Source organism: Martinezella tropici (assembly GCF_003287875.1).
Lineage (GTDB): Bacteria > Pseudomonadota > Alphaproteobacteria > Rhizobiales > Rhizobiaceae > Rhizobium > Rhizobium tropici_C.
On record NZ_QMKK01000056.1, the window covers coordinates 115343 to 173013 of the forward strand.

Annotated in this window: 47 protein-coding genes and 2 pseudogenes (1 of these 49 cut by a window edge); 27 read left to right on the top strand and 22 right to left on the bottom strand. The window is 58.2% G+C overall.

The features are described from left to right. Together DQ393_RS29860 and DQ393_RS29865 are read right to left on the bottom strand one after the other, a co-directional pair. Positions 1–409 carry the beginning of an MFS transporter gene (locus DQ393_RS29860; protein WP_112345323.1) on the bottom strand. It extends 806 nt beyond the left edge of the window, so only the first 409 of its 1215 coding nucleotides appear in the window; the start codon lies at positions 407–409; its stop codon lies beyond the left edge, outside the window. Positions 410–789: 380 nt separating this feature from the next. Beyond that, positions 790–1368 (bottom strand): TetR/AcrR family transcriptional regulator, encoded by a 579-nt coding sequence (locus tag DQ393_RS29865; RefSeq protein WP_112345324.1) that lies wholly within the window; start codon positions 1366–1368, stop codon positions 790–792. A 250-nt stretch (positions 1369–1618) separates the two neighbouring features. Here DQ393_RS29865 and DQ393_RS29870 point away from each other — a divergent pair. From DQ393_RS29870 to DQ393_RS29905, 8 genes and pseudogenes are all read left to right on the top strand, one after another. Further along, positions 1619–2606, top strand: a pseudogene (locus DQ393_RS29870) (IS5 family transposase). Positions 2607–2974: 368 nt separating this feature from the next. Continuing rightward, positions 2975–4012: a substrate-binding domain-containing protein gene (locus DQ393_RS29875; protein WP_112345325.1), complete on the top strand. Its 1038-nt coding sequence runs from the start codon at positions 2975–2977 to the stop codon at positions 4010–4012. Between the two features lie 23 nt (positions 4013–4035). After that, positions 4036–5274 (top strand): sugar ABC transporter permease, encoded by a 1239-nt coding sequence (locus tag DQ393_RS29880; RefSeq protein WP_112345326.1) that lies wholly within the window; start codon positions 4036–4038, stop codon positions 5272–5274. After that, a complete protein-coding gene (locus tag DQ393_RS29885; protein ID WP_112345327.1) occupies positions 5271–6029 on the top strand; it encodes an ATP-binding cassette domain-containing protein in 759 nt (252 codons plus the stop codon). Before DQ393_RS29880 ends, DQ393_RS29885 begins: the two co-directional genes overlap by 4 nt. Positions 6030–6057: 28 nt before the next feature. After that, positions 6058–6828, top strand: a complete 771-nt coding sequence (locus tag DQ393_RS29890; RefSeq protein WP_112345328.1) for an SDR family NAD(P)-dependent oxidoreductase — start codon at positions 6058–6060, stop codon at positions 6826–6828. Positions 6829–6897: 69 nt separating this feature from the next. Continuing rightward, positions 6898–8124, top strand: coding sequence for an ROK family transcriptional regulator (locus DQ393_RS29895; RefSeq protein WP_112345329.1), 1227 nt, complete (start codon positions 6898–6900; stop codon positions 8122–8124). Positions 8125–8209: 85 nt separating this feature from the next. Then, complete coding sequence (locus DQ393_RS29900) at positions 8210–8644, top strand: RbsD/FucU family protein (RefSeq protein ID WP_112345330.1); 435 nt, start codon at positions 8210–8212, stop codon at positions 8642–8644. 31 nt (positions 8645–8675) lie between these two features. Continuing rightward, the gene (locus DQ393_RS29905) at positions 8676–9332 is read left to right on the top strand and encodes an HAD-IA family hydrolase (protein ID WP_281024057.1); all 657 of its coding nucleotides are present in this window, start codon (positions 8676–8678) and stop codon (positions 9330–9332) included. On the opposite strand, the gene DQ393_RS29910 is transcribed toward DQ393_RS29905, so the two are convergent. Genes DQ393_RS29910 through DQ393_RS29920 form a run of 3 tightly spaced genes read right to left on the bottom strand, consistent with a single transcriptional unit; the run spans position 9333 to position 11628 of the window. After that, positions 9333–10541 (bottom strand): ROK family transcriptional regulator, encoded by a 1209-nt coding sequence (locus DQ393_RS29910; RefSeq protein ID WP_112345331.1) that lies wholly within the window; start codon positions 10539–10541, stop codon positions 9333–9335. Positions 10542–10565: 24 nt separating this feature from the next. Further along, positions 10566–11264, bottom strand: a complete 699-nt coding sequence (locus tag DQ393_RS29915; protein ID WP_112345332.1) for an LrgB family protein — start codon at positions 11262–11264, stop codon at positions 10566–10568. Beyond that, positions 11257–11628, bottom strand: a complete 372-nt coding sequence (locus DQ393_RS29920; RefSeq protein WP_112345333.1) for a CidA/LrgA family protein — start codon at positions 11626–11628, stop codon at positions 11257–11259. The genes DQ393_RS29915 and DQ393_RS29920 overlap by 8 nt, the downstream gene beginning before the upstream one ends. Before the next feature lie 125 nt (positions 11629–11753). Here DQ393_RS29920 and DQ393_RS29925 point away from each other — a divergent pair, with 125 nt between their 5' ends. The 10 genes from DQ393_RS29925 (at position 11754) to DQ393_RS29970 (ending at position 20873) form a co-directional block, all read left to right on the top strand. Beyond that, positions 11754–13007 (top strand): ABC transporter substrate-binding protein, encoded by a 1254-nt coding sequence (locus tag DQ393_RS29925; protein ID WP_112345334.1) that lies wholly within the window; start codon positions 11754–11756, stop codon positions 13005–13007. A 106-nt stretch (positions 13008–13113) separates the two neighbouring features. Continuing rightward, positions 13114–13995 (top strand): carbohydrate ABC transporter permease, encoded by an 882-nt coding sequence (locus DQ393_RS29930; RefSeq protein WP_112345335.1) that lies wholly within the window; start codon positions 13114–13116, stop codon positions 13993–13995. Beyond that, on the top strand, positions 13979–14890 hold the full coding sequence (locus DQ393_RS29935) for a carbohydrate ABC transporter permease (RefSeq protein WP_112345336.1): 912 nt from the start codon (positions 13979–13981) through the stop codon (positions 14888–14890). Before DQ393_RS29930 ends, DQ393_RS29935 begins: the two co-directional genes overlap by 17 nt. Positions 14891–14895: 5 nt before the next feature. Next, the gene (locus DQ393_RS29940) at positions 14896–15981 is read left to right on the top strand and encodes an ABC transporter ATP-binding protein (protein ID WP_112345337.1); all 1086 of its coding nucleotides are present in this window, start codon (positions 14896–14898) and stop codon (positions 15979–15981) included. Positions 15982–16006: 25 nt separating this feature from the next. After that, positions 16007–17083, top strand: a complete 1077-nt coding sequence (locus tag DQ393_RS29945) for a Gfo/Idh/MocA family protein (protein WP_112345338.1) — start codon at positions 16007–16009, stop codon at positions 17081–17083. Continuing rightward, positions 17083–17919, top strand: coding sequence for a sugar phosphate isomerase/epimerase family protein (locus tag DQ393_RS29950; RefSeq protein ID WP_112345382.1), 837 nt, complete (start codon positions 17083–17085; stop codon positions 17917–17919). The genes DQ393_RS29945 and DQ393_RS29950 overlap by 1 nt, the downstream gene beginning before the upstream one ends. Then, positions 17916–18743, top strand: a complete 828-nt coding sequence (locus DQ393_RS29955) for an alpha/beta fold hydrolase (RefSeq protein ID WP_112345339.1) — start codon at positions 17916–17918, stop codon at positions 18741–18743. Before DQ393_RS29950 ends, DQ393_RS29955 begins: the two co-directional genes overlap by 4 nt. After that, positions 18730–19431, top strand: a complete 702-nt coding sequence (locus DQ393_RS29960; RefSeq protein ID WP_112345340.1) for a ribulose-phosphate 3-epimerase — start codon at positions 18730–18732, stop codon at positions 19429–19431. Before DQ393_RS29955 ends, DQ393_RS29960 begins: the two co-directional genes overlap by 14 nt. A 14-nt stretch (positions 19432–19445) precedes the next feature. Next, positions 19446–20426, top strand: a complete 981-nt coding sequence (locus DQ393_RS29965; RefSeq protein ID WP_112345383.1) for an ROK family protein — start codon at positions 19446–19448, stop codon at positions 20424–20426. 18 nt (positions 20427–20444) lie between these two features. Continuing rightward, complete coding sequence (locus DQ393_RS29970; protein WP_112345341.1) at positions 20445–20873, top strand: GlcG/HbpS family heme-binding protein; 429 nt, start codon at positions 20445–20447, stop codon at positions 20871–20873. Positions 20874–21257: 384 nt separating this feature from the next. Here the strand turns inward: DQ393_RS29970 and DQ393_RS29980 are convergent, their stop codons facing one another. From DQ393_RS29980 to DQ393_RS30010, 7 genes are all read right to left on the bottom strand, one after another. Beyond that, entirely contained in the window at positions 21258–22631 is a 1374-nt protein-coding gene (locus DQ393_RS29980; protein ID WP_112345343.1) for an ISNCY family transposase, read from the bottom strand. 162 nt (positions 22632–22793) lie between these two features. Next, complete coding sequence (locus DQ393_RS33970) at positions 22794–23108, bottom strand: helix-turn-helix domain-containing protein (protein ID WP_245430501.1); 315 nt, start codon at positions 23106–23108, stop codon at positions 22794–22796. A gap of 39 nt (positions 23109–23147) precedes the next feature. Continuing rightward, positions 23148–23492 carry a hypothetical protein gene (locus DQ393_RS33975; protein ID WP_245430502.1) on the bottom strand — a complete coding sequence of 115 codons (345 nt, stop codon included), beginning with the start codon at positions 23490–23492 and terminating at the stop codon, positions 23148–23150. 82 nt (positions 23493–23574) lie between these two features. Continuing rightward, on the bottom strand, positions 23575–25008 hold the full coding sequence (locus DQ393_RS29995) for an ATP-binding protein (protein ID WP_112345344.1): 1434 nt from the start codon (positions 25006–25008) through the stop codon (positions 23575–23577). 108 nt (positions 25009–25116) lie between these two features. Further along, entirely contained in the window at positions 25117–25974 is an 858-nt protein-coding gene (locus DQ393_RS30000; RefSeq protein ID WP_112345345.1) for an NAD(P)H-binding protein, read from the bottom strand. 143 nt (positions 25975–26117) lie between these two features. Further along, positions 26118–26483 carry a hypothetical protein gene (locus DQ393_RS30005; RefSeq protein ID WP_112345346.1) on the bottom strand — a complete coding sequence of 122 codons (366 nt, stop codon included), beginning with the start codon at positions 26481–26483 and terminating at the stop codon, positions 26118–26120. Between the two features lie 316 nt (positions 26484–26799). Next, positions 26800–29514 (bottom strand): glycosyltransferase family 39 protein, encoded by a 2715-nt coding sequence (locus DQ393_RS30010; RefSeq protein WP_181592443.1) that lies wholly within the window; start codon positions 29512–29514, stop codon positions 26800–26802. A gap of 558 nt (positions 29515–30072) precedes the next feature. Between DQ393_RS30010 and DQ393_RS30015 the strand changes: the two genes are divergently transcribed. The 5 genes and pseudogenes from DQ393_RS30015 to DQ393_RS30035 form a co-directional block, all read left to right on the top strand. Next, entirely contained in the window at positions 30073–30921 is an 849-nt protein-coding gene (locus DQ393_RS30015) for a MipA/OmpV family protein (RefSeq protein WP_245430503.1), read from the top strand. A 284-nt stretch (positions 30922–31205) separates the two neighbouring features. After that, entirely contained in the window at positions 31206–31952 is a 747-nt protein-coding gene (locus tag DQ393_RS30020) for a response regulator (protein ID WP_112345385.1), read from the top strand. A gap of 355 nt (positions 31953–32307) precedes the next feature. Then, positions 32308–33465: a patatin-like phospholipase family protein gene (locus DQ393_RS30025; RefSeq protein ID WP_112345349.1), complete on the top strand. Its 1158-nt coding sequence runs from the start codon at positions 32308–32310 to the stop codon at positions 33463–33465. Between the two features lie 33 nt (positions 33466–33498). Further along, positions 33499–34380, top strand: a complete 882-nt coding sequence (locus DQ393_RS30030; RefSeq protein ID WP_112345350.1) for a DUF3313 domain-containing protein — start codon at positions 33499–33501, stop codon at positions 34378–34380. A 605-nt stretch (positions 34381–34985) separates the two neighbouring features. Continuing rightward, a pseudogene (locus tag DQ393_RS30035) lies at positions 34986–35235 on the top strand (integrase core domain-containing protein); the annotation flags it as partial. Positions 35236–35329: 94 nt separating this feature from the next. Here DQ393_RS30035 and DQ393_RS30040 read toward each other — a convergent pair. The 3 genes from DQ393_RS30040 to DQ393_RS34360 all read right to left on the bottom strand — a co-directional run bounded on the left by DQ393_RS30040 (position 35330) and on the right by DQ393_RS34360 (position 40176). Beyond that, complete coding sequence (locus DQ393_RS30040; protein ID WP_112345351.1) at positions 35330–38467, bottom strand: efflux RND transporter permease subunit; 3138 nt, start codon at positions 38465–38467, stop codon at positions 35330–35332. Then, a complete protein-coding gene (locus DQ393_RS30045) occupies positions 38467–39537 on the bottom strand; it encodes an efflux RND transporter periplasmic adaptor subunit (RefSeq protein ID WP_112345352.1) in 1071 nt (356 codons plus the stop codon). Before DQ393_RS30045 ends, DQ393_RS30040 begins: the two co-directional genes overlap by 1 nt. A gap of 420 nt (positions 39538–39957) precedes the next feature. Continuing rightward, positions 39958–40176: an ArsR/SmtB family transcription factor gene (locus tag DQ393_RS34360; protein ID WP_432422046.1), complete on the bottom strand. Its 219-nt coding sequence runs from the start codon at positions 40174–40176 to the stop codon at positions 39958–39960. A 634-nt stretch (positions 40177–40810) separates the two neighbouring features. On the opposite strand from DQ393_RS34360, the gene DQ393_RS30055 reads away from it, so the two are divergent. Further along, positions 40811–42244 carry a S41 family peptidase gene (locus DQ393_RS30055; RefSeq protein ID WP_112345354.1) on the top strand — a complete coding sequence of 478 codons (1434 nt, stop codon included), beginning with the start codon at positions 40811–40813 and terminating at the stop codon, positions 42242–42244. 354 nt (positions 42245–42598) lie between these two features. Here DQ393_RS30055 and DQ393_RS33610 read toward each other — a convergent pair whose 3' ends face one another. The 6 genes from DQ393_RS33610 to DQ393_RS30095 form a co-directional block, all read right to left on the bottom strand. Further along, the gene (locus tag DQ393_RS33610; RefSeq protein ID WP_181592444.1) at positions 42599–42760 is read right to left on the bottom strand and encodes a hypothetical protein; all 162 of its coding nucleotides are present in this window, start codon (positions 42758–42760) and stop codon (positions 42599–42601) included. A gap of 216 nt (positions 42761–42976) precedes the next feature. Next, entirely contained in the window at positions 42977–43798 is an 822-nt protein-coding gene (locus DQ393_RS30065; RefSeq protein ID WP_112345355.1) for a hypothetical protein, read from the bottom strand. Positions 43799–43957: 159 nt separating this feature from the next. Then, positions 43958–44887: a glucosamine inositolphosphorylceramide transferase family protein gene (locus DQ393_RS30070; RefSeq protein WP_112345356.1), complete on the bottom strand. Its 930-nt coding sequence runs from the start codon at positions 44885–44887 to the stop codon at positions 43958–43960. A gap of 3 nt (positions 44888–44890) precedes the next feature. Then, complete coding sequence (locus DQ393_RS30075; protein ID WP_112345357.1) at positions 44891–46027, bottom strand: glycosyltransferase family 4 protein; 1137 nt, start codon at positions 46025–46027, stop codon at positions 44891–44893. Between the two features lie 1543 nt (positions 46028–47570). After that, positions 47571–48548, bottom strand: coding sequence for a 3'-5' exonuclease (locus DQ393_RS30090; protein WP_112345359.1), 978 nt, complete (start codon positions 48546–48548; stop codon positions 47571–47573). 185 nt (positions 48549–48733) lie between these two features. Further along, a complete protein-coding gene (locus tag DQ393_RS30095) occupies positions 48734–49507 on the bottom strand; it encodes an SOS response-associated peptidase (protein WP_112345386.1) in 774 nt (257 codons plus the stop codon). Positions 49508–49798: 291 nt separating this feature from the next. Between DQ393_RS30095 and DQ393_RS30100 the strand changes: the two genes are divergently transcribed. The 3 genes from DQ393_RS30100 to DQ393_RS30110 are packed head-to-tail and all read left to right on the top strand — an operon-like array spanning position 49799 to position 55243. Then, on the top strand, positions 49799–50557 hold the full coding sequence (locus DQ393_RS30100) for an ImuA family protein (RefSeq protein ID WP_112345387.1): 759 nt from the start codon (positions 49799–49801) through the stop codon (positions 50555–50557). Further along, complete coding sequence (locus tag DQ393_RS30105) at positions 50472–51986, top strand: Y-family DNA polymerase (protein WP_112345360.1); 1515 nt, start codon at positions 50472–50474, stop codon at positions 51984–51986. Before DQ393_RS30100 ends, DQ393_RS30105 begins: the two co-directional genes overlap by 86 nt. Beyond that, a complete protein-coding gene (locus DQ393_RS30110; RefSeq protein WP_112345361.1) occupies positions 51983–55243 on the top strand; it encodes an error-prone DNA polymerase in 3261 nt (1086 codons plus the stop codon). The genes DQ393_RS30105 and DQ393_RS30110 overlap by 4 nt, the downstream gene beginning before the upstream one ends. 96 nt (positions 55244–55339) lie before the next feature. Here the strand turns inward: DQ393_RS30110 and DQ393_RS30115 are convergent, their stop codons facing one another. Beyond that, a complete protein-coding gene (locus DQ393_RS30115) occupies positions 55340–57190 on the bottom strand; it encodes a DUF5050 domain-containing protein (protein WP_112345362.1) in 1851 nt (616 codons plus the stop codon). Positions 57191–57671: the final 481 nt, after the last annotated feature.

Below are 57671 nucleotides of genomic sequence, written 5' to 3' on the forward strand. Positions count from 1 at the left end.
TCGAGCTAGCCCTTGTTACTCCACCGGAGCCCGCGAATTCCTGGAGAACCGCAGTAGAAGGTCCAGCCGAAAGCCCAACGCCGATGCCCATGAAAACGCGGCCGATGAAGAGCGCCGCAACATTCGGTGCGATCACAAAGAGGAACACTCCGATGATGGACGACCCGAGACCGAGCAGCATCGTGGTCCGTCTTCCAATGAAATCGGACAGGTCGCCAAATAGGATCAGCATCGCGACGACCACTATAGGGTAGATTGCGAAGATCGCGGTCGTCACCGTAGGCGTGAGATTCCACTCATGAGCGTACAGTGGATAGACCATGGCAGGGGCCGCGCTCGTCCAAAGGGTGTGCGCGACAATGCCCGCGGAAACCCAAAAGCTCAAAGGTGTTGAAAGACTTCGCGGCATCTCACGCACTCCTGCCTCTTAACAGCTAACAGTTTTGAACCGAACAGTTCAAAACTAAGCTCCGCTACCTGCTCCGTCAAGGGGTTTTGAACCGTTTGGTTCTTTTTCTTCCACGCTGGGGAGGCTTGGGTTCCGTGCGAGGCAATCTGGCAGGCTAAGCCAATTGAAGATTGTACAATGGAACCATGGCCTTCAGCTGCCCGCAACGCGTTAAGGGGGAAGCAGGCCCATAGACGGGCGAGAAGGCGAGACGCACAAAGTCTTTTGAGAAGGCAGGTTGGAAGTGCCGTGGAATGGCGGCACAAGGATCGAGGGCCCGCCAATCAGGCCCGTGCGGGCGCGGTCCGTGGAGCGGCGATTCTCGCAAGAAATCCGCGCTGTCAGGCCGCGGTGCGACTGCTGGAGGCGCTGCTTCGAAGAAGCCGCATAAACGCTTGGACACGATTGCGGTGAGCCTCGACGTCGGCGTTAAGGTTCGCGTCGATGCAGATTCCAGAAAAGAAGGTCCAGATCAGATCGCAGACGTCGTTCACTTGATCTTGGGGAAACTCCGCTTCCACGTTGTTGCGGATAGCAGCCATACGCGTTTCGTTGAAATCTGAAATCAATCGAACCGCAGCATCCGGTAGTAAGGCAATATCGCGTGTTGAATTAACCGAAAGGCATCCGGCGTAGTTCCCAGAGAAGGCCGGCGCCAACGAAAGAAATTGCTCTATGTTGCCCAGTCCAAGTGGCGTCTTCGCAAGGATGCGCAAAGCGGGCCCCGTCTCAAGATATCGCCTTAGGGCTTCAACGAACATGTCGTCCTTATTCTCGAACTCGGAATAGAGGCCGGATTTGTTCACCCCAGTCGCAGCTTCTAGCTGCTGAACATTCGTTCCAGCGAGTCCATAACGCCAGAAAACGGGTATCGCTTTATCGAGAACTGTCTCCCGATTGAATTTTTTAGGTCTAGCCATGCTCGAAATATGGCATTATGAACCGAACAGTTCAATACCCATTTAGACCAACGCGGTTGCTTGGCTCATAAACTTCAGTCGCTCTCGACTGGAACAGCTAGTCCACCGCCATTCTGCACCGCTCTTGATGTTTGGATACCATCTCCGGCGGCCGAGGGTTCAATATGGTTCAAGAGAGCGTTGGTGCACGGATCGTTCAGCGGTCATGGTGTAGCCGAGCGGTGGTTGAACTATCGGGTCTGTCAGCTTTATGCCCTTCAAACACAATGCCGGCCGCCACCATCGCATCGGTAAGATGAAGTTCAAAGTGACCAATTGGTCGGAGTGTGAGGCGGGCCTTCGCCGACGCGGCAGCCTGACGCTGTGGATGATCGCGGAAGCTTTGTCGCAGTGGCAAGCGCCGAAGCGCACGACCCGCGGCGGTCAGCCGCGTTACTCTGATCTAGCGATCGAGACCGCACTGACGCTGGGACTGGTGTTCGGCCTGCGTCTCCGTCAGACAGAGGGATTGCTAATATCGGTGCTGCAACTGATGGGGTTGGCTCTCAGCGTGCCCGATCATACCACGCTCAGCCGGCGCGCAGGCACACGACGATCGCCTGACACACGGCAAGGTCGCGGGATTCCAGGAGAAGGGCCGGTGAACGTTCTCATCGATAGCACTGGGCTCGAAGTCTACGGCGCCGGCCAGTGGCAGGAGGAAAAGCAGGGCGTCAGGTCGCGGCGAAGCTGGCGCAAACTGCATCTGGCACCGGATGCCGACAGCGGCGAGATCATCGCCCACATCATGACTGACCAGGATACGGGCGATGCCTCGCAGGTGGAGCCGCTGCTCGACCAGGTCGACATTTCGATCGGTCAGTTTACCGCTGACGGTGCCTTTGACGGGAAACCGACCTACGATGCCGTCAGCAACCATTCCGCCGGCGCTGCGATCGTCGTTCCGCCGCGCCAACGCGGTGGACGGATCGGACACCAGACCCTCCAGTCAACGAAACCGTCATATCGCGGCGATCGCCACGGACGGCCGGATGCGGTGGCAAGCCGACACCGGCTATGGCAAGCGTTCGCTGATCGAGACCGCGATCGGCAGATACAAGTCGATCATCGGTCACCGCCTGCGGACACGATCCTTCGGGGCGCAAAAGACCGAGGTCGCCATCGGCTGCGCCGCCCTCAATCGAATGTTGGCATGTGCACGCCCGAAATCCGTCCGTCGCATGACAGCCACCGCATAGACGAAAACATCAAAGACTGGCGTCCGAAATATTCCGATCCCTGCACCAACGCCGTTGACAACAGGAAGATAGCGACAGGAGCCGGGATCATATATAATCGATTGTCTATAAATTATTACGTATCGTCCATTCTTACGGACTTGCACTGCAAGAGACGCAGCACTCGCTTCGTCGGACGCCAGTTCGATATACCGAGCCGTATCGGTCTAGGACTCAATCGATCGTTATCGAATTGCGCAGCCTCGAGCAGAGATCCGGATTGACTTCAATATGTATCTGCTTTAAACAAATACAAATGCGCGATGGGAGTTCGCGCTGTGGCCCGCGTCGGGAGATCGCGCGCCCGCTCTATTAACGGGAGGAACGGAATGCTGAAGTTCCCACATATGCTCGCAGGCGTGGCGACCGCTGTCGCCTTGATGACGACTGCCGCTGCCGCTCAAGACACGGTTGGTGTGAGCTGGCGTTACTTTCAGGACGAACGCTGGAAAATCGACGAAGCGGCAATGAAGTCCGTGCTCGAAAAGGCCGGAGTTTCCTATGTTGGCATTGATGCGCAGGGCGACCCGCAGAAACAAGCAGGAGACATCGAGAGTCTGATTGCACGTGGGGTCAAGGTGCTTGTCGTCGTAGCTCAGGATGCCAAGGCCATCATTCCTGTTATCGACGAGGCAAAGCGCAGCAATATCGCCGTCATTGCCTACGATGCTCCGATCGACGCCGGCGACGTCCTCTATACAAGCTTCGACAACCTGGCTGTCGGCCGTGTCATGGGCGAGGCTCTCCTGAAAGCTATGCCAAAGGGCAACTACGTTGCGATGGACGGAGACCCTGCCCAGACGATCCAGCAGGTTTTCAAGAGCGGTCAGATGCAGGCGATCCAGCCCGCAATCGACAGAGGCGATATCAAAATCGTTGCCCAGCAGAACGTTGAGCAGTGGAAGCCGGACGTTGCGCAGTCGCTCATGGAACAGGTCCTGACAGCGACGAACAACAAGGTCGATGCAGTGCTTGCGATGAACGACAGCATCGCGAACGGCGTGGCAGCGGCACTCGCGAGCCAGGATCTCCTGGGCAAAGTTGCAATCTCCGGGCAGGACGGCGACAAGAACGTCCTCAACCGTATCGCCAAGGGCGAGCAGACGATGACCGTCTGGAAGGACGCGAACGCACTTGGAACGGTCGCGGCGAAAGCTGCTGTCGAAATCATCAAGGGCACAAAAATCGATGCGGTGGCGGGCGTAAAGCCTGGCAAGACATCAACCGGCGCCTCGCAGCCCGCAATAATTCTCGATCCCATCGCCATTACGCGTGACAACCTCGACCTCGTGGTCAAAGCCGGCTGGATATCGAAGGACGTGCTTTGCAAAGGCGTGACGAAGAACCCGCCAAAAGCCTGCGAATAAACAGTTCCAGCTGGAGTTCTGTCATGACATCTATTCTTCAACCTGCGTCCAGCTCGACGAAGCTTTTCCCCCGACTGCTACAAGCGGTCGGGGGAGGGGGCCGCGACACTCGCCTGGTGGCGATGGTGTGCGTCCTTGCTGTAATTTGGCTTTGCGCAAACATCCTTACCAACGGCGTATTCCTGTCACCGCGAAACCTGTTCAATCTCTCGCTGCAGGTCTCGGTCGTGGCCATCATGGCGTCGGGCATGATCCTGGTCATCGTGACGCGACACATCGACCTCTCGGTCGGATCTCAGGTCGGTTTTCTCGGGGTCCTCGGTGGTCTCGTGCAAAGCAACTGGCTCCCCGACAGCCCGCACGCCTGGTGGATCTCCTGCCTCGTCATGCTGGCGGGCGGTATGCTTATCGGTTTGATCCAGGGCGCACTTGTCGCCTACGCGCGCATACCCTCATTCGTCGTTACGCTGGGAGGCCTGCTCTTCCTGCGCAATGCTGCTTATGAACTGAACGATGGTACCACGATCGCCCCCCTGAGCGCGACGTTCCAGAATCTCGGCGGGGGACAGAACGGAGTTCTTGGGGCCACGCTGAGCTGGGCTGCGGCCGGCGTGGTCACCGCCTATGTCGTCTTCAACCTTGTTCGCAGGTACCAGCGCAAGAAGTCCCTTGGCATACAGAATGCTTTAACGGCATCCGACATTGTTCCGGCGGCACTCTGGTGCGTTTGTGCATTCGGTCTGGTGGCAGTCATGAACAGCTGCTATCGGCCCGGAACGACAGAGTCGATGGGATTGGCCGTCCCCGTTCTTATCCTGATCGCGGTGACGATGCTTATGACGGTCATCGCCAAGAAGCACAGGTTTGGACGCCACGTGTTCGCCGTCGGCGGCGATCCACTCAGCGCGCGGTTGACGGGTATCAACACCCAACGCGTCGTCCTGAAAGTTTTCGTGCTGATGGGTTTCCTGTCCGGATTGGCCTCGATCGTTCTCACGGCTCGACTGAACGCCGCAGCGAGCGGAGCGGGCACGATGATGGAACTCTATGTGATCGCGGCAGCAGTGATCGGAGGGACGTCGCTTGCCGGAGGAGCCGGCACAATTCTCGGCGGCTGCATTGGCGCCTTGATCATGCAAAGTCTTCAAAGCGCAATGGTCCTAATGGGGATTGCGAGCCCGCTGCAGAGCATGGTGCTTGCGGGCGTTCTCGTACTCGCCGTCTGGATCGATACAATGTGGCGCGAAAGGAGGCCATCATGACGACCCCGTTGCTCGAAGCCCGCAACGTCAACAAGGCATTTGGTGGCGTTCACGCCGTCGAGAATGTCAGCGTATCGCTCATGCCGGGCGAAGTCGTCGCGCTACTCGGCCATAATGGTGCTGGCAAATCCACCTTCATCAAGATGCTGTCGGGGGTCTTTCCCGCAGACAGCGGCGAGATCCTGATCGACGGCAAAACGGTTGATATCCGGTCCCCTCATGATGCACAGGAACTGGGGATCGAGACCATCCATCAGACGCTGGCGCTCGCCGATAATCTTGATGCGGTCTCTAACCTTTTCCTCGGTCGGGAGCAGACCGACCGCTTCGGTTTCCTCGACACCGAGGCGATGGAGCACGGGGCACGAAAGACGATCGAGCGCATGCGGTTGAGAATTCCTTCTCTCAACGCGTCAGTCCGATCTATGTCCGGTGGTCAGCGGCAAGCGGTGGCAATCGCCCGCGCACTTCACTTCAACGCGCGTATTCTCATCATGGATGAACCGACTGCCGCCCTTGGACCCGAGGAGACGAAAAACGTCGGCATCTTGATTGAGGAACTCAAAAAGCAGGGTTTGGGTATTTTCCTTATCAGCCATGACATGCACGATGTCTTCGCACTGTCAGACCGGATCACCGTGATGAAATCCGGACGCGTTGTCGGTTCCTATCCGACGCGGGACCTGACACAGGACGACGCGCTCGAAATGATCATCCTTGGCCGCAAGCCGGCTCGCCTTGTCGCGACGGCATGAGGCATACAACCCGGGAATGGAAAGCAATATGACAGTCAAAGCACCAAACTTCAGTCTCGATGGAAAGGTTGCCCTCGTAACGGGCGCGGCGCGCGGCATAGGTCGCGCGATCGCGCTCGCCTGCGCCGCCGCCGGGGCCGATGTGGTCATCGGTGTGCGAAACGTGGAGGCGGTTGCCGACCTTGTTGCGGAACTGAAGACCACTGGCCGCCGCGCCCTCGCCGTCACGATGGACATCTCAAACAGCGGTCAGATCGCCGAAGCGGTTGCCGAAGCTGTCGCGGCGTTTGGAAAAATCGACGTGCTGGTCAATAACGTCGGCGTTGCGCCCGGAAATCTCGCGGAACTCGTCGAGGAAAAAGCGCTTGACCAGATCCTCGATGTCAACATCAAGGGCACCTTCCTCGTCACGCAAACGGTTGCCCGCCATATGATCGAGCGCAAGAGCGGTCGCATCATCAACATCAGTTCACAGGCCGGGACGGTCACGCTGCGCGGTGAAGCCCTGTATTGCATGAGCAAGGCGGCTATCAATCACTTGAGCAGATGCCTGGCGGCCGAGTGGGCGCAATATGGCATCACGGTCAATACCGTCTCGCCCACCTTCATATGGACGGATTCGACCCGCCCAGTCCTTGCCGATCCGGATTTTTACGCGCGCACCGTGGGCCATATTCCGCTCGGACGGATCGGTGATACGGATGACGTTGTCGGAGCCGTGGTCTACCTCGCATCTCCGGCCGCATCCCTTGTGACTGGCGCCAACCTGTTGGTAGACGGCGGATGGTCGATTGCATGACGATGTCCTTCGCTCAAACCTTTGCCTGCACGCTGGCATCTGGTAGTGCGTGGAAGTGTAATTTAAGCAATGATTCGAGTGCATTGCCGGTACCTGACAACAGCTCCTGATCGACAAATGCTGTCAGTGGGAGGAATCTTGACGACGAACAGTGTCTTGAGACACATGAATGCGGTGCGTTGTCTGCGCGTCCTGCGCCGAGACGTTCCTTTGTCGCGCGCAGATATTGCGCGCGAATTGAACGTTACGCGGGCGACCGTCGGCAATTCGATAAAGCAGCTCCTTGCAGAAAATCTCGTTATCGACCTCAACGAAAGCGCCGAGGCCAACGGAGCCGGGCGTCCTGGGGCTCTCGTATCGCTCAATCCGGCCGGCGCCTACTTTATAGGTCTCGACATCTCCTCGGCCGAGATCAACGCGGTCCTGATCGACTTTTCGATGCGCGTGGTTGCCAAGCGGATCGTATCGATTGCCGACCGCTATCACGACCCGAAGCGCGTGATCGAACTGCTCGCCGCCTTGCCGAAGGAATTGGTTGACGTATCGAAGGTCCGGGCATCGAGGGTGCGTGGAGTCTGTATTTCTGCGCCGGGTATCGTGCGCGACGGGAAAATCATTTCCGCCCCCTGGTTGAGCTGGCGAGACGTTGACGTCGTGTCAGCCATGTCGGAAGCGATGAAGCCCTCGCTGCCGCTTCAAATTTGCAATGACGCCGTGGCTCTTGCAAGCGCGGTAGCCGCGGACTCATCGGAAAGCGATCTGAGCGACGTCCTGCTGTTATTGCTTGCGCAGGGTATTGGCAGTGCCCATTTACGGCAGGGACGAGTCGTTGAGGGTGCACACGGACTTGGAGGGGAAGTCGGGCACATGGTGATGGGTGGGCGGCCCCAAATGGCGGCCACACATACGTTCGAAATCCTCGCTGGCTACCAAAGATTTCTGCCCTTCATCGAGAATGATGTCCCAATCCCGGAAGGTCTTGCCAAACTCGTGACCAGGGAAGGATCTCCAGCTCTCGACCAGGCTCTTCATGAATGGGCGTTGGGACTGGCAACCGGCATCCTTAACCTCATTCATATTCTCGATCCAAAAACGATCGTGCTGGGTGGGCCGCTTGCCGTCCTTTACCCAAAGGTGGCGGAGCGCGTCGAGAGCCTCCTCTCTGAAAACCTCGTCCACGGCTTCAACGTGCCTCCTATCTCCGTTGCCCGGTTCGGTGGGGATGGAGCTGCCATTGGCGCTGCCGCTCTTCTTCGCGAGAGCCTCTTCGACCTTCCCGAACTGCCTGCCGTTTAATTCGACGCGGAACGCCAAACGGGTTTGACTTGATATTTGTATTTGTATAATACAAACGCAAATAGCCAGCCAGTGGAGGAAACAGATGCTGAAGCTAATCGACCCCATTCTCTCTCCGGAACTGCTTTACGCTCTCCGAGCGATGGGGCATCGGCACGATATTGCTATCGTCGATGCAAACTTCCCTTGTGATGCCGGCGATGAGCGCCTTATCCGTCTCGACGGCGTTTCCGGACCACGGGCGCTGGAAGCAATCCTCACGATCTTTCCGCTGGAAGAGCAGGAACCGCATGTGGCATGGCGCATGATTGCTGAAGGCGATGCGGCCAAGATCCTGCCCGTTTTCGAAGATTACAGTGCCGGCCTTAAGAAAACGCAGGGCAGGGCGGTTGAACTCACGGCAGTCGAGCCGGATGACTTCAAGGACCGCGTCCGCGCCGCCCATACGGTCGTGGTCACGGGAGAGCGACGCTTCTATGGCAGTGTCATTCTGCGCAAAGGCGTCATTGCACCCGAATAAAACGGAATCCACGCGGTAATCCAGCGTCATCTTGCCCGATCTTTTCGCCTCTTCTTTCGATGCCTTCCTTTTTGATATGGACGGCACGATACTCAACTCTATTGCCGCTGCTGAACGGGTTTGGGGCGCTTGGGCTTGGAAGTTCGGGCTTGATCCAGAAGTGTTTTTACCCACGATCCATGGGCGCAGGGCCTTCGAAACAATTTCTACCCTCGGCCTACCGGATGTCGATCCGCAGGCCGAGGCTGCCGCCATAACACAGGCGGAAATCGATGAAATCAACGGTATAATTGCAATCGGCGGTGCGCAGCATTTTTTGAGCAGCCTCCCATCTCACCGATGGGCCGTCGTGACCTCTGCGCCATCCGCACTGGCCAAAAGACGGATTGCGGCGGCCGGATTGCCGACACCAGCGGTATTCGTAACAGCCGAGGACGTCGAGCGGGGCAAGCCGGCGCCTGATTGCTTCATTCTGGCCGCCGAGCGCCTCTCGGTCGAACCCGCACGTTGTCTGGTCTTCGAGGATGCCGAAGTGGGGATTGCCGCCGCAACCGCGGCAGGTTGTCAGGTCTGCGTCATTACCGAGACGCATAAGCGGCGGATGAAGGTGAACCACCACCAGTTTGAGAATTACGAACGCATCAAACCGAGGCTCGTTAACGGGGCCTTGGGGCTACTGTCATCCTGATCATTGAGCGCGTCCGGCGTCTATTTTCGGGCGGCCGAAGACAAGGTTTTCGTCTACAGACAACATCTGCTTGTGCAGCATTGATGCGCCCCCGATCGCGGGGCCTTCGAGGCCGAGCGACGAGAGTTTTATTTCCGGGATGGGATGCCCTTCGAGGAGATTGCTCGCTACTTTCTCGAGCGTCTCTTCACGGCAAAGGTCGAAAAGTGCTGCGACCGGTCCGCCGAGCACGATCCGCGTGGGATTGAAAATGCTTGTCAGGGTCGCAATTCCTCTTCCGAGATAAAACGACCAATCCTTGAGTGTCGATAGAGCGCTTTTTTCCTGTCGCCTGGCCGCTTCCATGAAAGCAGGAATGTCATCTGCCGAGCCACCGTGAAAGCGGTAGCGCGCAAGCACAGCTTCGCGCCCGATGAAGCTCTCGAACGATCCCGAAACGGTTGCCAGTTCAACGAAACCCTCGTCCCCCAGTATGATGTGGCCAAGCTCACCGGCATAGCCGTCCTGGCCCCGGAGAAGCTGACCGGAATTTATGATCGCCCCGCCGACGCCGGCGTCCAGATAGATGTAGATCTCCGTCTCGCCGCGCTCATCCTTGGACTGGTAGATCTCGGCAATGGCGAAGGCGTTTGCATCGTTTTCGGCAATCAGCAGAGGAATTTCGGGCAAGCGCCGCTGTAATCGCTCCAGGATCGGTTCTTGCCGCCATCCCAAAATGGGCGCTCGCAAAACAGTGCCATTGCGATCGATGACACCAGGGGCGGTCAGGCATAGGCCGCGGATGCGATAATCATTGCCGAGCCTTTGCCTGATGTTCTCAACGACATCCGCCAATCTCTGCACCACAACGTCGGGGCTTGCCTCCAGGAGGCTGAAGTCCGCCGTCGACTGCGCAATGACCGACGCCTCCATGTCGAGAGCGACGACGTTCATGCGACCGACGCCGATATCTGCGCCTATGAACATCCCATAGTTTGGGTTGATACGAACAAACGTCCCGGGCCTGCCCGTGCCAGCGCTTTTGTCATCCTGTGAGTTGTCTTCCACCAGCAGCCCTTCGTCGGCCAGGCTGGCAACGATGCTGCTCGCCGTCGAGCGAACCATGCCCAGCTCTTTGGCGATATTCGCGCGGCTAATCCGGCCATGGCGAAAAACAACATCCAGCGCCCTGACTTCATTAATGTGCCTTACGGCGCGCGGCATGGACATTGATGTTCTCCAATAAAATCAGACTCACAAAAAGAGATGTACAATCAGGGAAGTGACAAGCGCATTCAAGCCCATGGCCAGTCCTGAGAAAAGACCCGCCACCGGATCGACCGAGTAGGCACGAGCGGTGCCAATTCCGTGCGATGCAAGCCCTACGGCGAACCCTCTCGCACTAAAATCGCATATCTTCATCGCGTTCATCAGCGGCGTCACGACGACGGCGCCAGTAATGCCGGCCATGATGACGACGGCTGCGGTCAAGGCCGGATCGCCGTGCAAACCAGACGAGATAGCCATGGCGACCGCGGCCGTGACGGACTTTGGAGCTAGAGAAGCGATGACGGTCTGATCGAAGCCGAAGAAGCGACCCAGATAAATCGTGGAGGTTACCGCCGTCAGACTTCCGACAAACAGCGCCACGACCATCGGAATAAGATTTGCCCTAACCAGATGGAGCTTCTCATAAAGCGGTATACCGAGCGCCACAGTCGCTGGCCCCAGCAGAAAATGAATGAACTGCGCGCCGGCGAAATAGGTCTGGTATCGGATGTGGAAGACGGAAAGCAGGCATGCGATTGTCGCGACCGACAGCAGCACCGGATTGACAAGAGGATTGGCAGGAAGCGCGCTTGCGATCCTGAGCGAGACTATCCAGACAAAGAGCGTCACGGAAAGCCATGAGAGCGGGGATGCTGCGAGGTAAACCCACAAGCCTTCATCCATGGCTTGCGCCCCCGATGAGCCGCTTGATCGCCAGATAGCACCACACGGTGACGATCAACGTCGCAACTGTCGAGACGGCTATCGTCACGAAAAGCGCCAGGCCTCTTTCAGCAAGGAGGTCCAAATGCTGGATGATCCCAACGCCGGCTGGGACAAACAAGACTCCAAAATTAGCCAGTAGCGTATGGGAGGTGGGCACGGTCGGCTGCATCAGTCTGCCGATTGGAGTTCTTCGAAAAGCAATCAGCGCCCCGAATATCAACGCCATACCTATGACCGGCCCCGGTACGAGGCCGTCAAGGTAGTAGGCGATGATTTCGCCAACGAGCTGAAAAATCAGCAGAAACGTAATTCCAACCAGCATTGTTCGGCTCCACAACAAACTCACTTGACTCATAAACCCTAATATGTTTGTTTTCAATCGAAACAAACGAGAGGAGTGTCGTTTGTCGAAGCCGGCATGGTGCCGGTTGGTTGGAGGAGGACTACATGCGTTTATCGTTGAAAATACTGGCCCTGACGGCTGCATTGAGCGCGTCGGTCAGCGGCCACGCGCTTGCGGCTGAAAGCGTCGAGGTGTTGCACTGGTGGACATCGGGCGGAGAGGCCGCGGCCGTGGGCGTTCTCAAGGACGATCTGCAGAAAAAGGGTGTCAGCTGGCAGGATATGCCCGTCGCGGGTGGCGGCGGTGAAGCTGCAACGACCACTCTCAAGGCCCGGGTCGCCGCAGGCAATCCCCCGACGGCTGCTCAGCTGCTCGGAATGGCCGTCAACGAGTGGTCCGAACAGGGTCTTCTCGGCGACTTGACCTCAGTTGCCCAAAAAGAGGGATGGGACAAGGTCGTCCCCGATCAGATCAAGCAGTTCGCCGTTCATGATGGGAAGTGGCAGGCCGTTCCGGTTAACATACATCGGCCTAATTGGCTCTGGATCAACGCCAAAGTGTTCAAGGACAACGGGCTGGAGCCACCGAAAACCTGGGACGAGTTCAACGCGGTTGCGGAAAAGCTCAAAGCCAAGGGCATTACACCCCTGGCGCATGGCGGACAGCCTTGGCAGGACACGACGATATTTGACGACGTGGTTCTCGGGCTCGGCGGCCCGGACTTCTACAAGAAAGCGATCATCGAGCTGGACGAGACCGCGCTCGGCTCGGACACGATGATCAAGGTCTTCGATCAGATGCGCAAGATCCGCGGTTATGTCGATCCGAACTTTTCCGGCCGCGACTGGAACCTTGCAACGGGAATGGTGCTCAAGGGCGATGCTGCAATGCAGCTTATGGGTGACTGGGCCAAGGGCGAAATCGTCAAGGCCGGCATGAAACCCGGCGTCGACATCCTCTGCGTTACCGCGCCAGGAACCGAGGGCTCGTTCCTTTTCAACACGGACTTTCTCGCGATGTTCCCGGTTGGTGCCGACAAGGTCGATGCACAGACCAAACTTGCATCGAGCGTCATGTCGCCTGAATTTCAGCAAGCCTTCAATCTCGTCAAAGGATCGATCCCAGCGCGTTCCGACGTGCCGGGTGACAAGTTCGATGCCTGCGCTCAGAAATCCATGGCTGACCTGAAGACGGCCGAGAAGGCCGGCACCTTGATGGGGTCGCTTGCTCACGGCCACGCGGAGCCTGCGTCGATCCAGCGCGCGATCTTCGACGTCGTGACCCAGCACTTCAACTCGGACATGTCGTCCAAGGATGCCGTGTCTGCGCTGATCAGCTCCATCCAGGCTGCGAAGTAACCAGCTCCTCCCTGCCCCTGCCGTCGAGAGGCGGTGGGGGTATCCTGCAGCGAGGTTGCGCACCCGTCGGAGACGGGACACCAACCTGTTGATTCCGAGCCAGCAGATGTCCTTTTCAAAACGCCTTGGCAAGGTAATGCCAGCAATCGTCCTGTCGCCATCGTTGGCGGTCATCACGGTCTGCGTCTATGGCTTCATCGCCTACACTGCGCTGTTATCCTTCACCGGATCAAAGATGTTCGCCAACTTCACTTTCGTTGGGTGGCGACAGTATGGAAGACTTTTTGAAAATCCCCGATGGATCACTGCCATTGAAAACATGGCGATCTTTGGTTGTCTCTATATCATTGGAGCGACCTGCCTTGGCCTGTTCATCGCCATCCTGATTGATCAGCGGATCCGCTTCGAAGGTGTGTTTCGGGCGATCTTCCTTTACCCGATGGCGCTCTCATTCGTGGTTACGGGCGTCATCTGGCAGTGGCTGTTGAACCCCGGCCTCGGCTTGGAGCACATGATGCGGGGACTTGGCTGGGAGTCTTTTTCCTTTCAGTGGCTGATCGAGCCCGACCGCGCGATCTATACGATCGTCATTGCCGGCGTCTGGCAGGTAACCGGTTTCGTCATGGCGCTTTTTCTCGCCGGCCTTCGCGGGATAGATACCGAGATCCTTCGGGCCGCCCGCATAGACGGGGCGCCCATACACAAAGTCTACACGCGCATCATCATTCCGGCGCTTCGACCAGCCTTCCTCACGGTTTTCGTGATCGAGGCGCATCTCGCCATCAAGAGCTACGACCTTGTCGTCGCGCTCACGAAGGGTGGTCCTGGCGTGTCCACCGAACTTCCATCGACGTTCATGTATTCGATGACATTCACGCGTAACGAGCTCGCGGTCGGCGCGGCTAGCGCGACCGTCATGCTCGTCACTCTGGCAAGCATCATCATCCCCTATCTCTATTCGGAGCTGCGCAATGAGCCTGCGACTTGATGCGGAAAGCGCCGCAATCCTATCGAAGGGCACCGACATAAAAGTGACCCGTGTTCTCGGCCGGGGCTTTATCTATGGATGCCTGATTATCGCAGCCGCGGTTTTCCTGGCGCCCCTTGTCTCCATGATCTTCACGTCCCTGAAAAGCATGGACGAAATCCGGTCCGGCAATATTCTGTCGTTTCCGAAAGAGATCACCTTCGAAGCATGGAAGCACGTCTGGGATTCAGCATGCATCGGCGTTACCTGCGGGGGGCTGAAGGGCTACTTCGGCAATTCCTTCTTGATTGTCGTACCGGCCACATTGCTGTCGGTGGGCTTCGGAGCATTGAACGGGTACATTTTCGCAAATTGGCGGTTTAGGGGCGACAATATCCTCTTCGGCCTCGTCCTGTTCGGCTGCTTCATCCCACTACAGATCGTACTGATCCCGATGGCCGGCCTCCTCGGCCAATTGAAGCTTGCCGGCACGATACCTGGCCTCGTTCTCGTTCACGTCGTTTACGGAATTTGCTTCACGACGATGTTCTTTAGGAACTATTTCGTGACCGTGCCGGCGGAGATATTCAAGGCGGCACGTATCGACGGGGCCGGGTTCTGGGCCGTCTTCTTCCGGATACTGCTGCCGATCTCCTGGCCAATCGTGATGGTGTCCATCATCTGGCAGTTCACGGGGGTCTGGAATGACTTTTTGTTCGGTGTCTCGTTCGCAGCCGGCTCCAGTCAACCGGTGACGGTCGCTCTGAACAATCTGGTCAATACATCAACAGGCACCAAAGCTTACAACGAAGACATGGCCGCCGCGATGATCGCCGCGCTGCCCACCATAATTATCTACGTGGCGGCAGGGCGGTACTTCCTTCGTGGTCTGATGGCCGGTGCAGTGAAGGGATAACGACGATGGCCAACCTGGCGATCAATCATATCAACAAAAGCTTCGGGAGTCTGACGGTCCTGAAGGACATCAACATCTCCATTGAAGACGGGGAGTTCCTTGTCCTTGTCGGTCCTTCAGGCTGCGGAAAATCGACCCTGCTCTCCATTATCGCAGGACTGGACGAGCATACATCGGGCTCGATTACCATCGATGGTAAATCTGTTCAGGGCCTTGAACCGAAGGAAAGGGACATCGCGATGGTGTTTCAATCCTATGCGCTCTACCCGGCAATGACGGTCGAGCAGAACATCGGCTTTTCGCTCGAGATGAGCAAGATGCCGAAAGCCGAACGGGTCGAGCGTGTCGGCAAGGTTGCAGACCTGCTTCAGATCCGCCACTTGCTCAAGCGGCGCCCAGGCCAGCTCTCGGGCGGGCAGCGTCAGCGTGTTGCCATGGGACGAGCGCTGGTTCGCGAGCCAAAAATCTTTCTCTTCGACGAACCGCTGTCAAACCTCGATGCAAAGCTGCGTGTGGAAATGCGCACCGAGATCAAGAAACTGCACCAGCGGCTCGGAGCAACCATCGTCTACGTCACCCACGACCAGATCGAAGCCATGACGATGGCGACCCGGATCGCCGTGATGAAGGACGGCATTCTGCAGCAGTTCGGTACGCCCGAAGACATCTACGATCGGCCCGCAAACGTGTTCGTCGCAACCTTCATGGGGTCGCCGCCGATGAACCTACTCCCCGCCGTAGTCACTTCCGGCTCCCAGAGCCTCTCCATTAAAGGCGCGGATACGACTTTGCCGGTCCCCATGTCAGTCATCGATATGCCTGCGCCCGGCAGGGAGGTGCTTCTGGGCCTCAGGCCGGAATGGATTTCACTGGTGACGGACGGCAACTCCTCCAATCCAACACTAACGCTGCATGTGGATGTCATCGAGCCCACTGGCCCGGACGTGTTCGTGGCCCTGCGCACAGGTGAGCGCGAAATCATGTCGCGCCTGCCCACAGGCACTCCGGTCCGGATCGGAGAGAAAGCATCCTTCGCACTCGACCTGTCAAAAGCAGTTCTCTTCGACGCCGAGACCGGCGTCGCTCTCTAAACACTAACGACCCAAGGACTTACCAATGCCAGCAAAACAGGAAAGACGCCTTCGCGTCGGCGTGCTCGGAGCCGGTCAGATCGCCCAGGCAGCGCATTTCGAAGCCTGCACGAAGGCCGCAAACGCCGATCTCTATGCAATTTGCGATGTCGCGGACGATTTGCGCGAGCGCATGGTGATCACCCACGGTGCGAAAAAATCGTATAACGACTACGACAAGATGCTGGCTGATCCCGATCTCGACGCCGTCATCATCGCAACGGCCGATGCCTTCCACGTTCCGGCCTCGATTCGAGCACTGGAAGCGGGCAAGCATGTCTTATGCGAAAAGCCGGTCGGCGTCACCGTCGAGGAGTGCGTGGACCTTAAGGCCGCCGTCGAAAAATCCGGCAACACCTTCCAAATCGGCCACATGAAGCGCTTTGACGCAGGCCTGCAGGCTGCCAAGTCGTTCATCCGTGACGAGATGGGCGATCTGATTGCGCTGAAGGCTTGGTATTGCGACAATACTCACCGCTACCCAATGACGGATGCGGTGCAGCCACTGATCGTGACCAGCGCACATGCCAAGCGTCCAACCACGAACCCGAAGGCTGATCTTCGCCGCTACTATATGCTGGCTCATGGCTGCCATCTGATCGATACCGCGCGCTATTTCGCCGGCGATATCGTCTCTGTAAACGCCCGGCTTTCCGAGCGCTCCGGCATCTGGTGCTGGTTCGTCGATGTCGAGTTTGCCTCCGGCACACTCGGTCATCTCGATCTGACGGTTCAGGTCCGCATGGACTGGCACGAAGGTTTCCAGATCTATGGCAAGAACGGCAGCATTCTCGGTAAGACGTATAACCCGTGGTACTATAAGTCGAGCGAGGTCGATATCTTCCGTGAGGCAGATGGTGCCACCCACCGCGTTCTCGGCGCCGACGGCCACTTCTACCGCCGCCAGGTCGAAGGCTTCGCGCGCACTATTCTCGACGGTGCACCGATGGAAGGTGCCGACATCAACGACGGGTTGGCCTCGGTCCAGGCGATGGTTGCGATTGCCCGCTCCGCCGAAAGCGGGAAGTCTGTTGCACTTGCCGACGTCACGGGTGGCCTGTGATGAAGCTCGGGATATTTGCAAAGACCTTTGATGGCAACGATCCCGAAACGGTCCTCAAGGCTGTCGCCGCGGCCGGGTTCGTCTGCGCACAATACAACATGGCCTGTTCCGGCCTGCCGTCCATGCCGGAAGATATTTCGGCGGCGCAGGCCAGAGCGGTAAGTGATGCGTCAGACGCGACCGGCGTGGACGTTGTGGCGGTATCCGGCACCTACAACATGATCCACCCTGACCGGGCCATTCGAGCCATCGGTCACGCTAAGCTTGAGACCATTGCACGCAATTGTGCGGGCATGTCCACCGGGCTCATCACGCTGTGCACCGGTACGCGCGATCCTGTCGATCAGTGGAAGGAGCATCCGGATAACAATACGCCAGAAGCATGGCGCGATCTCTTGAAAGCCATGGAAACCGCGGTCGATATCGCCGACCGCTACGACGTCGATCTCGGCATCGAACCGGAGCTTGCCAATGTTGTGAATTCGGCGACGAAGGCTCGCCGCCTCATTGATGAAATAAAAAGCCCGCGCATCAAGATCGTGCTTGACCCGGCCAACCTCTTCGAGATCGCAACCCTTGAAGAGCAGCGCGCGCTAGTATCGGGCGCCGTTGACCTTCTCGCCGATCGCATCGTCATGGCGCATGCCAAGGATCGTAATCCGGACGGCAGCTTCGCGACAGCCGGCAAGGGCGTCCTCGACTACGGCCATTACCTCGGCCGCCTCAAGAGCATCGGCTTTGAAGGTAGCCTGATCACCCATGGTCTGTCGGCAGGCGAAGCGCCCGGCGTCTCGACTTTCCTGAAAAACCATCTACAGGACGGAGCGGCCTCATGAGCAACGCCATCGGCCCCTTCGAAACCTCCGACGGCACGTTGCTGAATGTCGACGCAGCTGGCGAAGGGCAGACCGTCGTCTTCCAGCACGGCCTATGCGGCGATGCTGGTCAGTCGCGCGAGGCCTTTCCGACCGAGCCGGGCCTGCGCCGGATTACGGTGGAGGCGAGGGGCCATGGCCGCTCACAGCCGGGCGGGCTCGACAAGCTGTCGATCGCGACGTTCGCGGACGATATTGCATTATACATTGAACGCAACCTGCAGGCGCCCGTGGTGATCGGCGGCATTTCCATGGGCGCGGCAATCGCGCTGCGACTCGCGGTCAAGCGACCCGATCTCGTCAACGGGCTCGTGATTGCTCGACCTGCGTGGGTTTTGGAGGCCGGACCGGACAACATGGCGCCGAACGCGGAGGTGGGCAGGCTCTTGAGAACCATGCCGCCTGAAGAGGCAAAGGCCGCCTTTCTCGACGGACCGATCGGCCGCCGCCTCGCAACGGATGCGCCTGACAATCTGACATCGCTTGCCGGTTTCTTTTCACGGGATCCGATCGAGGTGACCGCGGCACTCCTGAGCGCGATTTCCGGCGACGGGCCAGGCGTGACGGAAGCTGAGGTTCGCAACCTTGATGTTCCAACGCTGGTGATCGGTCACGAGAAGGACCTGATTCATCCGCTCACCCATGCGCACAAGCTGGCCCGCATCATACCCTGTGCGCGCCTCGTTCAAATAACGCCCAAAGTGGAGAACCGGGAGAAGTATGTTGCCGACTTCCGGCTTGCGATGGGCAACTTCCTGAAGAGTCTGAGACATGAGCAAGCCTGACAAAAACTGGATCGCCAACCTGCCGAGAGACCGATTGATCGCAGAATTTTCCGTGTGGTCGGCCGATCTCGTTCGGCTTGCCGATGATCTCGCGCGTGTGGATCCATTCGTCGACGTCCTGCATATCGATGTCGCCGATGGTCACTTCGCGCCTGCGATGCTCTTCTTCTCTGATCTGGTCGCGGGCGTGCGCAAGGTTTCCTCTCGTCCGATCCATGTTCATCTAATGGTCGCCGACAACATACTGCTGCCGCAGATCGAACAATTCGTCGATGCCGGCAGTGATCTCATCAGCATTCATGTTGAAAACGAAGCGGTGGCTGATGCAGCGATCGATCTTCTGGACCGGCGCGGCGTTGCATCCGGCATGGTGCTGCGGGTCGAGACCCCCGTGGACCGTATCGCCAAATATGTCCCACGCCTGGATTTCGTGACGCTGCTCGGAACGGCCATCGGCGTAAAAGGGCAGGGGCTCGACGAAAGTGCCGGTCCTCGGCTTGAGGAAGCCGGCCGGATCATTGCGGCCAGCGGCGCGACGCACCGCATCGTCCTTGCCGCCGACGGCGGTATCCGTGAGCATACGGTACCGCTGCTGCGTCGGGCAGGCGCCGAGACAGTCGTTCTCGGCTCTCTGGCTTTCAATGCTCCATCGCTTGAAGAGCGGATGGCGTGGCTACGCGCACTCTAACGCACGGTATGAACATGCATCAGATCGCCATCGGGATAGACTTAGGGGGAACGCAGGTGCGTGCGGCCCTCATCGACAAGCACGGCACGATCGTTGCGCGCATGGAGGAGCCGACCGAGGCTCAGGCGGGTCCTGAGCGAGTTCTTTCGCAAATTCACGGCCTGACCGAAAGACTGCTGGCCGCAACCAAGTCTTCCGTGGTCGTTGGCATCGGCGTCTCGACACCGGGTCCGATCGACACCGTCAGCGGCATCGCCAAGGATATTCCAACCCTCTCGGGCTTTGCGGATTTCCCGTTGAAAGCGGAATTGCAAAAGCGCTTTGCCTTCCCCGTAAGCCTCGAGAACGACGGCATTGCCGCAGCGATCGGAGAATGGCAATTCGGGGCGGGCCAAGGGCTACAAAACCTTGTCTACGTTACGGTGAGCACGGGCATCGGCGGCGGTGTCGTCGCGGACGGCCGCGTGGTGCGCGGCCGCAAGGGTATGGCTGCGCACATTGGGCACATGTCGGTCGAGCCCAACGGGGCCCTATGCCCATGCGGTAATCATGGCTGCTTCGAAGCCTATGGTTCCGGCACCGCATTCACCCTGCGCGCCCGGACGCGTGCCATCGGCTGCGTAGAAACGACGCTGGGAAAGAACGGTAGCGAGATCCACGCGCGCGATGTCTTCGCGGCGGCGCGGAACGGCGACGCCCTTGCCAAGAGACTGATTGACGAGGAGGCGGAGATACTCGGCCGCGGTTTTACCAGCCTGATCCACATCTTCAGCCCGGACATCGTCGTCATGGGTGGCGGGATCTCACACGAGTTCGAACGCCTCCAGCCCGGCATCCAGGCCTACATCGGCCAATGGGCAATGCCGGCCTTCAAGGATGTAAAGGTAGTGCGTGCTGCCCTCGGCCAGAATTCTGGCCTGGTGGGCTCGGCTGCGCTTGCCTTCCTAGCGAAACGCCCCGAGGCGGATACCTTCGCGCTTGCTGCGCACCATTGAAAGTAAGAGGGAGAAGATATGCTGACGATTATCAGATTGAGCCTGGCTGATGCCCGCATTCTGATCGAGGGTGCGCGCAGGCGGGCGGAAGAAATTGGGGTGCCGATGTGCATCGCTGTGACGGATGAATCGGGACAATTGATCGCATTCGAACGCATGGACGGCGGCAAGATAACCAGCACCGTCATCGCACAGGACAAGGCTTACACGGCCGCCGGCGCCAAGCGAACAACAGAGAGCTATGGAGATGCGAGCCTGCCAGGCAAGCCGGCCTACGGCATCAACTCGGCCATCGGCGGCCGGCTGCTGGTCGTGGCGGGCGGCATCCCCGTCATCGTCGATGGTCAAGTCATCGGCGCCGTCGGCGTGAGTTCCGGCACGCCCGCCCAGGACAGCGATTGCGCGCAGGCGGGAATCAACCTTTTCCTCCGCAGCGCTTGCGCCTGATGATCGGCTCGTCGCTCAATGCGGATACGAAAAGCATTCGCACGAAAGCGAATTCATTCGGTAATCACCGACCCATTTTCCTCAACGCAGGTTTGTTCCATAAATCCGACTATGCCGGATCGGATGCCTAAGTCATTGATAATGTGGAATGCGACGCGAAAACAGTGGTTCGATTCCTTTCAAGAGCTTTGAAGGAATCGGTGCCCCATGTGTGGCGGATGAGTTGGAATGTCCTCTGTCTGGCAAAGTAGAAATGTCCGCCTTGGCTACCATACGGCACGGCGACCAGCCCCGATCTGAGCGGCTGATCCGGTTGCAAGATCAGATCGGGGCGGGTGAGGTGCACCTCTTCGGCTTTAGCTTTGAGACTATGTGGTCGATGAGCTACTCGGTAGCCTGCTGCCGCGACAGCGCTTTCTCACGGCGGGCAATCACCACCGGATCGTTCATGAAATCCGTCCGCGGTCCCGGCTTGCGGCCTCGCGGTGTGTAGCCGATCTTTTCGCTGTTGGTCTTCACTTTCGGCGACGGTAATTGCTCCTGGCGCTCCTTGATATAGGCTAGCACATCGCCCAATCGCTTATTCTCCGTGATCGCCGCATGCGTCACCCGCTGGTCCTTGTCGAAGGTCCTGTAGGGTAGGGAATGCCCCTTCCACCGCACATCCAACCGGCCATCCGCATAGGCATAGGTCTCGACATAACGACCCGCCAATCCGCGCGTCACCTCGGTCTCCTCCAGCATGATCCGCTGGCGCTCAAACGAAAACGTCAGTTGCGATCCGACATAGCGCTGCTCGCGCTTGCACAGGATCTCTTGCAATCGATCCGGCGCCAGATTCATCGGCCGGTGCAGGTCTTCCGACCGGGCAGGGACGATTGCGAAGCGTTGGTTATAGTGCTCCATGAAGCCCGGCAAAAACGCATTGCCGGTCTCCATATCGCGGATGCCCGCCAGCCGTAATTCCTTGACCAACCGATCCTGCAGCGTCCGGTTCATCCGCTCGACACGGCCTTTAGCCTGACTCGAATTTGCGCAGAGAATCTCGATGTTTAGCTCGCAAAGCGCACGCCCGAACTGGGTCATGCCCTGACCGCCTTTGGCATCCTTCTTCGCCACCCGGAACACTGAATGCTTGTCGGAATAGAAGGCAACCGGAGCACCATGCGCCTTCAGATAGAGCGCCAGCGCCTCGAAATAGCTGAAGGCGCTTTCCGAACGCACGAAGCGCAATTGCATCAATTTGCCCGTCGCATCGTCGACGAATACCAGCAGCGAGCAAGGCGGCCCGCGATCCTCGAACCAACGGTGCTCGGAACCGTCGATCTGCACCAGCTCGCCATACGCCTCGCGTCGCAGTCGTGGCTGATGAAACGTTCGGCGCTGCTTGCGCGACAGCCACAATCCGGCCTCCACCATCCAGCTGCGCAACGTCTCGCGCGACACACGCAATCCATCTCGCTCGGCAAGCTTCTCGGCGGCCAGCGTCGGCCCGAAGTCTGCATAGCGTTCGCGAACCAGCGTCACCGCGTAATCGCGAACACCATCGCTGATCCGATTGTTCGACGGTCGGCCGATCGCCTTATGCCGGATCGACGCGGCACCGCCAGTGCGCATCCGCTCCAGAAGACGGCGGACCTGGCGCGTACTCAGATCAAGCACATGCGAAGCCGACACTACGGTCATCCGACCGTCGACCACCTTCGACAAAATCTCGATCCGCTGCAAATCGCGCTCGCTCATCGCAATCAATCCCATCCGCAATCTCCCAGGTCATCAAACCCGGGGAGAGTGACATTCCAACTTTGCAGAAACAGGACACTTCAACTTTGCGGCTACACCATGTAAAACGTTATAAATAATTATGAAATCTACGCGACGAGCCTATAGGTTCGCTTGGATGCTTACAGGCTGTGCTGATTACGGCCTTCTGAGAGGAACGACCTTCGACGATGTTTCGGACACGTCGGCAATTGGATGGCCGTCGTCGTCACGAGCGCGCATTTTTCGATCTCCCCGCTCCAAGCCGCCGGAAACCGTCTCGCCGAAGTAGCGGGCAGGTGTCGTTCCCAGTATTCGTCTGAACATCGAAATGAATGCGCTGACACTTCCATAGCCGAGATCGTTTGCGATGTTTGTGACCAACTCGCCGCGCGCGAGACGCTGTAGCGCCAATCCGATATGCAGTTGTTGGCGCCAGCGAATGAACGACATGCCGGTTTCACGCTGGAACATACGACTGAGTGTCCGGTTGCTCGCGCCCACTCGAGCGCCCTACTCGTCGATGGTGAAGCGCATCCCTGGATTTTCGATCTTCGATTCCGCCAGGCGCCGTAACCTTCTGTCGATTGGCATCGGCAAGTGGATCGGTTCGAGGGGCGCTGAGGCCAGTTCGTCGAGCAGGACCGAAACAAGCCGCTTCTCGCGCTCGCGATCTATTTTCGTCGGCGGTGATTCCGTATCAAAGCGCAGAATGAGCTCGCGTAGGAAGGGTTGTACAAACAGGATGCCGCAATCTGGATCAAGCGAAGCGGCCAATACCGGATCGACATAGAGGCTTCCGATCTTGATATGGCCGGCGACCCGCCCGGCGTGAGAAACGCCGCTTGGTATCCACAAGCCGCAATGGGGGGTACTGTCCAGATGAGCCGCGATGTGCAGCGCTAGGCAAAGGCGATTATCGCGGTCCTCGAAGAGCTGATCACGACGTCTTGGTTGGGGCTTCTGCCTGCCTTAGCGTCGTCATTGAATCGGGTGTGGGTAGATTGATCACCGCGATCAAGCCCCGCGGAGTGGCATTTTCGAGCGTCAGGTACCCGAAATGGCTCTCGACAATGTCCTTGACGATTGACAGCCCGAGCCCAAAGCCGCCTCGGTCGTTGCGCGCGGTATCGATTTTGTAAAAGGGCTCGAGAACATCGGTTTGGAATTCGACGGGAATTCCTGGTCCGTCATCGGTCACGCTGATCGAGACAGCACGGCCCGGTCTGACGTGAAGCTCGACTTTCACGTGGCTGGCGAACTTGGTTCCATTATCGATGAGGTTGGCAATGGCTCGTTTGAGTGCGTGAGGGCGACATGGATAGGCAAAACGATCAGGGCCGCTGTAGGTGACAGCATAGCCCATATCAGCGAAATCATTGCAAGCAGTGTTGATCAAGCTTGGAAGGTCTGCCCTCAGTTGGATTTCCTTCGACGTGTCTTTTCTGAGATAGACTAACGTTTCCTCAACCATCAGGGCTAAGGCGTCTATATCGGAAAGCAGCGCCTCGCGGAGGGAAGGCTCTCTGGAACGCTCGGCTCTGAGACGCAATCGCGTCAATGGCGTTCGAAGATCGTGGCTTATGGCGCGCAACATGCGTGTGCGTGCTTCGATCAAGGCACGAACGCGGCTCCGCATGTCGTTCAGCGACTTTGCGAGCGTGCGGATTTCTGGAGGCCCTTTCTCCTCGAAGGGTCGCTCGGGACCTTTGTCTGGATCGAGGTCCCGTGCTGCCTGCGAAAATCGCGAGAGCGGCGAGGCGATCATGCGGCTTCCATAAAGCGACAGCAAAATCACCGGTACGAACATCGCCATCGTGGCGAGAAAATCGCTGATCTCACGATCCGTAATGCGCGAGTCAGGCAATGCAAATGGAAGGGTAAACGAAAGGGCGCGGTCGTGATCCAATCCGACGATCAGTTCCTGCTGCGAGGCGCTATTAGCCGAGGGCGGACGCAGTTTTATATCGGTGGCCGGCGAGAGATTGTTCTCGATCTCCGCGCGAAAGTTGCCAATATCGTCCGTTGGTTCGGAATCGTACAGCCCGCTGGCCGGTATCTCCTCAACCCGAAGCCCAGATCGGGTAACAGCGGCAAGCAGCGTCGCCTTTTGTTCTTCCGTTGGCGCCGAGCGCACCATATCAACCACGAACTCGATGCGCATTGCCAGGGAACGCGCTTGCGAGACGCTTTCCGGCTCCTTGATCGTCAGATGTTCACTCACGATGCCGAGGATCGCAAACAAAGCGACCGGCCCGACAGCGAGAAGGGCGATCTGTCGGTGAATTGACCCCGTAAAAAACCGGCACACCATTCCTGTTCCTCTTGTTGAGGTCGGCACACTGTAAGTTCGCTTTGGCTCATACCCAAGCATATCTGTCGCAAAGGAGTGCAGATGTCAGCTTGGATTATGTTTTTTCTGTTGCTGATCGACTTGCCGTCAACGCCGCCGGCTTCCCGAGAACAGAACGGTAGCTCCGTCTCACGAGGGCTGCAATGCATCGGCAACGGCACTTTCCAGCGTCGTTGTCGGCCGTCCAATCAATTTTGAGAGGGTCGCACTGTCATCTCGAAGAAGACCGGACCGCAAGCCTTTCGCATTGGTTTCAGCCAACATGGACGCAAAACCAGCAGGCATACCAACGCCTTGAAAAAACGCGGCCAGTTCTGATTCGCTCACGTCTCGGTAACGAAGCGGCTTGCCGCTCTGGCGAGCGACCTCGTCCACAAGATCAGTGAGCGTATACGACTGATCGCCCGCAAGCTCATAGGTCTGATCAGCAAGACGCGGCGCAAGCAAGGCAACGGCTGCGGCGTCCGCCAGGTCAGTTCTCGAGGCCCAGGAAATCCGCGCGTCGCCAACGCTGTCGAGCAAAATGCCGTGACGCAGCGCGGCAACGGCTGCACGTGTATGATTGTCCCAATACCAGCCGTTGCGCAGGATGGCAAAGGGTATGCCGATGCTTCGGATCAAATCTTCCGTCGCCTTGTGGTCCTCGGCAATTGGCAGGTTCCAATTATCAGCGTGAAGAAGACTCGTATAGGCAAGATGCTTCACGCCGGCTTGTTTTGCAGCGTGAACGACATTCGCGTGTTCCACGGTGCGCATTCCGAAATCGGAGCTGCTTGAGATTATAAGCAGCCTTTCAATACCGTTGAACGCGGATCGAAGTGCGTTAGGATCATTATAGTCCGCAGTGCGGGCTGTAACGCCGAGATCCGCCGCACGAGCGGAATTGCGCACGACCGCGACGATATCCGACGACGGCATCATCTGACGCAAACGGTTAATGACTTTGTGGCCCAGCTGGCCGGAGGCGGCGGTGACGGCAACAAGCATCTTGGCGTTCCTATTTGAAGTGAAGTTGGATTAACGATTCGCTGTCAGGCCGACGAGCATTATTGACAGGAGATCTCGACAGCCCTCCAGACGGAGACGAGAAGGGGAGCCGCAGCGGTCGAGAGAGATTGTGTGATACGCAGCTAGATGACGGGGCTTGCAACCTGTCGTGAAGTAGGGCTGTCTTGATGAAGGCGGCGCACCCGATCGAGAAACGCGCTTCTGTCGAAGAATGTCGGAGGCGGCTGCTCCGCGTCGATGTTCGGCAAGACGAACGCCTGGATGTTGACGATCGGAAGACGACAGATGTCGCGTACTTCGCCGATCTTCGCCGTGATCGTGACAATCACATCGCATTCCGACAGTTGGAGCGCGCGTTCAAGATCGGATATGTCTTTGGCGCTTGTGACGTCGAAGTGTGCGATGCGCAGAGCTTCGCATGCGAGCTGCAGACCACGCTGATCCGGCATATAGACAAGAACGCGCGGGAGAGGGCTATTTACGGTCATTGATGATTTTCCTGATACGAGCGTCGCCCACATTAGGAGTCCATGTTCAAAGGTGGATTTCGTTATATTAAGTGTTGTTTCTACGGACTTCGGCTGGTCGTGCAAAAAGGGGCAGGTACTGAACCTCCTCGTGAGGTCGGGCCGCAGCCGCAGGTCCCAAGATTGCGCAACGTCCCCACCCCGGCGAAATCGCGTGGTTTGGGCAGAAATTCTTGTGTTGTGCAGCGTGAGCAGAATTCCGGTTCTCGCCGCGATATAAGCCGGCGCAATCTATTGCGCGACCGCGCGGGTTCCGATCGGCTGCGAATTGGGCTTCCTAAGGTCGGTTTTGTCGGCCGGCAGTGCCTATGTTGCCTGAACTCGCGTTATTTTGATCAGATAGAGCGCCGCCGCCATCCCGGAAACCGTAGCCAACCCGGTAATAAAACTGCCCCGCCGGTGCGTCGTCTTTATAGACGGTGCGACTTGTCAATGGGCCGAGACTATCGAACCAGTCAGAGAGCCAATCTGCGGGCAAGCTGTCCTCCTTGAAACCGTACATGATCACGGTGCTTCCATCGGCAACAGGTTCTTTACGCCAGAACTTGAACATCAGTCCGAGCCCACCGAAAAGGTTCTGGCTGGTGATGTCGTCCAGTGACGTGCGCCCTTTGCTATAAAAGGCGAGCTCGCTCGCGATGTTGTACTTGTCCATGCCGACGAGCACCGGCCGCGACCGGGTTTGTGCTACCACTCTCGCCTTGATTTCTTCGGCCGCCGATGTGAATTCCTCCCATGCCACTGGAAGTCCGCGAATGCCGTTGCCGTAGCCTACGAAGGGCAGGCCGAGCGCCACGTAGTGGAGCAATGCGGCGAAGAATAGCACATTGCAAATCATGAGGGTTTTAACCGCGGTCAGGAATCGTGGCATCGCCCCGGTTGAAATCGCGGTATCGACGACCTTCGCCATTACTGGCACCATTGCAAGCCAGACCGGCCCAGTCCAGTTCAACTTGACGCTATGAAACAGGCTGAAGAAGATAAAGACGATCAGAGGCACGAACGTGAAGACAGCGGCAAAAATCTCCTGTCCATGCGTGGTGGCTTGGTCGTGAGTCCGGCGGAACCTCTGGATTGCTTTCCCGAGGAGAAGAAGGCCCAGCGGCCCGAGCAAGATCGCAATAAACAGCAACAGTGTGTGTGTGGAAAAGACCGTGTCGGCGAAGCTCCACCGAGCGCTTCCCTGAAATTCGAAGGAAGCCCACTCGTGCGTTGCGTTCCAGCCGATGACCGGAGCAAAGAGAACGGCGGCAACAACAGCGCCGAGATAGGGCCAGCAGCTTGTGAGCCATTTGCGGGATGCCGGATGGAGGAGCAAAAACACAAGTGTGGCGGGCGCCAGCAGTGCAATTGTGTATTTAGAGAGCATTCCAAGTCCGATGCAGATGCCGACGCCGAGCCAAGCCATTGCGCGGTTATAGAAGACGGCGCGCACGAGGAAATACAAGGCGCCCGCCCAGGCCGCGGTCAACGGTGCATCCGGAGTGGTAACGGATCCGATCGCAAAGAAGAAAGGCAGTGTCGACAGCAGCAGAATCGACAGAAACGCTGCCATCTGGCCGAAAAGCCCGTCGGTCAGCCGGAATATGAAATAGGCGGTTATCGCCCAGCACAACGTTGCGCCGATGCGTACGCCGAATTCGTTGTCGCCGAAGACTGTCGTCCCGATCCAGATAAGCCAGGCCACCATCGGCGGATGATCGAGATACCCCCAGGCCGGATGTTGGGAGTAGTTCCAGTAGTAAGCTTCCTGCGGCAGGACATCGACATCGCCGATGTAAGCAATACGCAAGAGCATGACATAGCAAACGAGCGCGATCGTTGCCATTTTCCAGCCCGTTTTGGCCGGCTGTAGCCCGTCGCGCCGAAACACATAGAAATTGGTTCCGATATAGCTGACGATCCCGCCGCAGGTGATGCCAGCTGACACCACAGCGAGCATGGGAAGACCAAGGTCCGATCCTGTGGCGATCGTGCCGCCACGCAGTGCCAGAGCCAAGATGGCGACAACGGCATGGCGCCAAATCTGGTTCCGGCTCTTGGCGCGACCCTGGAACGAAAAGTAGGCATGTCCGAAGTAGTTGCAGGCTGTGGCGATGCAAAAGCCCGAAAGATGCGCAACCATGATGTCGGCGCCGAGCGTCTGTGCGCAAGCGACGACAAGGAGATCGAGAAGAAAGCCCAAAGCGCCCACCAGTGAAAAGCGTGGCATAGCGCTCAGCGAATGGGCTCCTCTGGCAAAGCGCATGAGTTGATTGAGATAGGAGAGGAACTGGGAGCGACCGATTTTCGACTTTCCTGTTTGGCGCTCGGTAAAGGTAATGGGGATTTCGCAGACTTTTAGCGTATCGCCCCCCGCGAAAAGCGCCTCCAGTCCGATCTTGAAGCCTTCAGCACTCGCGCCTGCTTCCAGCAGGCGATGCCGTTGGATCGCAAAAAAGCCGGACAAGGGATCCTTGACATCCGTGAAGGGAGCCGCAAGCGCGGCGCCAAGACGCGAAAGCGCCTTGCGACGGAGAGGCCAGCCCACCGTCGCGCCCCATTGGACATAGCGGCTGCCGATTGCCATGTCATACTGGCCGGATGCCACTTTATCCACCAATTCCTTGATTGACGATGCAGGATGGCTGCTATCGGCGTCGATGACGACGATGATCGAGTGCTCCGCCATGCGGGCCGCCGACAGAACATCGCTGGCCAAATCTCCTGCTCCTGCGTTCTGAAGCAGCCGCACCGGATGCGTGTCCTGCCATTCTCTAACCTTCGCGCAAGTACCGTCCGTCGATCCTCCATCAGTCACGATGATTTCGAAGTTCAAATGGTCGTAGACGCTATCGATGACGTCTGTGAGCATCCGGCCGATGTTGTCGGACTCGTTCAGCGTCGGCAAAATGATGGAAACGGACGGACGGGAAACAATGGCTTGCGGTACAGGGCACCGCGTCTCTTCATACGCTGCGGTTCCCCGCAATGCCGTGACATGCGAAAACATGAATTTCTCCAGGCGGATTGTTCGGTGGCGCATCGGGACCCGGAGGCGCACCAACCTGGAACTAGCGGTTCCCGCGATCGATTGGTTTTAAGTGATGTTAACGTTTGCTCAGATTTGTTGCCCGATGGACGCTGTCATCGGTCGGCGAGATCATCTCCTCTTTGAACCGACCTTTCTTCCAACTCCGTCAGCGAACTAGCGTATGTTCGGTGCCGCCAGTATTCGCGACAACGGTACAAAGCGTGGCAAGTCGTTGAGAATGATGAAGCTTATGCGGTTATCCAACCTATCAGTTGGGATTGCAGCATCCTTATCCATTTATGCACCGGACAGGGAAGTTTGACTGGTCGTGTTGATCCGGCTCACTGTGATCGGAACGAAGGACTGCGGGGACGTGATCCTGTTTCAGCGTCGGCCGGATGAGCTCAGTGCTCAAGTAGGCCGAATTCCCCCAGTGCGGAAATATCTCTTAACAACACAAAATCCTTCCCAAAGTGTTTTGCGGGCACCGTCCGCAAGACGCGACGCGACGCGTTTCCAGCCACCAGGGAGCGAACTTTGTCCATTAACGTGAAAAATACTGGTTTTATATTTGTGTCGACGCTGATCATTCCCCTGGCAGCAAGTGGTGCGGCTCGGGCAGCCGATCCTGAGCCGTATTTCGCGGATGAACAGGGGGCTCCCGGATCCTCCGGTCCGCGTCCCACCGGATTTCTCGGCAGACTCCACGATTGGGACGTCATGATCGGTGCCGGTGCGATCTACGGACCGAAATTCGAGGGATCGAAGGACTATGAGGTGACGCCCGTTCCATTCGTCTCCGCATCGTTCTTCAACGATTATGTGCATCTTGAGCCGTTGGGTGTGAGCGTCGACGTATACAAGGCAGAAAAACTCAAGTTCAGTGTCAAGGGCGGGATGGAATTCGGTCGCGACGAAGACGACGCCGATCATCTGAACGGCTTGGGCGATATTGACAGCGGCGGCTCGCTGGGTGGTGTGATCTCCTATGAGCTCGGGCCGATCGAGCTCAAGGGCGAGGTAAATAAGATCTTCGGCGGCAGCAACGGCGTCACCGGCACGTTTGGAGCCGAGTATTCACATTTCGCGGGTCAGTTCATCTTCTCTGCGGGCGCCTCTGCCACCTGGGCGGATGGCAAGTACATGAAGTCCTACTTCGGTGTGACGCCGTTACAATCGGCACGATCCGGCTTAACGGAGTACGATGCAGGCGCAGGTTTCAAGCGCGTTGATCTGTCCGCGTCGGTTACGTACATGGCTTCTGAGCATTGGTTTATCCGTGGTCAGGCGGAAGTCGGATTTTTGACCGGTGACGCGAGGAAAAGCCCGGTGGTCCAAAAAAGCACCCAGCCCTCTGTCATGATGTTCGTCGGTTACAAGTTCTAGTGCTGCCGACTTGGCAGGAGGTGGTGAGAGTGTTTTCGTTCAGGATTCTATCAAGCCCGTCGGGCAACCCTCGCTTTCTTGTATCTTCAGGGACATTCATCGAGGAACGTTGTTCAAGAGGTGACGCGCGCTCAAGCGCTTCGTCGGGCGCGTAAGTCTCCACTTTCCCGTAGACGTCGTCCGCCTCGCCGTGCATCCTAGCTGCTGCGTGCGAGGGGACGACATGATAGGCTTTCCGTCAGTAGGAACAGAAACGCATGCTTTCCCAGGTTCAGGCGTCGAACATGAATAACACCGCATTCAATTTGGCCGCTCAAGCGCCGACCCGGATCCTGATCGTCGAGGATGACCGCGATATTGCCAGCATGCTGATCGACTTGATGAAGGAGGCAGGCTATGTCGCTGAAGCCGTCGGATCCGCACAGGAGATGGACAGGGTCCTGAGGAAAGGCGAGTTTCAGCTCATTGTCCTCGATGGGATGTTGCCCGGCGAAGATGGCTTTAGCATCTGCCGCCGGATCAGGTCCAACAACACAGTGCCGATCCTGATGTTAACGGCCCTGACCAAGGAAATCGATCGGGTCGTCGGTTTGGAACTCGGTGCTGACGATTATGTCACAAAGCCCTTCAATTCTAGAGAGCTGCTGGCAAGGATTAGAGCGCTCTTGCGGCGTTCGTCCTATTCGACGCAAGTCAAGCCAATCCAGGAGGCTATGACATTTGCCGGCTGGCGGATCGATCCCGTTAGACGCGAATTGACGGACAGCGAAGGCGTTCACGTGTCGCTGACGACGGCTGAATTCGACGTCTTGCTGGTCTTCTGCCAGAACCCGCGACAGGTGATGAACCGCCAGGAGATTCTCGCCCGCACTCACGCGGGTACCGCCGGTCCGGTGGAGCGCAGCATCGACGTTCATGTCAGCCGTGTGAGGCAAAAGATCGAACCCGACTACAAGGAACCGACCTTGATCAAGACAGTCCGACTGGGCGGATACATCTTCACGGCCGAGGTTTCGGTTGTAAAAGAATAGGACGGCTTGCCATCTTTCGGCTTCCTTGGCGGACATGATCGGACGCCACTCCACCGGCGTCCCGTCCGGGTCTGGCTTGCCGCAGGCCCTCAAGGCACTCTCCTGCAACCTTCGTCGGGAAGATGCGTGCCCGCAGTGGCCCAGCATCGCCAACGGACGAAGTTCAGGCGAAAGAGGCGTGATGGCGCCTGCCGGTCTCAGTAACATAACTTAACATCATAAAACCCAATCCAACTCCGATTTCGCATTTATGACTTCAGGCGCGGCCCGATGGGCCGTCGCGAATGGCGTCACGGGCAACCGCAGGTGTCTGAGGCCATGACTGAAAACAGGGGCAACGGATTTGTTAAGAGTGATGGCCATTCTCATGCTCGCCGTCTTAGTCGGCTGCATGGCGCCGGATCGCGTTGCATATACAACGAAGGCCGCAGCCAGTGCCAACATCGAGGGTTTTAGCGACATTCGCATTTATGCCGATACCGGCCAGCAACCGCGCGATGCTCGCGCTTGGCTGTCGGTACCAAAAGATCGGGATGTCAGCTACCTGGTCCTATCGGGAGGGGGTGCCGGCGGCGCTTTTAGCGTCGGCGCTCTGAAAGCCTGGTCGGACAGGAAGGACCGACCCGAATTCGATATCGTCAGCGGTGTCAGTACTGGCGCGCTGATTGCACCGCTGGCTTTTCTAGGACCGGATTACGACGACACACTCGTCGAACTTTATACGAGTGGTATCGCAAAGGAACTAGTGGATGCAGACTTCCTGCCTAAGGGCCTTCTGGGCGCAAGCCTCCTGAAACAGGAGCCGCTACGCAAGATGGTCGAGCGCCACATTACCCCTGACGTCCTTGCAAAGATCGCAGCCGAGCACCGCAGGGGCCGGCGTCTGCTCGTTTTGACGACGAACCTCGATTACCAACGCCCTGTCATCTGGAACATGGGTGCCATCGCTAACAGCGGCCGGCCGGATGCCCTCAAGCTCTTCCAGGACGTCCTCATCGCCTCGGCAAGTATTCCCGGCATTTTCCCGGCGGTGCTGATCAAAGCCCAATCGGGCGTTCAACAATTCGAAGAGATGCATTCCGACGGCGGCTCGTCTTCCCAAATCCTCACGATTCCCGAGGGATGGATGGTCAACCACAAGAACGATACGTGGCCCAATAAATTCAGGCTCAATATGTACGTTATCGTCAACAACGCACTCATGCCGGAATTTTCGACAACGACGAATAACACGCTGGCCGTCATGGCCAGAGCGAGCACGGCGCTGATTAAGTCGCAAACGCGCAGCGCGCTTGCTGCAACCTACGTCTATGCGCAAAGGAACGGCATCCGGTTCCGCGTCGCCTCGATCGACACGCAGATTGCCTACAGCATGACCGATCCCTTCAACACCGACTATATGCGCGCCGTCTACAAGCTCGGATACGAGAAGATGGCACGCGGCAGCTTCTGGAGAGACAAGCCGATTTTTACGGATCTTGCCGCCGCAGAAACCGCTTCGGCGGCACAATGACCCGCTTTTCCCCTTACATTACAGGAGAACGAAATGACCCGTATCCGTACTTGTTTACCAGACTCGCGGCACAATGCAGGTTCGGCTGCAAGAGCGGCCTTAGCCGCCTTGCTTCTATCGAGTGCCGCTGGCTGCGCTGCGGTGCCGCTCGAGGAGGGCAATACGCTCACGTCCTACAGTGGGTTGACGTCGAACAATGGCAAGTTCACCAAAGCGAAACTGAGGGTCGATCCGACCGATCTGGTGCTGACGAAGACCATCTATATTGAGCCGACGTCCGTCTCCCCGAATGCGGCGCAGCAGATCAATAAGGCTTCCGATCAAGCTTTGGTCGCCAATGTCATCAGTCGCGCGCTGTGCGTCGGTGTCAGCGATCGATTTGAAGTGGTCGATCACCGGGAGAACGCAGATGTCATCGTGCATGCCACCATCACCCGCATCGTGCCGACCAACGCCGCTATGGCAGGCGTATCGACCGCGACGTCACTTGGAGCGAATTTTGTGGTCCCGGTTCCCGTGCCGCGGCTGCCATTCGGGCTCGGCGGATTAGCCGTCGAAGCCGAGGCGACGACAAAGGACGGAAAGCAGGTGGGCGCGATGGTATGGGCCAAGGGTGCGAACGCCATCACCACGAGCGCCCGCGTGTCGCAGGTCGGCGATGCCTATTCGCTTGCCTCGAGTTTCGGAGGGGACTTCTCGAAAATGCTTGTTACCGGTAAGACACCATACAAGGGGCTCCCGAAACTGCCGTCGGCACAGAAAATAAAGTTCGGTCTCGGCGGAAGGCCGAAATACCAGGCGTGCGAGCGTTTTGGCCGCTCGCCCGGCGTCAAGGATTTCGCGGCCTCGCAGATAGGACTGCCCCCGTCATGGACCGACAAGCAGCCAAAAGTCGTCGGTCAGTGGACTCCATAATCAGACTGACCTCCTGGTCTGCGTTCCTCTATTCAAATATCCATGCGACATCGGTGGCGGCGGTCTTCTTCGTCGTCACGGATGTCGTATTGAGGCATCTGCAGTCGGTTGGCCACCTAAAAACGTCAGGTCGTCATTCCTCAGCTTGCCTGGGGCTATCTGCGGCGGACTTTGCCTCGTGCAGCATCCAGCCCGGTGACTAAATATGACAGACACGAGAGATTGCGGAAGCCGGTGAGATCGCGATTCTACAAACAGCAGCTCCGATTGCTCAAGAGGGCGCCCTGACCTCCTGACCGGTGTATTCGTGAATGCTAGCAGGCTTGGCGCCTTAATCTCGCGCCGCTCGTTGAAGTCCTGCGCTACGGCCGAACGGACCGTGAATTCTAGTTTCGAGCCCGCAAGATAGTCTGTCGTCTCGTCATGAATTTCTTGGCTATCGCTGAGACGCTCAAACGCCGCTGCGAGATCGTCGCGAACATCCTGGTACTATTTGTCGCTGAGCGACGCGGGGCGGTGTGTTCCGCGTGCAATCGCATTGAACGCTCCGGCTTCCGCCTTCCCGTAGCCATTAGTTCAACGTGTTGTGGCGGCCGGTTGAATCTGCCCAATACGTCTTGATCAAGTATTCGGAGCGACCGCCGAGGCGGGAATCGAGCCTTCCGCCGGAAGCGTCGACGTCTCTCACGACAACGCGCTCGCCGAAACGATCAACGGCCTCTACAAGACTGAAGTCATTCATCGGCGCGGACCATGCGGAGCTTCGAAGCGATGGAATTCGCTACTCTCGAATTGGTGGACTGGTTCAACCATCGGCGACTTCTGAAGCCAATCGGCAACATCCCGCCACCGTAACGTTCCTCCCCAGGATCGACATTGGACGGCTATTGCGTCTGAGGCCCGACACCTAGGTCGAGGCAGGGTTTTCAAAGGTTGTGACCGAGGCGGCTTATTCTGCGGCGCGCATGATCCTGTCGTGGCCTTCCGATGAGCTGTCAGCCCCTCCCTGTTCTGAATTCGTCGGCAGATTCCGGTTTCGTCTGCCCAGGACTAGCCGCTTCAAAAGCACCAGGAAGTCATCGACGAACGTGAAGATGATAGGGATGATCACCAAGCTCAGGATCGTTGAGGTCATCAGGCCGCCGATCACGACGATCGCCATTGGCTGACGAAAGCTCGCGTCTCCGCCGCTCAGGCTGAGAGCGACGGGTAGCATGCCTCCCGTCATGGCGATCGTTGTCATGACGATCGGCCGTGCCCGCTTGTGGCAGGCGTCCACAAGAGCGTTGAAGCGCGAAAAACCGGCGCGCCTCGCCATGATCGCATATTCGACGAGAAGGATCGAGTTCTTGGTCACCACACCCATCAGCATCAGTAGGCCGATCACCACTGGCATCGAGAAGGCAGTTCCCGTCAGCACGAGCGGCAGGAGCGCCCCGCCCAGCGATAGGGGCAGGGCGGCCAGAATAGTCAGTGGCTGCAGGAAGTCGTGGAAGAGCAGGACAAGGACCGCATAGATGCAGAAGACGCCGATTGTCATGGCGACGGTAAAGCTGTCGAACAATTCCGAACTCCGTTCGAGCTCGCCCTGTTCGACAAGCCGGACGCCTTCTGGAAGGTTCCGAAGGGCTGGAAGCGCCTGCGCCTCACGATAGACGTCGCTCAGGATGCGACCGTTGAGCTCCACCGAGAGCATGACATTGCGCGAGCGGTCGAGACGGCTAATTTCCGCCGGTCCACCACCCATGCGGATTTCGGCAACCGAACCAAGATCGACGCTGCCTCGACTTCCGGCAATGCGAAGATTGGCGATATCATCGAGTGACATACGAGTTTGCGGGTCGAAACGAACACGGATCGCGAGCTGTCGCTGTGGCAGGTTCAATTTGGCGAGTGAGGAGGAATAGTCGCCACTTGTCGCCACGCGAACGGCCTCCGAAATTGCTTCCGGCGTCACCCCAAGGGCGGCAGCATGATCCAGATCTGGAATGATTTGGATTTCGGGGGCCTGCAAAGATGCGCTCGACGTGACCGCGCCGACTCCATGCAGGCTTCGCAATTGCTCCTCGAGCGCGGACGCTCCCTTGCCGAGAGCGTTGGCATCGTCGCTGGCAAGCGTGATGTCGAGCCTCGTACCGTTCCCCCCCGAACCCACCGCAATCCGTGCTCCGGGCAGAACGGCAAGAGCCTGGCGAATATTGTTTTCGACATCCTGCTGGGAGCGGCTGCGGTCGTCGATCCTCTTGAGGTTGACGACAAGCGACGCTGCTGCTGTATCGGCCGTCGTACTCGCTTCCAGAAGATCGCCCGACGAGATGGTTCCGATTGAACTGAAGACTTGCGTGACTTCCGGCAGGTCCGAAATCATATCGGCAGCTCGCTGCGTGGTTTTTTCCGTCTGCTCGATGGTCGTTCCGGGTTGCATGGTGATGGTGACCTGCGCTTGGGCGTCGTCCGACGCTGGCAAGAACCCGGAACTCAACATCGGGATTGCCGCCGCCGACAAGCCCAGAAAGGCAAGGACACCGATTATGGTCAGCACGCGGTGACGCAGGCAAGTCTTGACGAAGGTCATATAGATTCGCATGATGCAGCCATCCCTAACCTCCACCGGATGGGCTTCCATCGTGTAGGAAGCCATCATTGGCGTTAACAGACGCGCCACGACCAGTGAGGCGAGAACTGCGACGGACGCAGTCACGCCGAACTGGCGGAAGATCAGGCCCGGTATGCCCATCATGAAGGCTGTCGGCAGGAAGACGGCAACGAGCGTCAACGTCGTGGCGATGACGGCAAGGCCGATCTCGTCGGCCGCCTCCAGAGCCGCCTGGCGCGCCGATTTGCCCATTTGCATGTGACGCGCGATATTCTCGATCTCGACGATAGCATCGTCGACAAGGATGCCGACGACCAGGGAAATCGCAAGCAATGTGACCGTGTTGAGGCTGAAGTCGGCGAAATACATCACGAGGAATGTCGGAATGACAGACAGTGGCAGCGCGACGGCTGAAAGCAAAGTCGCGCGCCAGTCACGCAGGAAAAGCCAGACCACGACGATCGCGAGGATCGCGCCCTCCAGCAGCATCCGCATCGACCCGTCATAGTTTTCGATGATCGGGCCGACCGTGCTGTAGGCTTCGGTGATTTCGACATCGGGATTGGCTCTTGCAAAATCCTTTGTCGCGGCAGCGATGGCGGTGGCAACGCCCGTGTCGGAATAACCATTGGAGCGTTTGACTTCGATGGCAATCACGCGCTTGCCGTCGAGATAGGCGATCGATGAACGATCGGCATAACTGTCCGTAACGGTTCCGATCTCGTCGAGACGCATCATTGCCCCATTCGGAAGGGGGATTGCGAGCGCTTTGAGTTCCTCCACCGAAGAAACAGCCCCAAGAGTGCGGATCGGTTGTTTGCTGCCACCAATCTCACCCCGCCCTCCCGAGGTGTCGGCCTGCACCGCACCGAGTCGCGACGAAATGGTCGCCGCACTGAGGTTCAGCGAATTCATCAATTGCGGATCAAGATCGACATGGATCTCACGGTCGACACCCCCAATCCGGCTGACTTTGCCAACGCCAGGCACGGCAAGAATCGCCTTCGTCATGTCGTTGTCGACGAACCAGGAAAGCTCCGCCTGGTTCAGCCGTGTGGAGCGCACAGCATATGTCACCAATGCCGTATTTTGAACCGTATCGCGCGTCACGCTGGGCGTCTGCATTGCAGGTGGAAGATCCGCGCTCGCACTATCGACGGCATTGCGTACCTCGTTTAACGCCTGCTCGCCGTCCTTGCCCAATTCGAAAGACACTGAAATCGAAACGTTGCCGTCGGTGATTGTCGTCGAGATGTGCTCGAGGCGGCTCAGCGAGGCAAGTTTGTCTTCGATCTTACGTGCGACTTCGGTCTCAAGTTGAGCCGGTGCAGCGCCTTCGAGTCTGGCGTTGATCTGTACGGTTGGAAGGACCATGTCGGGAAAATTCTGGACCGACAGGCGGTCGAAGGCTACGAGACCGCCAGCCGTCAATAGGATGAACAGAAGGATAGCCGGAACTGGATTTCGGATGGACCATGCGGAGAAGTTCATCATGCACCTCCTTCGATGTGCACGAGCGCGCCGTCCGACAAGAAAACGGCGCCCGTTGTTATGACTTCACTCGAGCGATCGAGGCCGGAGAGAATCTCCACGTCGCCACCATTCCGGCGGCCGGTTTCGACACGCACGCGCCTGGCATGCTTGTCGTTGTCGACGGTAAAGACGTAGCCAATCCCGTCGCGCATAACGAGCGATGTTTCGGGCACAGTAAGGGCGGGCTTGAGTCCGAGTTCGATCCGTCCGGTTGCATAAAGGCCGATCGGCGGATGGGTGACCGGAGGAAGCTGGACATAAACCATTGCCCTGCCTGTATCGCTATTCACGGTGGGCGCGACTAACCTCACCGTTCCCTCGATTTCCCCACCGCCCGGCCCACTGATCGTTGCCGCCAGTCCCTCCTTGACCAAGGGAAGGTAGCGGGCCGAAACTTCCGCCTGCCACTCTACGCGCCGCTGGCGAACCAACCGGAAGAGCTCGGTCCCCGACAAAACGACCGCCCCGAGCTGGGCGCTGCGCGAGGTGATTAGACCGTCATCGACCGCAAGGATCGTGGTCTGTGATAGCTTGATTCTCTGACTTTCCACCATGGCTTCGGCGGACTCGACGCTGGCGATCGCGGTCTGTTCGGTGCTGAGATATTCAATTGTCTTCTCATCCGAAAGCACCCCACTCCCTTTCATCTTGCGCGCCCTATCGGCATTGATCCGGGCTCTCGCAAGGCCTGCCCTGGCGGTTGCCAGCGAAGCTTCCTCTTTGCGCAGATCGGCGCGCACTGAAGCGTCGGAAAGCCTGGCGAGCGGCTGGCCTTTCTGCACCATCGACCCGACATCAACGAGAACCTCTGTGATTTGCAGGCCGCTGACTTCCGCTGCGCTGATCGCCTCATGCCACGGTTTCAGCCACCCGCTGGCCGGAACCGCCTCCTGCCATTGCTGTTCAATCGGTCGCTTGACCGCGACCGTGAGTGCGGCAGCATTGCTCGCTTGGGCTTCCGCCACGCCTTCTTGGCAGACCAACAAGGCGCCTATCGCAGAGACGAGAATTAGGGAGACATGTCGCATCAGTGCGTGATTCCTTTTATGATCTTCGTTGCGCCGGTACGAAAGGGCCGTGTACTGCGCAGTTGCGCCATGGGCAGTGCTTGCAAACCGCAGCAAAGATAATTGTTGTGCGTGTGATCTAGCGGATCGGGACAGTTATGCGGTCAAAGATCAGCAAAGATCGATTAAGTTAGATTAAGAGGCGGCTTTGCCATTGCTGCGCGCTCGCAATGGAGATGACTGGCCTGCGTCACTGTCGGGTTCATTCCTGAGAGCCTGGGCAAGAGCCGGCTGGACGAGGCACGCCGGACGGCGCGCGAACGCCACCAATTTCGAAGACATGAGGCATGAGCCAACGGCGAGAAATGTCCTACAAGAGGGCCTGCACCGGCTGTGGATCCGGCATCTGCCGTGTCGACGGATTAGTGTCCTCAATGGCATTCAAGGTCGCCAAAATCGCGAGGACGGCGGCATGATTGCATTTATAGAGATGAATTGCGCTTGCTTTCTGACCGAAACCAAGCCGGCTCGATGCAAACGACCCAGATGCTGACTAAGAGCAGACTGAGACAGTCCGATCTCCGGGGCCAGGCTGTTGACATCGCATTCGCCGCGAGACAACAACACGCAAATCTGCAGCCGTTTAGAACTGCCAAGCATCCTTAGAAGGCGCGAATGCGGCTGAAACGTCGGGACTTCCTCGTCATATTCCAATATAGCGACCTCTCACCTCAGTTTGCTGCGGCTTATATTAGCGTCTCCATTGTTGAGATCGGTTCGAACATGTTAAGAGATGTTGGACGTGGACTTGGAAGGCACCATCTCAGCCCATCGCGCTTCAATCCTGTCGCATCGGTGGATAGGCATCGACGCCAGCACGGTTTCGACACTTGCGCGGCCGTTGGCCTTAACAAATCAAAATATTACTCCACGTGACAATCACGCCCTCTTTCAGGATGATCGATCAAAGGCTCCCGGCGGCCCCCCTTTGGCGAAGCGACAAAACCTTATGACTTCACTCTAAAGGCGACAATTGACAAGGCCAGTGGGTCCATGCCGCTCGCGGCTTGCTTCCCTAACGTTGCTGCCGCTGTCACCGGTATTGCGCAGAGCCGCCGGCGCATTGGTTCCTTCATGTCGTCATAGGGGTGCCGGCGGCCCAGAGTTTGCTGGCGCGCCCGAAACAATCTCATCGCAGTCGAAAGTCGGACATCCGAGTGCTTGTCCAGAAAGAGGAGTTTAGCGTTTGTTCCCACATCCGCGCGCGAGAACTCGGCGCTTCAGAGTTTCAAGGATGATCGAGGGGTCCGGTGACGAGACATGCACAACAGCGGGTGTCGAGACTAGGCAAGCCTTGCGCTTCAACATACGACGTGTCCGCCGCGTGACAGGTTTGATTGCCCTTTGGCCGATCGCCGCAGGTTTCTCAGTCGGCGCCCTGGCATTTGCGCCTTTCGGTAACGACGTGCCCAACCGACCTGTCCACGAAGCGATTACCGACCGAACTCACACCTATCGCCAGCTGGCTCTCTTCGGATTGATCCTCGAGCAAGTACGTGCGCAGTATGTTACTGCGCCGTCGGAGCCGGATCTTATACGGGCGGCCACCGAAGGCATGTTCTTGGCCCTTGACGTGCACTCCTCCTATCTCCCTCCCGCTCGGTTCGCGGATCTGCTTCGCCAGGATTCGGGTCAGTTTGGCGGGGTTGGGATCGAGGCGGAGGTCAACAATGGGATCGTGAAGGTCATCGCATCCGTCGACGACAGCCCGGCCGAGCGCGCCGGTATTATGGCAGGCGATCTTGTCGTCGAGGTCGATGGCCGATCGACGGTCGGCAAGACCATGGATGAGATTGGTGCCATGTTTCTTGGTGCAGTGGGCAGTGACGTCGAAATTACCATCGTGCGCGATACGGTCGCCAACCCGATCCAGTTCAGCCTTAAGCGCGAAACGATCAAGTTGGGTGCCCCTCGCTTGAGTTTCGAGCGGACCGTCCCGGTCGTCCGGCTATCGTCCTTTTCAGATCGATCCTCTCGAGAGCTGGCGAAGCTCATCCGGTCGCTTGTTGCAGATGCCAAACCCGCCGGCGTGATCCTTGATCTGCGCAGCAACATCGGCGGGCCGCTTGAACAGGCCGCGCAAATCGCGGACGCTTTTCTCGCGGGCGGTGCAATCTTCTACACGCGCGGACGGGGCGAGGGTCGGATCCGGCGCTATGATGCTGTGCCCGACGACATCGATGCACTGCTTGCGTCGGTGCCGGTTATTGTCCTCGTCAATGGCGGAACCGCCTCTGCTGCTGAAGTTGTCTCGGGCGCACTCCAGGACCACCGCCGCGCGACGTTGGTTGGTACGAGGACGTTCGGTAAAGGCGTCGCTCAAAACGTCATAGTGCTTGGACAAGAAAGCGGGATGACGTTGACCACGGCGCGAATTTACACCCCGTCGAACCGGTCGATCCAGGCGCTGGGCATCATGCCGGATATAGAGATTGTCCAGACCGTTCCCGCAACGTTCAAAGGAAAGGTCAGCATACCCGGAGAGGCGGGGCTTGCGCGGCATTTGCCTGGTGAGCAGGGGGAGGCGACCTTCACATCCTTGATCTACGTACCCGGCAATCACCGCGAGGATAACCAGCTTCAATACGCTGTTGATCTCGTGCTGGGAATTGTGCACCGCGAGGCGTTTCCAGCCGATCCGCAGAGGTTCCACCCTGCGAATAAATGAAAGGTGCGAACCGGTACGCGCATCGGGCGCTTCAAGCATTCGCGAAGTCGCCGGTGAGGTCCCGTCTGCGTAGCGATCGATACGATTGCGAGCAGTTCCGGATGGGCAGATTCTGACCTGTCTTCACACGGGACGCACTCTCCGGGGCCTTAACAAATCAAAATATAACAAATGGTGACATCAGCGAAAGCGTCGAACATCATCCTGTCCATCCCGCTCGCTCTGGTCGCATCACAACGACCGTCTGTGACAACCGGGGCGGACACACAGAAGAACTCAATTCATGATCGTGGACGATGTTCACGGGAAGGAAATCGTATGTCTTTCGCCGCTTCCGCTGCGCCTCGCGCCGCTCTAGCCGGATTCGTGGCTTTGATAGGCCTTCCAGCTTGCGTCGATCGACCGGTTCGCGCCGACGAGCCCCTCGCCAATGTTGTCGCCGACGGTAAGCCATGGGAAATGTTCGTCGTCAAGCGGAGCGCCTCCAACATCCTCGTATTCCGACCCGATGGGCACGGAACGATCAGCGACAGCCTGGCCAGCATCCATCCAACATGGAGGGCGATCGCCGGTGGAATTTGTATCAAGCCGCGGCCTGACGATGCGGAAAGGTGCCTGCAACTTGCTCGGACAACAGGCGGCATCGAAGCGTCCCAGAACGGCAAGATAATATGGGTCCTAAAACGCTGAAACGCGCGGGCCGGAGTTCGAAGAATGGCTTGCCGACCGTGGTCATCGGCTGCGTTCTTCGCGTGTCTTAACGCCCCCCGTGTAACGAATTTGCGGTGGTGAAGCTGCATACCTTGCTCTGTGATTGTACCTGCTGGCAGGATTTCCGGAGAATTTGTGCGCCCCAGTATGGGTCAGCCTACCGGCAGTATCGAGCCAAATTTTGCCTCCGATTTTCCGCCAACGCTGGCAAAAGGCAAAATCCTCACTCAGGTAAAGTCCGGTTTCGTCATCGATCAGGCACTCGAACAAAGCATATTGTGTTGTCGGTGACGGATCGCGTTTTGGAAAGGCGTGAACACCGCTATAGCGCAATTCCGGGTATAACGCGATCATGCGCTCGATGACCGCTCGTTTGATCATCAGCATTCCGGTTCCCGCGTAAATGCCGGTGACAAAGTCGCCATCCCACTCGGCGACCGAATCTGGCAGTGGCGTGCCCACATAGTGAATTGCGTCTTCTGAAAAACTGTCGGTTGAGGACGATAGTCGCGGCATCCTCGACCAGTCATAATCCTTGATTGGATACATTCCCCCCACGACATCCTTGTCCGCCATGAAAAGCCTTAATACCTGATCGGGCTCAAACCCGATATCCGCGTCAACAAACAACAAGTGTGTCGCGCTCTCCATATTGATGAAACTCGAAACAAGGCTGTTGCGGCTGCGTGTAATCAAGGCGTCGTTTCCAAGCAACGCCAATGTCATCTTCAGGTCGTTTTGCGCCGCTACCTGCATCATCGACAGAACGGACTGCATATAGTCTTTTGTGACCAGTCCGCCGAAACAGGGCGTGGCTACGAATATCGTGGGGATTTCGCTCATGTCGATTGGCCTTCTTCAAACTCATCGGGGGTTGGTGCGCGCAGATGTATGTCTGTATGAATTCGTTTTATGTTGCCGTGGTCATCCACGGACCGGATGTTACTCTCGCTGCCCGCGCTTCTCATCGCGGTTGGCGAAGAGGCGGATCGTGATCAGGCCTTATTGGCTGAACGTGGTCTTGCGGATCGACCCCGCCCTTCGCTGCAAGTTGACGATGTGGCGAGCAAATGAACGGGAGACTCGTTTCACGTCGATCAACGTCACGTCACCGCAAATGGTGAACGTGTGCAGTCCGGCGGCATGATCGGCCGCGGCAAGATCGCCGGTCAACCGCTGTGGGAGATGCTGGCATGCGATGCGTGTTTGGCTCAACTCGTCAAATTGCAGGAACCGTATGCTGCCCCCATAACTGACGCTACAGTCTTGAACGGGAAGTACTATTTTGTCATCGGCGCTCAAAAAGGGTGTACCGCCGGGCCGTGCTCCGGCACGATCCACGAGAACCGGATTGCCCGGATGCGTTTTCCATGGACCTGTCAGCCGTTCGGAAAACGCGACGTGCAATTCTCGTTGATCGCGCGCGCCAATGCCGACGATGGTGTAAAACATCCACCACGTTTCCTGGTGCTGGATCAGGCACGCTTCGGCGGCAGGAACGTCGGCCAGTAGCACCGCCTCGCGCACCCAGCGGTCCGGAAAAGCGTGAGCGCGGTAAAGGGCGATCTCACCGGCCATGTGACTTTCCGGCACCATCAGCACTTCGCCATGCTGTTCAAGAAGGAAGGGATAGGAGAGATGAAACGGCCGCGTCAGCGCGACCGCCTTGCCACGCCATTCCAGGTCCGGTCCGACTTCATGGCGCTCGATGAAGCCGTGCTTCGTCCGATAATCGTAGGCCTCCACGAAGACGTGGAGGGTGTCGCCCTTTTTCACTGCGAAGGGATCGGCCAGATATCGCCATGGGCCCGGATCGGGCAGCCATCTGATGCGCCCGGCACAATCAGCCAGCGTCTCGGCATCGAGGAGTGCCTCTGCCGGAGCCGGCACGATGCCGACCTTCCAGAAGTCACTGCTTGGTTTCAGGCGCATCGGCTAAAGCTCTTCGGTTGGTTTTGATGCGGTGGGGGCCATCTGACGAAGGGCCGCTTGGCACTCGGCGACCTCGGCGTAAAATCGCAGCACGTTACCTACGCCGGCCGCTCTAGAGAACGGCTCCATATCGTAGTCGATGCGCCAGGGCTGGCAAAAGTCATCGGCGCGCAAGATCTCGGCGAGCGCGACAGAGAGGTCTCGCACAGATCCAGGTTCGACGAAGCGCACCGGATGGTCACGCAGGTACTCCGATGGCCCCTCGGTCGCGGAGGCTATGATTGGTATTCCCTCGCGCATGGCTTCGAGAATAGCGAGACCGGCGGATTCTTCCCGTGAAGGCGAGACGAAAAGATCGACGTTACGCAAAAAGCCTGTGACATTGTCACAATAGCCGAGCAGGTGAACCCGTGGGTCGCCTTTGGCGAGCTTTTCGAGCGCTGCGCGCTGCGGGCCGACCCCGACGATTACCAAGGCCGCGGCATTGGGCGCCGCAGCCAGAAAAGCCGATATCAGAACGTCATTTCCCTTGCTTGGATGCAGCCGGCCAACTGTGCCGACAATCGTGATCGTCGGAGAAAGGCCTAGCTTGGCGCGCAGATCGTAGCGTTCCGCTTCCTTTGCCTCGGGAAGCCAATTCGGAATGCGGCTGACATAGCCATCATAGTTGCCGACGCGTGGCAATTGGGCCTCGTTGACGCAGATGAGACCATCCAGATGTGCATGTTGCTTCGCTTTGTAACCAACGTGCAACGTGGCGACCTTGATCACATTGCCGCGGACGCTCGCAAGCGCCTTGCAGCCCGGGCTGAGATGCGCATGCGCGACCTCTATCCCTTTGGCGGTGATGATTTGCCGCAACCGAAGACGACGCAAAAGCCGTAAGGTGCATTTATGAAAGGTGATCTGGCTCGATAGGTGAGGCCGCATGTCGATCCTCGCTGAGGAAATCACGTGAACCTCATGGCCAAGCGTGGCTTGGGCATTTGCGAGGTCGATGCAGTAACGCTCTGATCCGGCAATCTCGGACGCAAAAAGCACATGGAGAATACGAAGCTTCCGGCCCGTGATCGCTGCGGAGACGAAACCAGCGCCCTGCCGGAACAAGCCGTCGTCGGTATTCAAATTCGTAGAGCGCATATCATCAGTTCCCAATCTCTACGGGAGACTGAAGCACAGCGAAACATTGATGTTTGTGATATAATGTTAATTTATATTTCAAATCGAACGTTTAATTGCGAAACTTGTTTCTAATTTTCTTAAGAAAATCGTTATCGGAATGGAGGTATTACAAGCTGCGATATGCAATTCATACATCAGAAAATTCTACAAAATAATATTGTTGTTAAGATCACAACAAAACTTAACTTAATTTAAAGATGAAAAATATCTGAAGATGTATGATCGGACGCAGTTTCGGTTGTCGACTTGGCGGCTGTGACTGTGGTTTCTGTGCCGCCGTTCGGATGGTCATCGGCAAGATCGTTGACCTGCGCGAGGGGCCACTTACTTATCGCAACGCGATGATGGGTAGGCACGATCACAATATCTCGGGACGAACCGCTCGGGACGCGCCTGAGGTGACTGGCCGGACTAAACCCCAAGGCCGGCCAGTCGACCGTATCGCACGAGCACGGGAGCGTTTGTAAACACAGTTGTCGCCATAAGGCCCCTTGGCATCGTACTTTGCCTTGTCAGGAGAACGGAGTAGCCGGTCCTTTTTGTGCATCCGGTAGATCAAGTGGCTTGATGTGTATTCGGGCAAGCCTAGACAACGCTACGCATGATAACCGGTGGCGCCATAGAGAACCTTCCGACGACGAGGATTGCCACATACGTCCATAGAAACAATCGAAGCGATGCTGAGGAATACGCAAGGACATGGTCTGCTATGGAGCGGCGTCTCCTCACCGACGACCGGCCGCATGCCGCGATTGCCGCAATGCTCGCAGGGAGCCAAAGAGTCGCAACGATAAGATAATGTGTCGAGGTTGCACCGATAAGGACAAGAACGAGGGTGCAGACGAAAAGGTTGGCAATTTCGCGAATTGTGACCTTGGCGAAAGCCGGCTTTGTCGGCCTATTATCTTCCGCCTTCATTGCAGGATGTGTCGAGAAGACTTTTCTGGCGTATTTACGGGTCATCACAAACTTCCTGTTGCGTAATTGTGGATTACGCCACAAAACCCGATGGATTTGCATGAAGTGTTGTTAAGAGTTTTAAACGTATTGGTGACGCCCTCGCGATGATTTCGCGACGATAAGTGCCGAAGAGAAGACATTGATCGTGCAGCACGGTGCTTTTCTCGACGACCTGCTGGAAGAGGGCGTAATCGCGGACCCATGGCCCCGTCATGGACCCGGCGGGGGGTATGGCCTCGCCTTACCGGATTCCGGATGACCAAGACATCGCAACATTTACGCTGCGGGATCCTGTTGTGGCGAACGGCGTGGGCGGTTACGAGCATCACCCAATGCTACATCTGAAGGCGCGCAACTGGCACATTCGTCAGACTCCGCGCTGGACAATACGCCTTCACTGACAACATCTGCAGAGCCTTTGCACCCAAAACTCGCGTATGTTCCATAATAGAGCCTTATCCCACGAAAGCCATGCGACTCAGTACGTTAGATAATTTTGAGAAAGGGTCGTCGGTTCAATTCCGTTCAAGAGCGAAAGGAATTATCTTCGCCCCCTGAACCGGTCGAATGCCGTCAGACGCTGGACCGGCGGGTCGGCATCCTCCCAGCGATAGATCTCGCTTCGCAGGAACTGAAGCTCATCGTCGATGGTCTCTTCAGCGATCTCGATCCACCAGGATTTCAGCCGACCATCGCTTCCGTCGGACCAGCGATAGCCCCGTTCCTTCAGCCGGTCCTTGAGGTCGAAGGGTGAGTTCTCGGCGAATATGCGAACGCGTGAGCGCTGGCTCGCCTGATAAAGCTCGGCAAAGGGCGTTCGTTCGATGTAGGGATGAGAGAGCGCCAGCACCTCCAGCAGCGCAAAGCAGTCATCGACGGCCCGGTGCCCGACATGAAAATACCCACTCTGGTTGATGAGGTATCCAAGCTTGGTTCCCTCATAGCCCCTGGCATTCCAATCGATCTCGGAATTGGAACAAGCCCAGGCCTTGCGGACAAAGATCGGGGAGAAGGCTTCGCAGAACGGTCGATCGAAGCCGGCATTATGGGCCATGACGAGATCGGCGGGCTCGATGAGCGCACGCACCGCCGGCATGTCGATCATCTGGCCATGAACCATGGCGTCCGTGATGCCGGTCAGCCGGATCACGTCGGCCGGGATCGGAATGCTCGGTTGCTGCAGTCCGCCGTAAATGCCGGTGACATCTCCGATCTCGCCGTCCTCATTGAAGGTGAAGCCGATCAGGCCGATTTCGATGATCTCGTCCTTCCTCGCATCGAGCCCTGTGGTCTCGGTGTCGAGGATGACACCTCGGAGCGGATAGCCGGGCCTGGGAACAGCGGCAGTCGGACGAGCTTCGAGTTTTCTGAGGATTTGGTAGCGTCCCGTTGCTTGCAGGATCCGCACCATCTCAGTCTCGTCAGGCGCTGATCCGGCTGGCTGAGCGCGCAGGCTTGGCGCCGACGTTCTGCGAACGGGCTGAGCATTCTCCGAAAACATGTCCAGCTGAGACGTCATGGCCTATCCGACGAAAATGATCGGCGTGAATTTAACGCCTTGGTTGACTGATGAGAAGCTTTCGATCGAGGCGGCGAGCGATACCCACGGATATCGCGAATAAAGGCGCTTATCGAAGAGGGAGAAAACTTCGATCGGCATGATGGGGCAGGCGTCGCTGTATTGAAAGGTCGAAACGACACTCGCTACGGCACGCCTGACGGACCGACCAACTCACCTTCCTTGGTGACGATAGTCGATCCATAAGGCTCGCGGGCCGTGACGATCAAGGCCTCATCCGGCAATGGCCGCGCGAGATCCTTGGCTTCCTCCCACGGCGCCCTCATCCAGACATCGGTCTCTTCCCTGGTCAGCAAGAGCACCGGCATGGCCTTGCCGTGAATCGGTTTGACCAGATTGTTCGGATCGGTCGTCAGAAACCCATAGAGATCGTCCGTCGTGAACCCATCCTTGACTTTACGCACGGAGGTCCATTGCGGAACATGGATGCCGGCAAAGAACATCAGCGGCTTGTCTTCATCTCGCGCGAACCAGGCATTCGGCACATTGCCGCCATCCTGCTGGCTTGCCGGATCCGGCTCGGCAAAGCTGGTGACCGGGACGAGGCAGCGGTTCTCCACGCCGAACCATCGCCTCCAATGCGGAAGCTTGAGATTGCGGACATTGGTGACGCCACGGTCGACCTGCTCGCGCACCAACTGCTCGAAGTCGAACTCCTTACCCTTGACCCGCAGTTTCTCGGCCTTGGCCTGCGCTAGCTTTTCAAGAACGAACCGAGGCGAGGGAAGGCCCCAGCGGGCATGAACGAGCTGCTTGCCTCCGTCGGCGGTGTTGCGGACGATCGGCCCCATCTGGTCGGGGTTCATCTGATAGGCTGGCATCAGGTTGATCAGGCTCTCGGCGTCCTGAGCCCACTTGTTCACCCAGTCCTTGTCTTCCATGCGGTACAAGTTGCACATCGACGCTCCATCTCCCTTGAAGCCGGCGGACATGGTAGCCGACGAAGCGCCGGAATGCCAATTGGTGGCGATCGGCGGATCGGCGTTGAAACTTTTTCGAAAGCTTCGCCAGTGCCCGTTCGAAGTCATCTCCATGATTCCCAATGAGAATCTTAAAGTCCACTAAAATAGAGGGATAATATTCCTATTTCGGGTTGCTTGACTCGCGAATCGAGTTGGAACATTTAGTGAACAAATACACTTGACCGACCTGACGTCGATACCATCGCGACCTTGTGAGGGACGTGAATGATGACTGCTGCCCGTAACAGGGTGATATCCGATCTGAAGGATCGCATTGCGTTACTGCAAGGCAATGCAGGCAGGAAGAGCGGCTGTCTGGCCTTCGGTGTGCCTGAGATCGATGCGGCGCTGCCGGGTGGTGGTCTTGCCTATGGCGCCGTGCACGAGTTCGCCGGCGGCGGAGCCGGCGTCGTCGATGGTGCTGCCGCTGCTCTGTTTGCCGCCGGCATTGCGGCACGAACCAGAGGCAAGATCGTCTGGTGCCTGACACGGCCGGACCTGTTCTTTCCGGCGCTGGCCCAGGCGGGTCTTCATCCCGATCGGGTCGTCTTCGTCGAGGCCGACCGCGAGGAGGACGTTCTCGCCTCGATGGAAGAGGCTTTGGCGTTCGGCGGGCTTGGCGCCGTCGTCGGCGAGATCGTCCGGCTGCCGATGGTTTCCTCTCGCCGCCTGCAGCTCGCGGCGGAAAAGACCGGAACCATGGGCCTGGTGGTCCGGCGCTGGCGGCGGCAGATGGAAGCCTCGGATTTCGGGCAGCCGACGGCATCGACGACGCGATGGCGGGTCAGCGTCCTGCCATCGGAAGACTTGCCGGTCCCAGGCGTCGGGCGGCCGCGATGGCTGCTCGAACTGATCAGAGTGAAGGCGGGTGAGTGCGCTGAGTTTATCGTGGGAGCGTGCGATGCCACGGGTCGTATCCATCTATCTGCCGGACCTGCCGATCGAGCGGATCAGGCGCATGGATCAGAAAGCAGAATTATCGCCTGACAGGCCGCTGGTGCTGATCGCCAGGAGCGGCTCCAAGCGTTGGATAGCCGCGGCCGATGCAAAGGCTAAGGCAGGCGGCATCCATGTCGGCATGCCGGCCGCCAAGGCGCAGGCCATGGTGCATGGCCTGCAATTCGTCGATGCCGATCCGGCGGCCGATGCCGAAGCGCTGGAGCGGATCGCACTCTGGGCCCTCTCACAATATTCCCCGATCGTCGCGGTCGACGGCACGGATGGCATCGTCATGGATACGGAAGGGGCCGATCATCTGCAGGGTGGCGAGCTTCCCATGCTGATCGGGATCGTCAATCGCTTCCGGGCGCGGGGGCTGACCGTCCATGCAGCGCTCGCCGACACTTGGGGCGCGGCCCATGCCTGTGCCCGCGCCACCCGTCGCGACATCGTCATCATCCCATCTGGAGAGACCACCCGCGCCGTCGAACACCTGCCGATCTCGCTGCTGCGGCTGCCGGCGGAGATCGTTACCAGCCTCCGAACGCTCGGCTTCAAAATCATCGGTGAACTTGCTGCGACGCCGCGGGCGCCATTGGCGTTGCGCTTCGGTCCGGAGATCGGAAGGCGTCTCGACCAGATGCTCGGTCGTGTGTCCGAACCGATCGATCCCATCCGCGCACCGGAATGGATCGAAGTCAGCCGAGCCTTTGCCGAACCGATCGGAGCTGCCGAGACGATCGACAAATATGTCGGGCGTCTCATCGTCAGGCTGGTAGCCGAACTGCAGCGCAAGGGGCTCGGTGTTCGGCGCACCGACCTGATTGTCGAAAAGGTCGATGGCAGCAGGCAGGCGATCCGCGCCGGCACGGCCAAACCAGCCCGCGACATCGCCTGGCTGACCAAGCTCTTTCGCGATCGAACGGAAAAGATCGAGCCCGGCTTCGGCATCGAGAGACTGACGCTGGTGGCCGTCATGACCGAACCGCTTGGCGAGGAACAGCGGTCGTCGCTGATCGATGAGAAGGACCAGGACATCACGCCGCTGATTGACACCTTCGGCAATCGCGGCCAGCGCGTCTACCGCTTGGCACCCGTCGCATCCGATGTTCCCGAACGCAGCGTCCGGCGGATTTCCGCGGCAGCCGAAGACGTCACGGAAACCTGGGTGCATCACTGGCCGCGGCCGGTGCGGCTGCTGGCGCGGCCGGAACTCATCGACGTCATCGCACTGTTGCCGGATCATCCGCCTGTCTCCGTCACCTGGCGCGGCAGGCGCCGGCGGGTCAGGCGCGCCGATGGTCCCGAGCGCATCTTCGGCGAATGGTGGACCAGGAGCTCCGAATTCGATGCGGTGAGGGATTATTTCGTGATCGAGGACGAGAGTGGCGAACGTCTTTGGATCTTCCGCTCCGGTGATGGTGTCGATGCGGCCACCGGTTCGCATCGCTGGTTTTGCCACGGGATCTTCGCATGAGCTACGCCGAGCTGCAGGTCACCACTCATTTTTCCTTCCTGCGCGGCGCGTCGTCGGCCGACGAGCTGTTCCGGACGGCGAAGGAGCTCGGCATCCGTGCGCTCGGGATCGTCGACCGCAATTCGCTGGCGGGGATCGTCCGGGCGCTTGAGGCTTCGCGGGCAACCGGGCTCCGTCTTGTCGTCGGCTGTCGGCTCGATCTGGCCGACGGCATGTCGATCCTGGTCTATCCCACGGACCGCGCCGCCTATTCGCGACTGACCCGGCTTCTGACACTAGGCAAGGGCAGGGGCGGCAAGGCCAACTGCATCCTGCATCTCGACGATGTCGCGCTCTATGCCGAGGGCCTGATGGGCATCCTTGTCCCCGATCTTGCCGACGAGACCTGTGCCCTACAACTTCGAAAGCTGGCCGAGATCTTTGGCGATCGTGCCTATCTGTCGCTCTGCCTGCGCCGACGGCCGAATGACCAGCTGCGGCTGCACGAGCTGTCCAACCTCGCGGCGCGCTACAAAGTGAAGACAGTTGTCACCAATGACGTCCTCTTCCATGAGCCGTCGCGCCGGCAGCTGCAGGATATCGTCACCTGCATCCGCAACACCTCCACCATCGACGATATCGGCTTTGAGAGGGAGCGGCACGCCGATCGCTATCTCAAACCTCCGGAAGAAATGGCGCGGCTCTTTCCGCGCTATCCCGAAGCGCTCGCGCGCACGCTCGAGATCGTCGAACGCTGCAAATTCTCGCTGGAGGAGCTCACCTACCAATATCCGGAGGAAGCGATCGTACCGGGCAAGACGGCGCAGCAATCCCTGGAGCATTATGTCTGGGAGTGCATTCCGAACCGCTATCCCGAGGGCTTGCCGCCGTCTGTGCTGAAGGTGATCCGCCATGAGCTCGATCTCATCCGCACCATGAACTACGCTCCCTATTTCCTGACGGTGTTTTCGATCGTCCGTTATGCCCGCGGCCAGGGCATTCTGTGCCAGGGGCGGGGATCGGCGGCCAATTCCGCCGTCTGTTATATCCTCGGCATTACCTCCATCGATCCCGAGACCAACAATCTTCTCTTCGAGCGCTTCGTCTCCCAGGAGCGCGACGAGCCGCCCGATATCGATGTCGACTTCGAGCATGAGCGGCGCGAGGAGGTGATCCAATGGATCTACAGGGCCTATGGCCATGACAAGGCGGCTCTCTGTGCGACCGTCACGCGCTACCGCGCCAAGGGGGCGATCCGCGACGTCGGCAAGGCACTTGGGCTGCCGGAGGATGTGATCAAGGCGCTATCGGCGGGCATGTGGTCGTGGTCGGAAGAGTTGGTGACCGAGCGTAGCCTGCGCGAGCTCAACCTCAATCCGGACGATCGCAGACTTGCCTTGACCCTGAAACTGGCCCAGCAGCTGATGGGTGCGCCGCGCCATCTCGGCCAGCATCCCGGCGGTTTCGTGCTGACCCATGACCGGCTTGACGATCTCGTGCCGATCGAGCCGGCATCCATGGCCGATCGGCAGGTGATCGAATGGGACAAGGATGATGTCGAGGCGCTGAAGTTCATGAAGGTCGATGTGCTGGCGCTCGGCATGCTCACCTGCATGTCGAAAGCCTTTGCCTTGATCCGGGACCACAAGCATCTGGATCTCGATCTGGCTCAAATCCCGCAGGAGGATCCGGCGACCTATGCGATGATCCGCAAGGCCGATACGCTCGGCACCTTCCAGATCGAAAGCCGGGCCCAGATGTCGATGCTGCCGCGCATGAAGCCGCGGACTTTCTACGATCTGGTCATCCAGGTGGCGATCGTCCGGCCCGGCCCGATCCAGGGCGACATGGTGCATCCGTATCTGCGCCGGCGCGAGGGCAAGGAAAAGGTCGACTATCCGACGCCGGAGCTCGAAGCCGTCCTCGGCAAGACGCTCGGCGTGCCGCTCTTCCAGGAAAGCGCCATGAAGGTGGCGATGGTCTGTGCCGGCTTTACCGGCGGCGAGGCAGATCAGCTGCGCAAATCCATGGCGACCTTCAAGTTCACCGGCGGTGTCTCGAAGTTCAAGGACAAGCTCGTCTCCGGCATGGTCAGGAACGGCTATACGCCGGACTTCGCCGAAAAGACCTTCTCGCAGCTCGAAGGCTTTGGCTCCTATGGCTTTCCCGAGAGCCATGCCGCAAGTTTCGCCCTCATCGCCTATGCCTCCTCCTACGTGAAACGCCACTATCCCGACGCCTTCTGCGCGGCCCTCCTGAACTCGCAGCCCATGGGCTTTTATGCACCGGCCCAGATCGTCGGCGATGCCCGCAAGCATGGTGTCGAGGTCCGGCCGGTCTGCGTCAATCGCTCACGCTGGGACTGCACGCTGGAACCGGCCGAGGGCAGCGATCGCCATGCCGTTCGTCTTGGCATGCGGATGGTTCATGGTCTTGCCCAGGTCGATGCTGCCCGCATCATTGCCGCCCGCGCTGACCAGCCATTCGAGAGTGTCGATGATCTCTGGCGGCGATCGGGTGTGCCGGCCGCATCCCTGGTCCAGCTTGCCGAGGCGGACGCGTTTCTGCCGTCGCTCAATCTGCAGCGCCGCGATGCGCTCTGGGCGATCAAGGCGCTGCGCGACGAGCCCTTGCCGCTCTTTGCCGCGGCCGCCGAGCGCGAGCAGAGGACGATCGCCGAGCAGCGGGAGCCAGAAGTCCGCCTGCGCCAGATGACGGAGGGGCATAACGTCATTCAGGATTACAGCCACACCGGCCTGACGCTGCGCCAGCATCCGCTCGCCTTCCTGCGCCAGGATCTCACCACCCGCAATATCGTCACCTGCGACGAGGCGATGTCATCTAGTGACGGCAGCTGGCTGATGACGGCAGGCCTCGTGCTCGTGCGCCAGAAACCGGGTTCGGCCAAGGGCGTGATGTTCCTGACCGTCGAGGATGAAACAGGCCCCGCCAATGTCGTCGTCTGGCCAAGCCTCTTCGAGCGGCGGCGTCGCATCGTCCTCGGATCCTCGATGATGGCGATCAATGGCCGCATCCAGCGGGAAGGCGACGTCGTGCATCTCGTCGCCCAGCAGCTCCTCGATCTCACCAGCGATCTGTCCGGCCTTGCCGATCGCGATGAGGCCTTCCGGTTACCGACCGGTCGCGGTGATGAGTTTGCCCATGGGACGCCGGCAAGCCCGGATTCGCGAGAGCGGGCGGTCATCAAGGCGCGGGAGATTTATGAGCCGGATCGGCTTATCGATAGGTTGAAGGTGAGGGTGCGGAATTTTCAGTAGATGCCGCCTGCCCGCCTAAAAGACGATTGCTCCTTGACCCTGATCATCGTGGTGCTCTCAGGATAACTTATCTCGATCGCAATGCTCTCCAGGCACTCATTTTTTGATCGCGCCGTTGCCCTGCATCCCGTTGACGATGAGGTCTGCACCAATGAGATATGCGTCCTCGGACATGAAATCACCCCCGATGACATTCCAAGGCTGACGAAGCAGCTCGTCGAGAACGTTTGGCTCCAGCTTGACGCCCTTGCAGGCCTCGGTAAATGCAGGGGAACCAGCAACATTGATGTGTTTGTCGCCGCTGTTTTTCTGAATGGCTACTCGATTGCCTGCCCAATCCTCGATCGAATTCGCCTGAAGGCAGCCGCTGAATTCGTTCTCGCCATCAGACTCCGGACTTTTGGTGGCCGTAAGCCAGACGTACTGACCTTCCGTGCTATCTTTCAGTTCTGGCGAAAGGTCATGATTGCCCCACCAGAGGAGGATCACGCGCGGGCTGCCATCCTGCCTCCCATCTTCATGCGAAAGCAGTTCGGCGGGGGTAAGTCCTGCGAAGAATTTCTTGCCCATCGACGCAACCACGGACCGGCTGACGATGTTTTGGTGACCGATGCGATCGCAGATTTTTTTGATTATGTTGCGCTCCTCTTCGACAGTCAAATGATCATTAGAAGGACGGAAGGAGTCTTTTTGCCAATGCTTGACGTCCGCCCTCAGATTTAGAATCATGATCTCCTTGGAGGTCCGGCTGAGAAACCTGGTGATCTGCGAAACCATATCTGCGAGCGTGTTCTTCGTGTGATCGGAGCCATGGTGGAATCCATACGAGGTTAGGTTTTTTCCTGTTCGGTCAACATTCCGGTAGGGCATGAAACGTAGATCGAAGCACCGGTAGCCGAACATCAGTTGCTCGTAGATGTTTGCAGTCTGACACCGGGATCTCCCATCGGCGCCGGCGAGTGTCGGAGTGATCCAATTTCCGTACGTCGCTGTATCGTGTGTTGACGGGATCGCCAGCTGCCATAATGGCAGATCTTTCACGACGTCCCAGCGGCGTTTCATCCACTCAGACTCCATGTGCAGTTGCCGACGGCACAGTGTGGTCCCCGTCACGAAATAGACCCAGTCGCCTTTCACGGCAGCGCCAGAGCGGAGGTTCTGATGGAGCAGGCGCGCCATGCTGGTGCCGTCCTTAAGACACCGGTAGAGCCCGGAGCCTCCATCGAGCCCGACACCCCGGCCAAAAAAATAGACGTAGTCGCCGTCGACGACCGGCGCTGCATGGCGGCCTGTCGAGGAGCGCCGGAAGTTCGGATAGTCGTAGAACGTCGACGCCTCATCCAGGATCTGCGCCGTGCCCTGCCCATCATTGCGATGCCGATGGAGGCCGGTCTTCCCAAAGAAATAAACATATTCGTCGTCAACGAAGATGCCCGTTCGACACCAGCCATCGAGGATTTGCTCTTTTTCACTGCCATCCTTTTTCCGACGGAAGAGACTTTCATCGTGTCCGCAGAAATAGACGTAGTCGCCTTTGACGAACGGCGCATTGTAACAAAAGTCATCGAGCATCTGCTCCTTTTCAGTGCCATCCTTTTTCCGACGGAAGAGCGAGTGATTGGTGTTTGCGAAGTACACGTAATTTCCCTCGACAAATGGCGCAAAAGTGGCCATGTCGTCGATTTGTATGGGGCTTCCCCCGGGCACCTTGCTGCAACGAAAAAGCCCTTTGTCCTTGGTGAAATAGACATATTCCCCGTCGACGAAAGGTTTGTACTTGCACCCGGTTCCAGCCAATGCGGACAGTTCGGCGCCGTCAAGCCTGCAGCGGGTGAGGACACCCTTGCGGGCAAAGTAGATGTAGTCGCCGTCAATGGTCGGAGCGACTTCAGCGTCGCAGCCCTCGACAAGCACCTTGGCAGTTGGGTCGAGTAACTTATAGGCCATTATTCCCTCTCAGGCTGAAGTAATGATTTCGCCAGTAGGACCGGATCGCGAAGGCGGCTAATCTTCATGAGGCGCGAAGTGGCGAGGCGGTCGAGCGGTCTGAATTATCGAGGAAGGGTTCGAGCCCAGCTTTGATTGCTTGAATATCGCGGGGAAGCGATTTGCCAATCGTACCCTGAAGCGTCTTGATCGTTCACCGTCGTCGCAGGCACAACTTGGCGGGTGGGCGGTGAAGTCTGATTTTGCGAGTCGTCATATCGGCACCCTACCCACTGTAACAATTTCACCTGACTATTGCTCTCTTGGCTTCGCATCGAGCGGAGTGGCGTTCCGAGCCATTGCCTTAGGCCTATCAGACGATTGTTTGCGCAATATTTGAGAATCGAAAAAATGGATCGTGGTGGTTGTAGACGGAGCTGAACAGTTCCCTCCCTCCAGAAGCGCTTTCGCGCCGATTGTTTGAACCGATCAGCGATCATTT

Excerpts from the sequence above, each read along its gene's own strand:
- DQ393_RS30065 (WP_112345355.1), bottom strand. The coding sequence starts at position 43,798 with ATGAGCGAAATCCCCACGATATTCGTAGCCACGCCCTGTTTCGGCGGA.
- DQ393_RS30105 (WP_112345360.1), top strand. The coding sequence starts at position 50,472 with ATGCCACGGGTCGTATCCATCTATCTGCCGGACCTGCCGATCGAGCGG.
- DQ393_RS30005 (WP_112345346.1), bottom strand. The coding sequence starts at position 26,483 with ATGACCGTAAATAGCCCTCTCCCGCGCGTTCTTGTCTATATGCCGGAT.
- DQ393_RS29890 (WP_112345328.1), top strand. The coding sequence starts at position 6,058 with ATGACAGTCAAAGCACCAAACTTCAGTCTCGATGGAAAGGTTGCCCTC.
- DQ393_RS29950 (WP_112345382.1), top strand. The coding sequence starts at position 17,083 with ATGAAGCTCGGGATATTTGCAAAGACCTTTGATGGCAACGATCCCGAA.
- DQ393_RS30000 (WP_112345345.1), bottom strand. The coding sequence starts at position 25,974 with ATGCTTGTTGCCGTCACCGCCGCCTCCGGCCAGCTGGGCCACAAAGTC.
- DQ393_RS30095 (WP_112345386.1), bottom strand. The coding sequence starts at position 49,507 with ATGTGCAACTTGTACCGCATGGAAGACAAGGACTGGGTGAACAAGTGG.
- DQ393_RS29945 (WP_112345338.1), top strand. The coding sequence starts at position 16,007 with ATGCCAGCAAAACAGGAAAGACGCCTTCGCGTCGGCGTGCTCGGAGCC.
- DQ393_RS29910 (WP_112345331.1), bottom strand. The coding sequence starts at position 10,541 with ATGTCCATGCCGCGCGCCGTAAGGCACATTAATGAAGTCAGGGCGCTG.
- DQ393_RS30025 (WP_112345349.1), top strand. The coding sequence starts at position 32,308 with ATGGCCATTCTCATGCTCGCCGTCTTAGTCGGCTGCATGGCGCCGGAT.
- DQ393_RS30110 (WP_112345361.1), top strand. The coding sequence starts at position 51,983 with ATGAGCTACGCCGAGCTGCAGGTCACCACTCATTTTTCCTTCCTGCGC.
- DQ393_RS29875 (WP_112345325.1), top strand. The coding sequence starts at position 2,975 with ATGCTGAAGTTCCCACATATGCTCGCAGGCGTGGCGACCGCTGTCGCC.
- DQ393_RS29925 (WP_112345334.1), top strand. The coding sequence starts at position 11,754 with ATGCGTTTATCGTTGAAAATACTGGCCCTGACGGCTGCATTGAGCGCG.
- DQ393_RS29955 (WP_112345339.1), top strand. The coding sequence starts at position 17,916 with ATGAGCAACGCCATCGGCCCCTTCGAAACCTCCGACGGCACGTTGCTG.
- DQ393_RS30055 (WP_112345354.1), top strand. The coding sequence starts at position 40,811 with ATGATCGAGGGGTCCGGTGACGAGACATGCACAACAGCGGGTGTCGAG.
- DQ393_RS29930 (WP_112345335.1), top strand. The coding sequence starts at position 13,114 with ATGTCCTTTTCAAAACGCCTTGGCAAGGTAATGCCAGCAATCGTCCTG.
- DQ393_RS30115 (WP_112345362.1), bottom strand. The coding sequence starts at position 57,190 with ATGGCCTATAAGTTACTCGACCCAACTGCCAAGGTGCTTGTCGAGGGC.
- DQ393_RS30020 (WP_112345385.1), top strand. The coding sequence starts at position 31,206 with ATGAATAACACCGCATTCAATTTGGCCGCTCAAGCGCCGACCCGGATC.
- DQ393_RS30040 (WP_112345351.1), bottom strand. The coding sequence starts at position 38,467 with ATGAACTTCTCCGCATGGTCCATCCGAAATCCAGTTCCGGCTATCCTT.
- DQ393_RS30045 (WP_112345352.1), bottom strand. The coding sequence starts at position 39,537 with ATGCGACATGTCTCCCTAATTCTCGTCTCTGCGATAGGCGCCTTGTTG.
- DQ393_RS30100 (WP_112345387.1), top strand. The coding sequence starts at position 49,799 with ATGACTGCTGCCCGTAACAGGGTGATATCCGATCTGAAGGATCGCATT.
- DQ393_RS29980 (WP_112345343.1), bottom strand. The coding sequence starts at position 22,631 with ATGGGATTGATTGCGATGAGCGAGCGCGATTTGCAGCGGATCGAGATT.
- DQ393_RS33970 (WP_245430501.1), bottom strand. The coding sequence starts at position 23,108 with ATGTTCCAGCGTGAAACCGGCATGTCGTTCATTCGCTGGCGCCAACAA.
- DQ393_RS29885 (WP_112345327.1), top strand. The coding sequence starts at position 5,271 with ATGACGACCCCGTTGCTCGAAGCCCGCAACGTCAACAAGGCATTTGGT.
- DQ393_RS29995 (WP_112345344.1), bottom strand. The coding sequence starts at position 25,008 with ATGCTTGGGTATGAGCCAAAGCGAACTTACAGTGTGCCGACCTCAACA.
- DQ393_RS30090 (WP_112345359.1), bottom strand. The coding sequence starts at position 48,548 with ATGACGTCTCAGCTGGACATGTTTTCGGAGAATGCTCAGCCCGTTCGC.
- DQ393_RS30010 (WP_181592443.1), bottom strand. The coding sequence starts at position 29,514 with ATGTTTTCGCATGTCACGGCATTGCGGGGAACCGCAGCGTATGAAGAG.
- DQ393_RS29940 (WP_112345337.1), top strand. The coding sequence starts at position 14,896 with ATGGCCAACCTGGCGATCAATCATATCAACAAAAGCTTCGGGAGTCTG.
- DQ393_RS29900 (WP_112345330.1), top strand. The coding sequence starts at position 8,210 with ATGCTGAAGCTAATCGACCCCATTCTCTCTCCGGAACTGCTTTACGCT.
- DQ393_RS29915 (WP_112345332.1), bottom strand. The coding sequence starts at position 11,264 with ATGGATGAAGGCTTGTGGGTTTACCTCGCAGCATCCCCGCTCTCATGG.
- DQ393_RS29920 (WP_112345333.1), bottom strand. The coding sequence starts at position 11,628 with ATGCTGGTTGGAATTACGTTTCTGCTGATTTTTCAGCTCGTTGGCGAA.
- DQ393_RS29880 (WP_112345326.1), top strand. The coding sequence starts at position 4,036 with ATGACATCTATTCTTCAACCTGCGTCCAGCTCGACGAAGCTTTTCCCC.
- DQ393_RS30030 (WP_112345350.1), top strand. The coding sequence starts at position 33,499 with ATGACCCGTATCCGTACTTGTTTACCAGACTCGCGGCACAATGCAGGT.
- DQ393_RS34360 (WP_432422046.1), bottom strand. The coding sequence starts at position 40,176 with ATGCTTGGCAGTTCTAAACGGCTGCAGATTTGCGTGTTGTTGTCTCGC.
- DQ393_RS29970 (WP_112345341.1), top strand. The coding sequence starts at position 20,445 with ATGCTGACGATTATCAGATTGAGCCTGGCTGATGCCCGCATTCTGATC.
- DQ393_RS29960 (WP_112345340.1), top strand. The coding sequence starts at position 18,730 with ATGAGCAAGCCTGACAAAAACTGGATCGCCAACCTGCCGAGAGACCGA.
- DQ393_RS29935 (WP_112345336.1), top strand. The coding sequence starts at position 13,979 with ATGAGCCTGCGACTTGATGCGGAAAGCGCCGCAATCCTATCGAAGGGC.
- DQ393_RS29965 (WP_112345383.1), top strand. The coding sequence starts at position 19,446 with ATGCATCAGATCGCCATCGGGATAGACTTAGGGGGAACGCAGGTGCGT.
- DQ393_RS30075 (WP_112345357.1), bottom strand. The coding sequence starts at position 46,027 with ATGCGCTCTACGAATTTGAATACCGACGACGGCTTGTTCCGGCAGGGC.
- DQ393_RS29895 (WP_112345329.1), top strand. The coding sequence starts at position 6,898 with ATGATTCGAGTGCATTGCCGGTACCTGACAACAGCTCCTGATCGACAA.
- DQ393_RS30070 (WP_112345356.1), bottom strand. The coding sequence starts at position 44,887 with ATGCGCCTGAAACCAAGCAGTGACTTCTGGAAGGTCGGCATCGTGCCG.
- DQ393_RS29865 (WP_112345324.1), bottom strand. The coding sequence starts at position 1,368 with ATGGCTAGACCTAAAAAATTCAATCGGGAGACAGTTCTCGATAAAGCG.